Source organism: Oceanobacillus luteolus (assembly GCF_042678205.1).
GTDB classification, from domain to species: Bacteria; Bacillota; Bacilli; order Bacillales; family Amphibacillaceae; genus Oceanobacillus; species Oceanobacillus luteolus.
Genome location: NZ_JBHUDE010000163.1, coordinates 1 through 57,671, shown reverse-complemented (window position 1 = coordinate 57,671; position 57,671 = coordinate 1). Strand labels below are relative to the sequence as shown.

Sequence of the window (57,671 nt, the reverse complement as noted above, 5' to 3'; positions counted from 1 at the left end):
AGGATTTCCTTCATAATTGAAATCAGCTACTGGTGGATTGTTAAGTTTATAAACACCAGCATTTACCACACGTTTATTACCTACATTATCTTCAACTTCAACATATAAATACCATTCTCCTGCTGTATCGTTAGATACTACATAATTTGTGTTAGTTGACCAATTAGACCAATCTGATTCAGAAGGAGTCTGTTCAACTTCTGTCCAAGCATAGCGAGAGCGCTTTACTCCAGAATGGGGGTCAGAGAATTTCAATCTTACTTCTATGGTCTCATTTGACCAGTCTCTGCTTGTGAAATTTGCTGTGTCAGCTTTATTTCTAAATAATGTAGTTGGAGCTTGGTCATCCATACCAAGTCTTAGACCAGTATCTACCCAACCAGTATTATTACCTACGTTATCCGATTGCCAATGAGAAACGTTATAGATATGCCCGTGCGTATTATTTTTAGGCTTAACTTTAAATGTTGATTCCCTTGTATTAGAAGTAGAAGATTCATAGGTTTTTGTAGCAGATAAAATGTCCATATAAATTGAAGGCTGATAATAGTCGAATCCTTCTGCTAGATTAGTTGGTTGATAGTTTTCGTAAACAAATCTAGCTCTACCATCCGCACCACTGCCATGCAATCTAAGTTGATTGCGATTTAGTTTTGAATCTTGATCGTATCCTCTTAGACGAATTTCAACTTCATCACCTGGGCGAATCCAGTGTTTATCACCATTTACATATCTAGCGCCAATAATTTCTTCTTGCTGATATGTTGGACTCCCAGGATCTTTGCCGTCTATACGAAGTCTTAATCCTGTATCTTTCCATCCAGTAGTATTTCCAACGTTATCTGTTTGATAATGAGAAACAGTATAGTTATGTCCATGTGCATTATCTTTTGGTTGTACAGTGAATGTCGACTCTCTAGAATTTGATGTCGAACTTTCATAAGTTTTACTTGCGGATAGAATATCAAAGTAAATTGATGGACTATTATAGTCAAATCCCGCTGCGATGCCAGTTGGTTGATATCGTTCAAAAAGGTGTCTTGCATTTCCGCTTGCACCGCTTCCACTTAATCGAAGGCTATTACGGTTTAATTTAGAGTGTTGATCATATCCTCTCAGACGAATATTAACTTTATCACCTGTACGAATCCAATGGTCATTACCATTTACATATCTTGCGTCCATTATCTCATGTTGCTCATATTGGGAACTACCAGGGTCCTTTCCATCTACTCTTAGCTTTAATCCTGTGTCCACCCAACCGGTATTATTACCAGCATGATCTCGGTGATAAGCGGATATATCATAGGTGTGGTTGTGAGTGTTGGATAAAGGTTTAACTTCAAAAGTAGCTTCTCTCGTCCTTTTAGTATTACTTTCATATGTCTTAGAAGACGAAGGAATATCAATATATATTGAAGAATTATAGTAATTATGGCCGTTCCCATAGACATGTCTTGCTCGTGCTAAGGCACCACTTCCCTGTAATTGAATATTAGTTCTTTCCAATAGAGAATGCTGGTCATAGCCCCTTAGACGAATATCTACAGTGTCATTCGGGCGAACCCAGTGTGTTCCATCCTTTAGATACCTATGGTTTGAAATTTCCTGTTGTCGATGTTCTGGCTTGGTACTCTCAGGTTCATATTCCAGGACGGCTTGGTCACCACCAAATAACCAATAAGCAGATGATGCATACTTTGTAGCATTGTTATCATGAGGACTTCTAACTCCATAGAATATAACGGTTCTACTTTCATTAGAAGCCACTCTAGTATACACCCGTCCCGCTGTAAAATAACGATTAGAACCTAATTCGCTAGCTACTTGCGAAGCAGGTTGGTTGGCATACCTTCTTCTAAGTGTATTACTGTTTTCCATAATCAACTTGTTTGCATTTACACCACTGGAAAGTGAGATTTTACCACCTTGGTGAGTTAAATCTTCGAATGTGAAAGGTAAAATTAAATAGTCGTATACAATTTGATTATCTACCTTTTTAACGATATATAAACGCCATTTTGCTCCCTTGTCATTATCGGGGAATAACTCATTAATAGGTAAGAATGCCTGAAAGTCAACGTTATTGTACCTCATATTACAAGATGTACTGACTCTATTCGTAGCATTCTCAGGACACTCATTATACAAACCAGTATCACTTTGACGGTTATATTCTAAGTCCTTTGTAGCAGATAAACTTTCCCTTTTTTGGGTCGAATAAATTTTTATATCCGACCCACCAACTTTCTCTGCAACAATATATGTTTCATTGTTCGCATAAGTATGTTTTTTGTGACCGAAAAGTACGGCCCATCCTTCGAAGTTAATATAAGGCTGACTTCCTTCACCGAAATTCCGATTGACTATTCTGTATCCTCCAGAGATATTTTTCTTAGAATATATATCATAAACTAACTTTCTACCTGAAGTCATAGTTCGGTCTTTACTACCTTTGATTTTTTTCCAATTGTTTTTAACACTAGTAGGTACATCATAAGGTCCGGAAGCAGCATATGTATTACTTTCGAGTAGGAATGTAAGACTAAATACTAGCAAGAAGGAAAGAGAAACAATCTTAAAGATTTTTCTCAAACAGATCACCTCTCATTTTACCGCTTCTTTTTCCAATACCAGTATCCTAAAATTAGACCTCCTCCGATTAACAAGACTAGAATTGTAACCCATATTCCAGTAGTAGATGAAGATTTTGTATCATCTTTCTTTGAATCATTTAAACTGGATACTTTAGGTTCAGTAGTGTCCTCTTGGTTTTCTTCATCTTTTTTATCGGGTTTTATTGAATCTTCATCATCATCTTCCTTATTTTTATCTTCATCTTCTTTCTCTGACTCTTTTGATGCAGTATTCTTCGAGGAATCATCTTTATTAGTTACAGAGTCTGACTTATTATTATTTTCGTTCGTTATTTTGTTATTTGAGGATGATGATCCATTAGAATTAGGAGTTGCATTAGAATTCTGGTTTCCTTTAGAATTATCTACTTGCTTACTTACAGAAGCTGTTTGTTTTGGTTGTTCTTTAGTTTTTGTTGTTGCTTTTGCAGAGTCAACTTTCACCTGTTGTTTTGGTTGTTCCTTTTTTGGTTGTGGTTTAGGTTGCTCTTTTGGTTGTTCTTTAGTTGCTTGCTTTTTAGGCTGCTCTTGTTTTGGTTGAGGTTTAGGTTTCGGCTGTTCCTTTTTCGGTTCTTCTTTTGGTTGCTCTTTCGGTTTTTCCTGTTTAGGCTTGGAATTTTTGATAGTTACTGTCAAAATAGATTCGCCATACGGATGGTCTGGTGTGCCAAGTGTAAATTGTTGTCCGCTATATTCAACTAGTCGAGTAATACCGCCAAATATCATCGGTCCTCCATTTTCTTCTAAGTAATATCCTTCCACTAACCCGGCGCATGGGCCTGAAGCTTGCGCTTTATTTGAAAAAGAATGTACTCCAGTATCTATCGTCATCGAGCAAGAACCTGGCTTTGAACTATCTGCTTGAATAACAATAGGATTTAAAGAGAATACCATTGTAACGATCAGCATTACATACATTAATTTTTTCTTCATTTAAATTTCCCCCTTATAATAGTGCTCTACTCAAATTGGAAAACAAAAGCATTCTTTTGAGCAGAATGAAATAATTATTAGCACAATTTTCCATTATACTCATTCGCTCAAAAGAATGCATCGATTGTTAACCATAACTATAAGTCTATTAGGCTTATGAGTAATAGATTATCTGTAAAACAGTCATAGATACTAATTACTAACAAACCATATATTTAGAGCGAGATTAATATGTTTATATACATTTTGCACTATGTTGTTGAGTAAGTCAACAATTGTTAAAAAATGTTAAAGTGGGGGAATAAATCACGAACTTAATACTGAGGTATGATATTCTACGCCAGGAACTAAATCGTTACTATCTACCGTTAAAAAACCTAAAAGTGTTATAGTCAAAATCATTCCGATTCCAATAATAATTTTTTTCATTTTTTCACCTTACTCAAATAGTAATAATGGATCTATGAATTTCCCATTTACTATGGTTTCGAAATGGAGATGCGGACCAGTAGAGTTTCCTGTAGACCCAATCAAGCCAACAACGTCTCCACCTGATACTTTATCCCCTTTTGAAACTAATATTTGGTTTAAATGGGCATAGCGTGTTACTAGATTATTTGCATGTGTTACTTCAACCACATTCCCATAGCCACGAACATAACCCGCGTATGTAACTAAACCATCAATAATGGAAACAGCTTGTTGGTTTTCAATTCCATTTGCTGAAATATCTGTTCCGTTGTGGTCTCTAATCTCGTTAGTTACAGGATTAAGTCGATTCTTTTGAAAATGAGAAGTAATATTTGATGTATAAGGAACCGGCCAATAATATTCACCTTTTTTGATTAGTTCGGACGGCATGATTGTATTAAAATTGCTGGTATGTAGCATTGAAGCTGCGAAACCCGCAACATTAGCACTTGCTACTTGTATATTAGGATCAAACTCATAACTATAAGCTGCTCCTTTGATAATATCCTTCCCAGTATTACTATCTCCCGGTAAGGTTATATAATTGTTTGATTTATAAGATATAATCGCTAATATAGTTGGACATGTGATAGTAAATGTCTGAGAGCCATAATTAAACTCATACAAAGGATTAGCAGGGTTTTCACAAGCGTAGCCACTTGTTTGAGTATCATGATCAAAGAATTCAAACGCTGTAATAGTGTAGTCTTCCCCTTCTCTTAATCCCGTATTAATTTCAAGTGTTTCCTCAAACGTTTCTAAAGCGGCTGTCTGATCGAAAACAATATATCCATTTGAAAGAGCTTCTTTATCAATTTTTAAGCTAGCGTCATGTACTGCTACTTCTAAATCTTCTTTCAAGAACTTGGATTGTTTGGAATAGGTAGAAATATTAATAGAAACTATCATTAACACGATGGATACCCCTAGAACGAGTAACATTCGGACCTGTTCACTCATAGAGATTGTCCCCCGTCAACATATTCCGACATAATTGCCTTTTCTACTCTGTAATATTTTTCTTCGCTTGATTCTTGCCCGCAAGGAGCATCACCACCATCACCAGAGAAATCAAAGATATCTAAAACATGAATAACAGGTGACGGAATGGATATACATACATTCATGCGTTCTTCTCTATACTGTCTATTTGACTCACTTAATGGTGTATTATTTTCATCAGTGATAGTTATAGCGATTTTATCGGGGTCCATATTATATCCTTCAACAAGAAAATCCTTCATATCACTAATTAAGTCATCAGAGTAATATCCTTGTAAACTTGCCTGTTTTTGACCTTCGAAAGCGGCTAAGTTTACAGTTTCTTGTACTTGACCGGCATGAATATACAAAAGTCCTTGAAAGGTAGCCCAGAGTACCAAAGGTAACAATATAATAAAGGATAATTGATTATTCATTTCATTCCCCTACTTTCCTAGGTTCCTTTCTTAGTAAGAAGCCCTCTTTTGTTATGTAAAATTTCAAAAGAGGGTTTCATTAAAATTACCAGCTACCAGATTCTAAGTTACCGAGCTTAGTTGTTTGGCTTTCAATTTGAGTGCCGATTCCACCGCCTTGACTACTAATTTGCGGATATACAGCAACCATGATTACAACGATAAATCAGCGACGGTAGCAACAAGACCTAACAATTTCCCTGAGATTTCTCCCATTTTATTCCCTCCTAAAATTTATAAATTTAATGTAGCTTGGGTATATTAATTACTCCAAGTTCCTGAATTTAAGCCATTAAGCTTAGTTGTTTGAGTTTGAATCTGAGTACCAAGACCATCACCTTGATCACTAATAGTCGGATATACAGCAACCATAATTACAACGATAAAAACAGCAACGGTAGCAACAAGTCCTAGTAGTTTCCCTGAAATTTCACCCATTTGCATTTCCTCCTTAGTTTTAAGTTCTATTGTTGTTAGATATATGAATTAATCCCAAGTTCCCGAGTTCAACCCATTAAGTTGAGTTGTTTGAGTTTGCATTTGAGTACCAAGACCATCACCTTGTTCGCTGATTTTAGGGTATACAGTAACCATGATTACAACGATAAAGACAGCAACAGTAGCAACAAGGCCTAGTAGTTTACCAGAAATTTCTCCCATAAGGACTCACCTCCTTTAAATAAGATTTTAAGTATCATTTATAAGAATGCGTCATAACGATTTTCCTCTATGATATAACCGTAGTTTGTATCAGTAATCTTCTCTTCAAGCTTAGTTCCATTGTCTTTAATAGCTGGGAAGATAGTGTTCATGATAATTACGATAAATATCGCAAGAACTGCAACTACACCAAGAATCTGACCAACGGAATCACTCATGCTCTCGCTCACCTACCTTTTGTTTAGCATTTATTACATAATGTCGCTTACACTACCAATTTGAATAAGTAACATACTAGTTATAAAGATGATTAACCATGCTGCATTGAAAAGTACATTGATACTAAATAGAGTTTGTAACCGATTTTTTCTTTTTTGTCCTTCTCGAAACTCTTCTTTGAAGAAATGCTGTGCATATGAGTTCGATTCAGTTTGTATAATTTCTAATGCTTCATCTCGACTAAGATTATCAATTTTTATGATGATCTCACCCAATGTTTTAGCACCCAGTGTTTTAATATCTTCGTAAAACACTTTCTCTGCAGCTTTCGGATTGGTAAGAAAGGTAGATAAAAACCGTGATACTGTTCCGTCTATGTGTCTATACATCGGAAGAGAATCTTTCATAAGGTTATAAACGTTTACGCTCTGATTATCATGTAAGGCTTGTAAATCCGATTTAAGAACATCATATAAGGTGAATAGTTCAATACTTCGCTTTTTTTGTTTGTTACTAATGAGCAGATTTAATGCAGGATTTATAAGAGACACAGGTATTTGAAAGCGATGTTCCGTTAAGAGCCATATCAACAATAAGATGGATAAGGAAACCGCTGTAAGACCCTCTCCCCTAACTGCAGGAAGTATAAGGTAATTCACGATAAATAAAAGGACAATAATTAGTCGGATTATCTCGTAGCGAAATGAATTGAGGTATGATAATCCAGCTTCTTTTAATTTTTCATCAAACGATTTATTTTGAAGCTTTTTTTCAGTGCTTTTTGCGCTATAAAACAACTTTTCTTTGAATCGTAAACGGTGAGTTTCTCTTAACTCTTTGGGAGTTATTGTTCGATATAGCACTATGGTTCCTGCAAATAGGAAAATACCAAACACCATGTACTTCAAAATTTCTAACAAAACGATAATGTTCAACCCGCTTTCACTCCTTTGCCTAGATATCGGATCGTGGTTTTAACAAAACTAATACTGCAAATAAACTAAAAGCAGTAAAAATCATCGCTGCAAAGAACACAAGTAATGTTATTTTTTGATTGAACAAAAACCAAAAATTGTACATAGCTGACAATCTCCAAGCGGCAAAGACGAAAATAGGTAGAGTCACAACTGGTAAGTAACCTAGAATTTTAGTTTCGACATTTAAGGATTTTTCATTTTCTAAATCTGCTTTTCTACCAGATACATCTTTATTCAAATCACGGAGTGGTAAAGTAATATCTGCAGCTTCCAGGTGTGCTTTAGAAAGCAAGTTACCTAACCGTAGTGCAAATGATGAATTAATGGTGTAAGAAAATATTTTAATAGCTTCTCTAAAATCTTCTTCATTTCTGTCCTGTTGCATGGAGGCCAATAGTTTGATAAACGTATTCTTAAGTTCTTTATCATCCAATTCCTCCGTAATATTCCGGATCATATAATAAGCACTCTTTCCACTTGCAGTATAAGATTGCATGATGATGTGGAAGTTGTTTAGGAATGACATAGAAGTTTTCATACGTTTATTAATCAATCTCACTCTGAGCACTAGATAGGGAATTACCATGAAAAATACACCAAATAATACTGCTATAATTAAGTCTTTCGTTAAGAGATATAGGATCATGAACGTAATGCTGAATAGGAAGAGAGATAAAATATAAAAATTTAGCGGTTCATTTCTTAGTATGGAGCTTTCACTCTTCTTATTTACTGCATTCATTAACATTTGAATATGTTTATGGAATAATGAATTATCCTTCTCTTCATAGGTGTTAACTTTGCTGATTCGATTTAATCGTTTAACGTATCGCCTTCTCTTAATATCTTGGGATATATAGGTTACAGCATCGGCTATCACATATTGCCCGGCGAGTAGCCAAAAGCCATACAAAATCATGGTGTAACCTATAATTCTAACCAAGACGTCTGCTATCATTAGCCAACTCATTTTACTTACCTCCAAAGCCATCTAGAGATATCGATTCTCTAGGTGATATACTCATTGGATATAAAGATTCTCTTACTTGAAGGTGTTCAATAAATTCATCTGCCAATGATTCATCCAAGTATTTAATCCGTTTCTTTAATTCATCAGAGATATTGGAATTGTATTCCCACTGTTGTTTTTGCGAATTATAAAATACTAGATAGTTAATGAATGGTTCCCTGTTTTTTACGTCAAAACCTATTTCATAAATAGAAGTTACTACTTTCTTTCCATTACGACTTTCCATCGTGATACCAACGTCAAGTGCTTTTGCTATACGAATAATTTCATTCTTTTGTGTTCGATTCGGGTACTCGTCCACAATATGTTGTGCCAGTTGAATAGTTGTATTTTCTGGATCAGTAATGTGATAGGACATTAATAAGCCATTTCTACCACGTTCTGTTCCAGCAATTGCACCCTCTGCTTCTACCCCTCGAACTTCCTGAACAATAATGTAATCATGGTCAAGTCGTAGAGCACGGGCAATAACGACGTTGATATCTTGACTTTGGGTGTAAAGCTCATGTACTAACCGTTCAGGGAAATCTCTTTTTAAGAAAGTCTCAGCTGTTCCTTCTATTAGTACAGCAACTTTTCTAGGATCCCTTGCTCCGTAAATCGTTTTTAAAAAAGTAGATTTACCGGACTTGATATGACCAGCCACCACAGTATTCAACGAAAGTTTAGAGAACACTTTAAAGAATTGTGTATCTTCATTAGCAATCGTTCCTAATTCTGCTTGTTTTTCAAAGGAGAAGTTAGAAACGATATACTTACGGAAAATGAGTGTTGGCTTGTGACTAGCGGGTGGCATAATGATAGTCACACGTGTTTGGTCTTCCAATGCAATCTCGGCATAAGGATTAGATTCATTGACCTTTAAATTCTTTTGGCCAGCTTGGAATCGATTAATGAATTCTCTAACCGTTTTTTCGCTAGGCAATTCTTCTTCTTGTTTAACGAATACATCATCTATCTCTATCCAAAACTCTTTACCGATGAATTTAGCGGCTGGTGAGTGGTCCATTACATACCATTTGCGCAGCATACCGAATCTAAATATTTCATGATAAAGTGCTTCCGATAATGAACTGTAGTATTCGGGATAAGGAATGTTGCTAATGTTTATTGTTCTTAAATATGATTCAATTTCATTTGTTAAGAAGACCTCTGTTTCTGGATCACCAATTACAGCCAAATGATATACTTCTAGTCGTTCTTGTTTCTTAGCATTATCTACTTCATCATCCTTAAAGAAATCATCAAAGTGTTCCTTTACATCTTTGATTAATCTATCGAATGAATACATATCTTCCTCATTTTTCTTAACAGGCATCTTGCTAAGATTATTTTGAATTTCTGTCACTATATTAAAGACTTCCGCCATATTCTCACCTCTCTCCTCACTTGGAAAAACGTTATAAACTAAAGAATTTTCGTCTACGTGAGCCATCTTTAAATTCAAAGCCTGCTGATGCAGCAATAGTTCTTCCAATTACGTTTACCGCTTCACGGTATGGCATATCATCGAATTGATACAATGACTTTTTGTTAAACTCAGATAAGTAACCATTTGGAGATTCTTCAATTGCCGTTAATACATTCATGCCATATTGGTTTCTAAGATCTTTAATGGTAGGCATATTCGGGTTATTATGGAAACGATTCAATACAAGTAGAAACTGTTCTTTTTGGAAACCTAATGGTTGTAGAATATTTTGATAAACTTCTTCCCATTTACGTTTCAACTTTTCTTGTTGGTTTAACACTAGAAAATGATAATCGCTGGAATACAATGTTTGAATAATATTTGCGTTATCGTAATGACACCCACCGTCAATAATAACGATATCGAATACTTCTTCTGCTCTTGTGATTACTCTTTCAATTTCCTCTTTGGTATACAATCTTTCGAGCTTGGTATTTCGGTTTCCTAACATAACATAAAGTGAATCTTTCTTTACTTCTTGGAATAAACTTTCAAATTCTTCATTATCATCGTAGCGGCTGCTTAAAATAGAATCTTTAACCTGATCCAGGTATGTCGCCTTATAGTCAATGTAATCCGCTCCACTATCCCAAGCGTTTAGAATGAGAACTGCTACCTTAGCATCTGTATTCTCACTAACAGAGAAAGCAGTTGAAAATGTTGTAGAAGTCGAACCAACATTAGATACCGTAGAGAAGAATGAGAATATATTTTTCTTCTTCTTTTCACTTGGGGTAATGGCGTGCTTAATCTGCTCCGCTACTTGTTCATTAGTAAATCGAGAAGAGATATAGTGGATGTTATAGCCATCGCATAATCCTTTTATGCTGCTCTCTAATACATCTATCACTTCATTCTGCATAACGTAAAATACATATTCGTACATGGAAAAATCATAATCGATAAAATCATTGTGATGAAGAAACTCATCTGTTACTACAAGAGTTTTAGTGTTTTGATGATTAACACTTTCGATTGTTTTCGCACGAACCACTTCATTATCTGGAAGATGTTTCTGAATGCTTTTGATTAGTAAATCGTCTGAAGAAACTACTGAAATCATTTATTTATTCCTCACTTTCTTCTTCGTTATCATCTGCGGATGATTCATCTTCGTTTTCCTCTTCTTGTTTTTCCGGTAATTCGTTTTGATTTATAATAACTTCTCTTCCTTCATTTCCATCCCGCTCCAGAGTATATACAACATATAAGGTATATCCGCTTTCCGTTACTGAACGTAATGCGTCTAGAATTTCTTGATTAGCGATAATTTCTAAGTTAGATATTGTTCCTGTAGTTGATTCAGTTTTATCTTCACTTATAACTGTTTCTACTTCAGCATTGGAACTGTTTTTTACACTTGATATACGGATGTTTTGAAGAATAGGTAAACGATCATTGGTGATGAAATGCTCTTGTTGTCCACTTCCCATTGATTCAATCATTCGCTTTTCATCTGTTGCTACAACATAGAAATCAGCAAGGTAACTTTTACGTAATGATTGTGGAACTGTAAATAACCAATCCTCTGGAATTGCAGCAATAAATTCTCCTTTTTCTTCATTTGGAATTAAATCAAACACATCTAGCAGTGTTGGGTTAATCTGTTGTCCAGCAGGAATAGTGTTAGCTGCGTAACTTCCAATAATGTCATCCGCTTGTTCTGGAGTAAAAGCATTCTCTAACACGGTATTAGTCGGTATCTCCAGTACGGCCAAATGATCCGCGGTTATTTCTTCCTTAAACATAATATCTTTCGAAGCGACAATGACTTCTGTGTGATTATAACTGGCTTTTACTCTGTCAAAGACGATGACTGTTCCGAATCCAGCTATAATAATTACGACAGAAAGAATAATGGTAAGAAACTTCTTCATCTAATTCTTTACTCTCCTTTTAGTTTGAAATGATTTTCCATAAAAAAGAAAAAACCCCCGAAGAAAATTCAAAATGAATACTATGATAAACATAGTTCATTTGATTTCTTCGGGGGTTTCCCGTCTTTTATGTAATTTTTCATTAAAATCAATAACTTGCTTAAATCTTACCATTGGATGGTATTAGTGTCAACCTGAAACATTAAATATGGAGCAGGCTTGAAAAGAGTTTTGACTTCCTTTTTCCCCTTTTTAACATCGAATCAGGAACAATTTTCTCAACTACTGGATGGAGCAGCTTTTTAGAATAAACTTTTGAATCGTAATCGTTGATAAAAATAGCTTTATCCTGACAATCAAATACTGCCTTTGAGCTAATGGTAGGAATGGTAGTAATAATCTTATCTCCGTATAATTCATTAATAAGTTTATTCTTTAGTAATGACTCTTCCATACGGTTACCTATGATATCTGTTTTATCTTGTTCAACGATATAACGATAGTAGGCTGTTTTTTCATTGTCAGGATCTTCAAGATAATGTGCATCACTTACATCGGGTTCAATAATCATAAATACATTTGATGCAATTTCAAATAAATCACGTACCACTTTCCTATGCCAATCGTTACCCACATCAATAATAGTAATAGGAGAAGGTATTTTAAGGAGAATCTTTATAAGCAGTTCAAAATTTACTTGTTCTTCGTTATAGACATCTTCCTCTGGATGTTTAGCAATTATGCTAACACCATCTTCCATCCAGTCAAAGGTGATATTTGGCGGAATATCTTTTTTTAGGTGGGAATAAAACACACTACGATAATTCTCCAACTTCCGGTTCCCGTCAAAGCGGTCATAAGTATATACTCGACTAAACGGATTTTCAATGTACGTCACAGGGATACTTAAATTTGCAATGTCCTTAGCTAGAAGATGGGAAATAAATGTACTGCCATTACGTTGAAATGGAGCCCCAACTAACACGATCTTTTTTTCAATTGGTAATGGAACCAACTTTTCAATGACGCGTTCCTTTACCTTCTCCCTCTCCCTCTTTTCTAGAGGTTTCTTTTCAGTACGTTTCTTATTTTCTGTTGGAGCGGCTTCATCTTTATTGTCTGGTTGCTCTATCTCGGAGTCATCTTCTTGTTCGGTGTTACTATCTGCATTTTTATCCTGGACTTGTTTAGCTACTTCATCTTCTTTTTCTTCTGCTTCCTTTTGTTCTTGCATTTCAATTTTTACAGTAGCAAAGGAATCATCGCGGAATTTTGCTACATTCGCATATCTAGGGGGAGTGGATAGCTGCTCCACAAATTGAACCATATCAATTGCTGACTCATTAAAAATGTCTAGTACACCTAAACCAACGATTTGATTTAGAAATATATCATCTCTTGGACGTTCACAAAGGAATACAATCCGAAGATCTTCATATTTTTGACGCGTAAAATGGAGAAAACTTAGCCACTCTTTTTCACGTTCGCTTTTCCCCGTTGTATCAGAAGGTAAAAATACATCATGAACAATTAATATTACTGGCTCGTGCAACTCAATAATTTCGTCTAAATAACGGAAATGCATGATTTCTTGGTCAATTAAATGAAGAAGTTCTGCTTTATTAATGTATTTCCGTAGGATACCACTTACATTTTCGTTTCCCACGGCAAGAAGAATACGGGTATTAGTCATTCAATTACCTCCTTCAATAAGAAAACCCCCGAACAGGACACGGTTAAAATAACCATTGTTTGTTCGAGGGTTTCTATGTGAGCGGTACAGGTTTCCACGCCTGTATGAATCCGCTGTTCTCTATATATAATATAGAGGATGTTTGTTATAAAATAATTTTAGCACCCATATAGAACAAAGTCAATAAACCCAAAAATGTTTAATTTTCCTGTGTAGTAGCAAGGAAACCAACATGTAATCTCTTTAATTTTTCCTTATCAGCACGATAGAATGAGTATTCCAAACCTTTCATTTCAACTTCCTCTTCAACAAGGAACCATACAGGAAAAGGGAATGAATCAATAACAATCTCTTTATGAATAGCCTGGGCCATGGATAAAGTTGATACATAAAGCACAACTGTTGTAGGATTGACCGGGAAATTACGGATCTTTAATCCATTTTGCTTTTTATATACAAATTCCCATTTACCTAATTTGTCTTTCAAGTACCCTATAAAATTCTGCTTCATCTGTGCCCTTTCCATGTAAATGTTAAGACGACCTTGTGGTAGGTTTAGTTCAACAGCTGCAGATACCTTACTGGTCGAATTACCACCAATTAAAGAGCCGCTCCATTGCCATTTACTAGCTACTCGTCTTTCAATAAACATGGTTCTTAACTCATTAAGAGCGATATAACGTTGCATTAATCCGGAAGCGCCGGGTCCATGAAATCGTTCAGGATGGACAAAATTACTCATACCACTATAAAAATGGTCCATAAGCAACTTACCGGCTATACCTAAAACGAACACTCTGGAAAAGTTAGGGTAACTCTCTTCCTCGCCACGAACAGATACCTTATAACGCTGGACATAATCATTAGTAGCCAATTGGTCTAAAAGTTTGGAGACTTGGGAGCGGGATAACTTACCAGCAAAACAACGACGTAAGTGGTCCTCACTGCAACATATTGCATCGCCTAAAGCCTTTAGTATTAGGATATGATTTTCATTAATGATGCCTCTTTGGTAGTCGGATATGACTGCCTTTAATGAATAATAAGCACGATAGTGTTTTGGTAATTTCTTATGAGCTACCATATTAGGATGGTCAAGAAAGGGAATGATACCATCCTTTGATACATAATAGAGGGATTCTGTTTCCTCTATGGATTCTTGTGGTATGGCAGCGTAATTATCAATAGCCATTACATATTGAACATAAATGCCGTTGCATCAGTACGTTCTCTTTTACCGTTAGGGTAATTGCGAATCATTACTTTACAATGGCGTTTTTTTAGATCAACGGATTCAATCGTGCATGATACAATATCCCCTACTACAGGCTCTGGTAAGTGAGGCAACTTCATCCCTTTTGCATCAAGCCCTTTCTCGATTTGAACGAAAATACCATGAATCGGGTGAACTTTAACTACTACTCCTGAAATAGCACGAGCATTACGAAGAGATGATAATTTTTCATATGGGTCTCTTAAGGTAGCTTTGCGACTTACACGAATAACATCGTTCTCTTTATCGTAGTCCATTACCTTTACTTTAATTGTTTCACCACGTTGTACCATATCTGGTATTTCCCAATTATAGTAATGAGACCAATCCCACTCATTTGGACTCATTCTGCAATCAGCACCCTTGATCCGAACGTATATAGTGTTTCGCACAGGGTCTACACCACGAACTACACCTTCGTATGTTTTTGAACCAAGTTGATTTGAAGCGGTTAGTTCATTGAGCTCTTCAATGAATGCTCTTTTAGCTATTTCATCTGCACGTCTCACACTTGCTAAGGCGACTTTAGTTTCCAAATTTATATCTGTGATAACCAGATCTTGGATGGTTCCAACAAAACCAAGTAAGGTACGATGAGGATACTCCGAGAATTCTTCAGATGTACAATAAACATAAGTACCATTTTCTAACATGATCTGTAAGATTTGCATATTAGGTGTGGCTGATTCTTCATCATTTTCACCAGTGTTGTTATTTTCGCGTTTTACAGTAGAGGTATCCAAGTCCTGTAAGGAATGTACGTGTCCTTTTAAAATGCTGTTTTCTCTTCTTGCTTTAGTCAAAAATTCTAATTGGTCATCAGTTTCCCACGATTCAAAGTTGTCCATGATTGCCATAGAATAAATTACCTCCCAATAAAAAAACGCACTCTAAACTTATGACGGGCCCAAAAAGGCTCGTACATACATTTAGAGTGCGTCTCTATTTTATTTAATTATTATTTTTCCTAATTTATATAATACACAAGTATGAGGAAAATTCAAGCGTGTAATTTTAAAGGAGCGGATAGGATAGTCCTAATCCTCAGCGTCTTCCACACCAATACTACTAAGGAAGTCATTGTGGGTTAAATTGTATTCTATATTCTTATTCACTTTCTGCTTTTCATTTAGATGTCTTTGATAAGCAGCTTGTTCCAAACGTTCTTGTTCGGTCTGATACGCTTTTTCCTTTTCTTCATTTTCCTTCTCTCTCTCCCTTTGAAGCCGAATAATTTCTTCATCACTATTCTCTTCTAATGGAGCGGGTTTGGACTCTGGCAAATCCTCAACTTGTGTACTTTCTTGCTCAGGTAAATCATTAGTCACTATTTCTATATCACTGACTATCACCGGTTCAGGAGAAAATGTTTCTTTAAGTTCTTCGATAAATTGGTCTGCTTCTTCATCGTGGCTTACTACCCTTGGAAACTGTACGATATTATCAATCTCCTCATCAATACCATCTTCCTCGATATCAACTGGATAGGATTTAATCGGTATATCCTTAGGTATTTCTGTAATAATAGCACGTTCCTCTTCTTCCTGCTTCGCTTCTAATTCTTCTTGTTGTAATTTTGTCAGAGCAGCTTCATCTAAAGTATGCTCAATCGCGATATGTTGTTGATTTCTTTCTCTTAACCAAAATTCACCGGATTCTTCATCAACCGAAATGACAGCTTCTTTAAATTCTTCTCTTGGCACAAAGTTTGCATCTATTTGGACTACTGGCATAGGTCGGTTATCATTTACAATTTTAACTGCAGCCTGGAACTCTTTTTGAAATATAATGTCACTTGGACTCATGATTACATCTTTGGTTCTAGTATAGCTGCTCCCCGTCCGTAGTACTGGATCTTCCTGTAGAGGAGAAACCTCTTGTTCTTGTGTCCCCTCTTCAAAGTATTCTTTTTGACCAAATATCTTACTGAAAACCTCGGCATCAAAATCTGGGATATCTCCATATACAAGTTTATGTCTTAGGGTACCTAATAGCGTATGCATGTAAGTTGTGCCATACTTATCAGCTAACTGCGTTATAGTTTGGGCAACCACCGTAACTATAGTTTTGTACTTACGTGATTGAGCTGGAAACTCTTTAAATGGACGATAAACGAAGTCTGGAAACTCGTCGACGATAATATGGTGATAAGTAGATATATCGGGTTTACGACGAAATACCGCATTCTGCAAGCTTAATAATACTAACTTCCCTAATACGTTAGATAACTCTCCAAGCTCTCCTTTGGCGGTATTCACTAAAAGAATCCCACCATATTCTAAGTGTTTATCCATATTAAAGTTTGATTTTCCAAATAATACACGACGTAATAAGTTACTTGCTCCAATATCATTTAAGATATTGCGAAGACCTTGTACATACTCTGCTTTAGCATCATAGTATTCTTCTTCACCATGATACTTACCACCTGAAACCTTTTCTACCTGGCCTTGTCTCGTTTTTCTTGGTAGAAGACTGTTATCGAACCATTCATCAATTTGTTGTACAATTTTCCAATGATTTCGTTCATCCCGATCTTCAATCGATTCAATATCAACCTCAGGGAAAGTCTGTTTTAGCTGAACGTGCATTTTTCTAACAAGCTGCGCATTGTTATACATATCTAGTAGCTTATCAAATGTTGCGTCATCATCTTCCTGTTTTCCTTTATGTAGCTTTAAGAGATAGATATAATGCTTTAAGTGGTTACGTTCGGATTGCTGGAAGAAAAAGTTTCCTTGCCCTCCCTCAGCCAATCCTTCAATAACCATAGCAAAAGCTTCAGCTACTTTATCAACCGGACCTTGCATGACATTAATACTTGGAGTTTCTGGATTAGTAGGGTCAATGTAATAGACCGCTTCACTTGGTATTCCATGAGCCTTAACTAGTTGAAAAGCTTTTTGACATAAATCATTAGAAGGCTCAATTACAGAAATTCCATTAAGATACATTCCTTGCACTTCTTCCGTCTTAAAATCTTCACGTTGATAGATATTAGGAAAATGATTAATGAAGCGGGTCATCCAATGTAAGTCTTGATTAATTAAAGGAAGGACGAGAGCGGCTGTTTTTCCTGTCCCTATACTTCCTATGATTATATTATTTAATGTTCTATCCTTACCAGGTTGATAGACTAATTCTTTGGTATCTGAATTCGGCCCCAATACTACGTCGGGGGGTACTATTTCGTTAGACTCCAATGTAGTTATGCTATTTTGTTTAATCTTACTTTGTAACCAACGATTGCTAAACTCATAATCATCAAAAGCCGAATTAAACGCTTCTTTATACTTGGAATACTCCGACCATAACAGGATTAGTAATAAAGATACTATAACGAATGGTATGAACATAAACATTCGCAATAAGTTTTGAGGATTCCCTACAAGAATCATAGAAAGCGGTGTATTCAATTCAATGGTTGTTATGTGTTGTAGGAAAAACGGTAACACATGTAAATATACCGGTGATGTAGTATACCAGATGAAGTACATTGAGATACCAAATATCACTGATAAAAATAAGAATAGTCTTAAGTATACTTTTTCCTTTTTCAGTTTTACAATATACTTCATTTCTTCCAGTGGTTTAAATAACCATAATACTCTTCTCTTTCCCAACGCTTTCCCACGGAGCGGCAAGTCCAAAATCTCAGATAAGAATTTACGGTCTAATTTTGTAAATACAAGCCACATTAGGATCATTGAAAGACTGTATAAAGCAAATCCAATAAAAGAAGGATAGATTGGATTACCAAAAGGTATAAACATTGGAATGTTACTCATAAATTGCCCAATCATCAACAATAGATAATTTATTACGTTACGTACAGTCCATAAGAAATTAATGATGATCCATATGAATGCTAATAAATATACGTTTTTGATATTCCACTTTGATTTAGATTTGATATCTGATTTTTTAACTACCGCGGATTCACGAATAGGTTTTGCAACCTCCGCTACCTTTTCCATCTCTCACGCACCTTTCTACACGAAAAATCCCCAACAAATCTAGGCAATAGAATTGCCATAGTCTGTTAGGGATGTCTCCTGTGTTATTAATTTGAGGGTAATTCATTAATACTTATATTACAGAAGATAAATCTGTAATTCAATATCATTCCTTTTTTTCTAACGGATATTCAGTTTGTTTTGTTTTAAATACTCCATAGAAGCTTCTGAAAGGTTTCTTACTTTTATTCACTAATGACTCTACATCAGTTGTTAAAACGGAGCGGTCAAACTTTGTACCATGACTATCCGATAAACTTGAAATATCATCATTATAGATAATTACTAATCTATGAACAGTGGAGACTAATCGTCTTTTCTTTATCGCATGAAATAAACTATCGATTCGTTGAAAACTCCTAATGTCTCCTTCTTGAGCAACAACTACAAGAATACGCTCTTCAAGTAACCCCTCTGTATTACGTAATTCCCAAATGCCATCTGCATAATGTTCTTTTGGTATCTCTTGCATGTAAAAGTCTTTCGATAAAACATGATCAACGTTAAGGTGAAATTCATTAACAAAATGCTTCTCAAGAATATTTAACTTAGCCTTAATGTCTTGGGGTAAGAATAGATATTCCGTAGCGGGACCAACTCGGTTTAAATAATGAACATTAATAGTCAGGTTTTTGGGTAAAACAATATTCGGTTCGGCAAAATAACTCTTGAAATTACTAACCCTTTTAGGACCACTTGGCGGTTTTAGTATACGATAGTGAAATTCTTCATCGATTAGTGAATATAACACCGTTATGTTTTCATCAGGATTTTCTATTGCACGTTGTATATAAGCTTTATGTTTGTCGTTCAGCGCATTAAGCTTTTCACTATTAGCGTCAAACTCTATAAAGAGATTATGCTCATTTTTTTCATCACTGCGATACTTTAAAAACCAGTCAGGTATCCCAAGAGATTTATCTACTCCAAAAAGTGAATATGGAGCTATACTTTCAAAATGAATATTATGTTTCATGTAATGTAGCATAAGCTGTACTACTACTTCTTGCTGACCAATCCCATGAGTATAATTAGTTTTTTCTTTAAATAAATTATTATTTACTTCTAACCATTCTTCCCCATCTTCGATAGCTAAAATCTTTAAACCTACTTTTCCTATACTGTAAATGTTATGTAGCATCATAGCATTTTTTATACTCGGCCTTCTTACATGAAGTATCTTTTTTTCTCCCCAACGATTCAATTTCATTCTTAGCGTTTTATATTTGATTGGAAAATACGCATTATAAATTCGATACAACTGATCCAACGACAATGCCTGTTGTCTAGCAATAAGCCTTAATAGATTTTGTTCAAATAAGGTAATTTTTGCTTTCTGTCTTTCTTGGGGCACTACTTCATTAGAAAGATCAAATACATACTTTTTCTGAAAGTATTCCTTGTCTGTAAATATAGGTGGTTTCCCAAGATCAGTAAAGAAGAAATCATGGTGTTCCATAAAATACCCCCCTGATAAAAGATAATATTTTGTACTTTTAAATATAGTGAAATTCACTAAAAATTATAGTGTAATTTAGGGTAGTAAGCCAGTTTTGGTGTTCCAAAGAAATTCAAAAAATATAGGGGGTGAATTTCTAGTTTAGTTACCTTGCTAAAATGACTTTATAATCATTTTGAGATTTGCTGTATTAACATTATCAATGTTGACGGAGTTTACACTGAGGATTAGCGAAAAAATGAATCAACATAGGTGTTTTTCAATGTTAACCAGTCAATGTAGACCAATCAATGTTAACCACTAGTAAAATAAACTATATAGTATTAATACTAAGAAGGTCAATTATAATCTCTTGACATCTGATCTATTACAGTTCGCTTAATTCTCCACTTCTCGTTACTATTATTAACTAATAGATGTAATACGTTAGAGTACGTTTCCCTGGTTCAATCCATTCAAATCTACAACATAGCGATAAATCAGCTGGTTTTGAGTGATTTATTAGTGATTTATAAGTAATATATAACTGAGTATTAAATTGAATGTCAGCTAATACATCGAAGTTTTTCTATTAAACTTGGAAAAGAAATTAATAAATGTTATATTTACTTATAAGTCAGTGAGTAATTACTTAAATACCACTTAATATTAACTGAATACAAGTCAGTTCAATTGTATTTAACGAAGGAGAGATGGAGTAATATGCAATTTATTGTGGCAAATGACAACGGAAATTCAGAACAAAAGATCAGCATTAATGGAGATTACTACAAACAACCTAACGTATATCAGATTTATAACAATACACCAACAGAGGTTCAACCACTTGAAAGTGTTATGGAAAATCTACTAAACAACATCATCGTAACAATTGATTCAAGAGCGGTTTCTCAAACCCCATCTACCTATGTAATAGGAAAAAGAGCGTTAGAGGTTTCTAATACTGTACGTAACATGGATATTAAAAGAGCGAAAAAGCATAAAGAAACGATTCCTGTTATAAATACCCTTTCATTCTTAGCAGCTTACGCTACCAAAAAACAATATGAAGATAAGAAAAAGTTAGAACATGGTGAAGTAATTGAAGTAGAAGTAATTATGACAACAGCTCTTCCGGCTAGTGTTCATAACGAGTTTACAAAGACAGAATTCGCTAATACATTTACCGATCATTATCACGAAGTTAAAGTACACTTTAATAACACTCATACTATTGTTAAAGTTAAATTTAGTGAAGTGAAGGTAGTTGCTGAAGGTGTACCTGCCCTATTCAATATTATTGAGGATGGGAAAGGAAATTATAGAGATGATGATTTATTTGATCATTTTAGAGAAACATATGACAAAAAGGATTTAGATGGGTCATACTTTGCAGATAAAAGGCTCCTTCATGTTGATATCGGAGATGGAACTACAGAGTTAACATTTACGCAAGGTTATAAACATGACAACGGAAAGTCAACTGGATTAGACTTTGGATTAGGAGCAGCTTTGGAATTAGCATTAGTACCTTTCCAAAATGAGATGGAAAAATATGATTTAAAAGTTAAAAGACAAGATCTTTCCCGTTATCTAAAAAACAAGGAAAGTGGTTTCCACGATTTAGCGGTAACTTGCATTAAGCAAAATTTAGAGCAACTTGTTGAAGACCTAGAGAAAGCAATAAAGGATAGAACGTCAGAACTGAAATTAGAATTTGATGTAATTGTTGTCTATGGCGGAGCGTCTATTATTCTAAAAGACGAACTCTACACAAGATTGGTTGAACATTTTAAACCAATTAACAAAGAGATTCTTTGGATTCCTGCACAACACGCTGTAGATATGAATGTTTTAGGTATGCAGATATTTAATGATCTTACTTATTCTAATTAATATACTGACTAACGATTATACATGAAGAAGGTGAAAAAATGGTGGAGAAAAAAGAACCGACTCGTGTACAGTTTCAAATTGGCTCATCAGCTCCAATCAGTCTTCAACAATGGGTTGATAACCAATCTCTACCCATAAATAAGGCGGTAAGAGAAGTCCTAAATCATTTCGTTTATCTATATGGGACAGAGGACATACTATCTCCTGAAGTAAGAGAAAAAATGACGATACAACAAAGGGATAATCTCTCCCCTTTTGATTCTACTAATGTCTCTTATAATCAACCAATGAAGGATAACCAAAATAATACAACATCAGTTCAAGAATCCAATGCTGACAGAAACCCTGATGCAGAGGAAAAGCAAGAGGCTACTAAGAAAGTTATTAAAAAGCGACAAATAGATATCTAATAGAAAAGACTGAAAGTATAAAAGTACTTTCAGTCTTTTGTAATTATGAATGTATTTGATTTCCTAATAGAGTTATTTATCATAATCTCTGTTTAATTATTAAGTTAACAAGGCTATACCGGTTAAAAGCCTGGGTTCTCGATATCTTTCCTATAATAACTAACCTTCGTTCGAATCAAACAAGGATATGTGCTAAAGGCAATTACTTCGATATCATCTTCTGCATTAAGAGAAAACTGTACAATGTATTTTTATTTTAAATGAATCTCATATTTGCCTTCATTATCTACACTCAATGACTTTTGGTGTTCTTCCCGAACTTAATTTCCTCTTTATGCAGTTTTGCTATATCAATTTTGATTACTTTTTGCAATTTATTTACTTGCTGCTTTCACTGCATTTTTTGCTGCCTTTGCATTAACAAAAGATAAACTTGAAACAATAATTCCTACAAGCGAAAATATAAGGCCAAATAAAGAAAGGTATTATCCCCCTTCTTTGCTAGGCCCTTCACGCTTCTTTTTCACGTTTTAGACAAGCGGTTTCTCTGTATTAGATGATCTTTATAAAACGAAATACTATATCTGCATCTCTTACCAAGCTTACTTCCCTATATTGTTTTTCTTGTGTTCAATAAATTCAACTTCTTTAATTTGTCCTCTAATATCTCTGGATATTCAACCAGAACATTACGATCTTTTTGAACCCACATACGTACAAATTGCATTTTGTTAACCATTTTAGAGACCTTATAGGTTTCATTTCTAATTCGTTGTATATCTGGATTCGCCAAAATATAAATATCGTTAACTCCTTCATTGATTGTTGCATATCTCATGAGTGTATGTATTTGTCTTGCAAAATGATTTACGATTTGCGCATGATCAAAGACTATATCATCATTAGCCCCATTCTTTTGTGACCCCTTCGATTCTACAAAAATCTGTACATCTCCCTTACTAGCTTTTACATCAACCCCCTTCTGTCTTCCTGTTAATGGCACTTCACAGTCAAATCCCCTGCTCTTTAAAAAACTTGCAATAGCAATATTGACTGTGTCCTCATTCATTATGAAAGAATCAGGTGTTTTTAGTTTACTATTTCTTATCGTCATTCCTATTTCCCCCTCTTTCAATCAGTCTTAGGACTTTAAATAAGTAATTTGGACTTACTATCCAACAACTCTTGTTTGCTTTCCTATGAATCACGCTCTTAATACATTCCATATAATTTTCCCTACTATATCACCTTGTAAGGTATTTACAAGATAATAACTTGTTATTAACACAGTAAACAATAGTTTAATTGTTTTCCCCGCGCTAGTGTTAAAGATTAATTTACATATTAGATTGCTAGATTAATAGCGATAAATGATTATTAAGTAATTTCTCATTAGCACTAAGTATATTAAAGCCCCCTTCTATGATCAATGTATAACTTACAGTTTATTCCCCTGCAGATAACTAAAGGTGTATACATTTTGTATTTAAATACTGAAAACCACTCATTAGTCAGTGACTTAACACTTATTAATAAGTGATAATAAAACTAGAGAATGTGAATAACTAGATACCCACTAACTTATAAGCTGTTAATCAGTAATAAATTCGTGAAGAATAATCCATAACTAATAATTTACTCATAAGTAACTAATTAATAACTGATTACTCAGTGATATATTAGGCGCTGTAAACCGCTATAGATTCATGGACACGATATAGCGCTATAAATTGTACCGCTATGAACTCATGGACAGGCAATAGCTATATCGATTTGGTAATATGATTAGTGCGTTTGGCTTGTATTATTATATCGTTTAGGTAATTGAAGTATAGCGTTTAGGTAACATGCTTTATGCGTTGTGTATATGGTACTTTTTCTATGTTTTAGAGCTGTTCTGTGTCCATGCGTTCGTAGCGATGTTGTTATATCAATAGTTTTGATATATAATGAGTTTAATAGTTCCGGAGAGAGGTGATTTGTTATGGGAAACAACATTAAAGAGATTTATATAGAAGAATTTAAGAATGATCCAATTTATAGAATGGTTAGAGATAGTAGATTAGAAGGTTACTTATTTCCGGACAGTTTATTAGAAGTTGAAACTAATAAGACATATAGCACGATTGAGGTAGGTAAGTTTATTGGAAGAAAAGATTCTACTATTAGAAACTACTTTAAAACTGAGTTGTTAGATTACATTGATCCTGAAAAAGTAGGTAACACATATCGATTGGACTATATCAACATATTCAAGATTCATATGATTTCATTGCTGTTTGAGAAGGGGAGAAAGAACAAGAGTGAGATTGCATATGAATTAGGCTTAAAAAGTGGAGTGAAAATTGGTACCGGTGACGATGTACCAGAATTTATAAAACGACAAAATCATGAGATAGATAACATTAAACAGTATTTAGCTTTTATGACGAAACGAATGCAAGTTCAGGATGAACTAAGAATGTTAGAGAATAATAGAAATGACAAAAACATTCAATTAATAAAACTTGAAAGTAAAATTGAGTTACTTAAAAGCGAATCTAATGAAGATAAGTATTTTAATGCAATAGCAACAGCTGTAGAAGAACTATCGAATATGGAATTAGAAAACACTAAATTAATTAAGGAACTAAAAGAAAAGAAATCTATACTTAATTGGTTCACCAAAAAAGAGAAACAGATTGACGATAATTTATCGTTGTCCAATCCGGCAGAAAGAATAAGTGAAGTTCTAAAGACAACCGATGAACAAGATAGGAACCAGGAAGAAATTAGAAAACTTAATGAACAAATGAACGAACTAAAAGAAGAGATCAAGGTACTTAATCAAGCCATAATAGAAAAGGGTAATGAACTAAAGGGCAGTACAATAGAAACACTATCTAATAATCAAAAAAACTATATTGAATAAGTGGAAGAAGGGGGCCAATCACTATGCTATTTCCAAATCCAAAAAACGAAGGCGAAAAGAAAATGAATGATATGCAGTTTAAATTTTTGTTGTTCCTAGGAATTGGAACAATTTTGTTTGGAATCTTCATGTACCCACATGTAATGTTATAAAATAATAATTTTAAAAAAACCTGCTCAAAAGAGCAGGTTTTTTCTTTACCATATAATCAAAAAATGATAAGCTTTTTAGCTGCTTGCTCTGCTTTTCCTTCACATTTAATTAGCGTAGTTTATTACGCTAATTAAATTCGAGGGGAAAAACAAATGCCAGCAGCTAAAAGCTTACTAAATACTTATTTAGAGTCAAGTATTATATAATGAGATTTTGGGATTTCACAAAATTAGTTTTAAATTCAAAAATAGATGATAAAATGAAATTAAGTATAGAGGTTGTTGTAAATAAATGTATAGAGGAAATTCAGCAATCGATCGGATTAGACCTAAAAGAACTCGCAAAGCCTAACGATTATTTAGCCTTTTGTTCTTTTATCGAACTGCAACATAATCACGAAAATAACGAAATGTTCGAAAGGGACCGTATAAACATTAAATAACTTTATTAATTGTCTACAGAAGGGTGGGGGAGTTGATGCCACATGGTTTCCGAAAGTACTTACAAAAAAGTAAAATGAGTGAAAGGACGATAGAGGATTATGTATCTCTAATTGAGCAATTTTTTAGCTATATTGACTCTCTTCATAAGAATAATGAGTTGGAACTTTTTGAGATACAAACCAGGCATATCCGCGACTTTTTAACTAAGAAACAGAAAGAAGACAAGAACGAGCTTTCTACAGTTAATAAGAACCTCACCATATTAAAAAAATTCTTTAACTACTTATGGGAAATAGATAAAATACCAGTTGACCCGGCAGGTAAGATTAAACATAAAAAAGGAAATGAAGTAAAATCTGCTATTGTACCTTATGAAATACTTTTAGAAATACTTCCTAAAGTTATTCAAAACAAAGAGTATTCTAATCTGAAGAAAGTTATTTATATACTAGCTCTTCATGGATTTAGAATACAAGATTACCATATATACAAGAAAGACATTATAGTAAAACAAGATAGCGTTACAATTTTCCCGAAATTACACGAACCTGTAGAACTATTCTCTGTTGAAGCTGATCTTTTTGTTTCCGTTTATCATGATTCAATGTTTATTGATAGTCCGTATGTTTTTAATACCAAAAGGAAAAAGGAACAAAAATATGTACCAATTGAAGTGATGGGGATCTATAAACATTTATCTGAAATAAAAGAGGACTATAATATACCTTTAAATTTAAACACCAACAATATACGTCATGCTTATGCTTTTTATCTTTACCATACAAAAGGGTATAGTTTTGAAAGAATTGCAGAGGTATTGGGAATTGAAAATTATAGTGCTGCTTTGCTAGTTAGGGAAAGTGAGAAAAGAATTCAAAATGCTCACGAAACACTTGAAATCAGAACTTAATTAGTAGTAATATGTATTTAAATAAATAAAGTGGGAGACGCACCCGAATAGACTGGCAATTAGAGCCTTCTATTTTGGGTGCGTCTTTTTTTGGAAAGGAATGTTAAAAATATTTACCTATGAAGAACCATTAAAGCACCTAATTACAGCGTCTTTAATGAGTGTAGCTTACCCTAATCATGATTATACTCGCACTAGAATATCTTGTCTTTATGTTCCTTATTCTCCAGATAAAAGTTCATATATTAAGAGCTATATAAAACAACATGAGTTATATAATTTTGTTGTTTTTAATAATGCAACCGATGAATTTAAAATAAGAATACCGGATTGGCTATCGACTTATGTCTCAAATTGGTTTGTGGGAAAAGAAAAGATATTTAAGCGGAATTTTATTAAAGATAATGATTACCAAGCAATTATGATATTTATAAACTTGTTTGGACATCGGCAAATAGAGGGCATAGCAATCCCAACTTCGGTATCTCCACGTTACTTGTTCACTTTACTGTTCTCAGTGAGCCATAATTTGAAGATAAAGACTATGATTTCCAATAAGCAAATAAAGATTCTGGACAGAAAAGAGCTCTTCTTAAATACTCTGTCCAGGGCAACAACGTTAGACAGCTCGCATATCGCGAATTTTCTTCTAAAAAAAGAGAAACAAATAATACAAGAATCTCTAGACAAACTTGCCAAAAGGCAAAGGAGTGGTATTTATGCATAAAAAAATACCATTGTTATTACTTGCTACAGTAACATTGCTTTCGGCTTGTAACAATAAGATTGTAGATGAAGCTGAAAAGGTTGAGTCTCAGAAAAAAGAACAAGAATATATGCAAGAAGAACTGGAAGCAAAACAGTTAGAAATATTGGAGGAAAATGAAATAACCATTGATGAAGTTTTAGAGGATATAGACAAAGAGAAAGAAACCAAAAAGACACTCGAAATTGAGAAAGTTGAGGAAAAAGAGGAATTTCATGATGGGGAGGAATTCGCGCAATACGTAGCAAGTGTTCTATTTGATTATTTTACAGGAGAAATTTCCGCAGAAGATTACTACAATTTTGTAACAAAGCACGGTTCTCTGAAGCATGTTAAAGACTTAGATACAGATATGAAGGACTTAATGGTGAAGAGCTTTGCTGATATTCAAAAGTTTTTCCTAGAGCAGGATCTAGCTATTAATAAATATAAAGTATCAGAGTTAACACTAGATGAAGCTGGTATATATGGATATTTTTATAGAACACTTATTACCGAAGAGGGAACTGAATTAAACTATGTTACAACTATTGTTAATGAAGGCCAGAATTGGAAATATGAGTCTGATGTTCTATCACATGGCTACAAGGAAAATACTAAGGAAGAGGGATAAAATATGATTTTAAACAATTCACAATTACTTAAAAAGGTAGATGATAGACTTGTTCAGTTATTGCAAGTTGACGAAGAGTTTCAAGCCGAATTTAATCAGATTCAAGCATATTATCTAAAAAAATTCATTCCGATTATTAATGATAGAGATAAAAAGACGTTCAATGCCTGGTTGCGTAAGTCAATGATTGAGCAATTTCAAAATGGTTACATGATGATTGAACAATACTATAATGATGAAAATGCCTATATTAATGAACAATTGTACACTCTACCAGAAGGAATGTTTACAGAAAACACACCGATCATATTAAGGGAGATGCTCCAGCCGCTATTAGACCAGGGTATATTACTCGACGAGATAGTTGACACCGATACGACAAGCAATCTCATTGTTTGGGCTATTGAAAAGTATGAAGATATTCGCCCCTTATTAAAACAAACGAGCTTTGATCTTACTTGTTTAGGTGCTAGACAAGCTTTACGAGACAAAAGAAAAGAATTTGAGTTTAAAACAATTACATTGGAAACAGAAGAAAGAAAACTTGGTAATATTGGAGACTTAATATTTATTAATCCACAAATGTACCTAACAATTAATCATGTGTCATCGAATGTAGAATATTGGGATATTCATTATTGGTCATCAAATTTAAGAGGTATTGAAAAAATTGGAGAAGCTTTAGTATTAAGTGATCCCGATTATATAGCTACAAAAGTGAAATTATCTTACCATCTATCTATGCTAGACTTTATACCCCAAGAGGAAATTACAGCGATTGCAAATCACCATATCAACAAACTTACAGATTATGCAGAAGCGGATGAAATACAGTATCAGTTGAAGCTGGTAAGTAACTTTTTCTCGCAGATATAATTCTATTCTACTATTCTAACAAAGTTTAAATAATGAAGCCTTTAAAATTCAAGGAGGTAATAAGTGATGTATGAGGATATTTTAAGTATACTGAAAGACAATAAAAGTGTACTGTATGTCAATTTTAATAAATTTAACTACGCTTCACATATAGTACGATTATTGTTATCAAGGTATACTTTTTCCGACATAGCAATTATAGATCATATATCACAGATTAATTTCATTCACCGCAATTTAAAATTTAGTCAATCAGTAAGTTTATATCCTTTCAAGGATGTGGCCGAGGGGTTAGAAATTCTACAAGAGTGTAGGACGTATACAAGTCAGCAACTATTTGTGTGTCAGTATCCAATTGACAGTGTAGTACTGGAGAAATTACCTAGATATTTTGATTTCACGGTAAACGTATTTAATAAAGATGAATATGAGATCATTGATAATCTTAAAGTGAAAATAAAAGCTTAGTAACCAAAAAAGACCCTATCCAAGATGGATGGGGTCTTTAATCTAACTTTGCTTAACTTCAATACTCTTCATATAAGCCTTTTTAGCATGGAAAAAAGTCATATGATTAGATATTGTTCCACTTTGAAACAATTCATTAAGGTAAGTAGCAACACTCATAGCAGCCATTCTATTTGTTAATAATCGCTGAGGATCATTAGCAACGATATTAGAGCAAGCTAATTGAGATGGTGCTATCTCATCTTTATCAGATAATATGTCTGGAAATACCTCTGCAACGGGCGGTAAAATCGTTTCTCCTTGTAATTTAAGACCACAAACAACTTGACCATCCCAACCACTTTCTTCATATGATTTACTCTCATCATCTGTCCATTCAGTCATTGGCCGTATGCCAAAATCGCTTGGAACCGATGCAGCCGAATTGCCTACGTCAATATATAAACACCTTCCAGCTCGTTCAAAGAATTCATGTATGACAGCTCTTGTATAATTATTATCTACACATCCAATGATAACGGGTAAGAATAAAACATCATAACGTACATCATCCGAAATCTTTAGATGATTATTGCTAAATAACATTTTTAGAGATTCATAATCCTCAATATAATCTTCCGAATAACTTGCGATTTGTAAATCATAAGCAGCACTATATCTTTTAGCTAAAACATCTGCTTTCTTCTTACCTATATCCTGTTTAATAAAGAACTGATTTTTTAGGTTTTTTTCCTCAATCACATCGGGATCTGCAATTAAATAAAATCCATCTTGTTTAAAAATGGACATCATTTGTGCCACCATTTGTGTGGTGTAAGACCCCGTCGCTCCGGTTCCCAACTGTACAATATAAGGGAAGATACCGTGTCTTGTTCTCCACTTGTCCTCTAATAAATTTATCATTTAATTACCTCCACAACACTTAAATCATAATTAGAATTTACCTCTGTAAACGGGTACTCAAAAATACTCCAAAGATCTAAATTAATATGTCTACCACTATAGATATCGAAAGTTCGAACAGTCAGTTCAGGAAAGAATTTATCAATTCTACCGACGATAGCATATAGAATTGGTGCTCTTTCACTCGCATTGTCCTGTAAAGAAGGAATAGGGGGCATAGTGTGGTGAGAATGAATCTCCATACACTTTATATAGCTACCTTCCAAAGCCTTCTCAGCTGCTTCTATTGCCGTTTCTGTGACTTCTACCCATAAAGGGTGCGCTTGTTGTTTAGGAATATCCATAAAGAAGCTGTCCGTATCTCTATCGTAAAAAATATCTGCATGTACCTCTGTTCCATACTCATCAGAAAAACGCTTAGAGATAGCAATAAAATCTTTTAATAAAGAGAAAGGGATTCTTCTCTTTGAAACAGCAAAAGAGTCCTTATCGGACTCTTTTCTACTGTTGTTTCCTTTCTTTTTTGCTTGAAGGATGACGGAAACGATATTCTTTTTCTTGATATACACAAGCTCCGCTCCCGCTTCTAATACAGGTAGATCTTTCTTCAAGCGTTTTTTTACATCCGCTTTTGTAATTGGCTTATATTCCACTTCTTTTTCCTTATTTTTTCTTGGTATACCCATCTCTAATTCTTCGGTACTAAAATAATCATTAATATCAATTTGTTCCGTATAGAAATAAATGATGGTATCACTATTGACCTCGAAAGTTTCTGCTGCAGCCTTGGCAGTAGAATTATTTTTACTTTCTTCTAACTGCTTAGCCAGTTCAGCCTGTTTCTTCATGCGTTCTTCCTCTTCTTTTTTCTTTTTAATAGCATAAGGGTCCTCGATATCGAATAATGAAAAAATGTCAGTTTGTTGTAAGTTATTTGTAGTCATTGCAATTCCTCCTAATGTTTATCCATTATTTTGTAATAAAAAAACCTCGTTAAACGTTTGGTTCATTGGCATTAAAACTTCATCATCAAATGATTTATCTCGAAAAGTCTTTAATAAGCTATTTAAGTTATGACCTATCGCCATACTTCCATAGTCATTACCAAAGGGAGCACTGAAAAACAAAAGATGCATCTTTTCCAATTGATTTAAATGTTTTATTTCTGGGAAAACGTTCATTCCCATACATACGTTACCTGAGTCATGATGAACGTTAGAATAGGGGAAATAATACATCTCGGTATCACCAGTAATTAATCCTTTGTCTTTTACAGCAAACATCTTTAGATTTTGAATGGTATCTTTAACGACAGAATATTTAAGAACTAATTTCGGGAAACCCAACATTAATTTTCCTTCTTCTGTATGTTCTATTTGCCATTGCCGCTTCTCTAATTCAATAAAAACGTCGTAACCGTATGTATTCGTAAGAAGTTTAATACAGTTGCGAGGTAGAAAAGGGGTTTGATGACCAATCCCCTCTGTACTAGAATTAGATAATGCTCTAATAATGTCATTTAAAGCCATTTTATATTCCCCTATAACCATACCGTCCTGCGTTTGCTTAACCTCTACATGTTCGGAAAAATTACGCAGCCGATCTGTTATCTTTATGTGAAATTCCATTGTCTTCCTCCTCAATCACTTTAAGTAGCTCATTACACATTTCGCTAATTTCAGTTAGTGCAATAGCCAATTCGTGACTCATTCCTGTAAACCAGATAAGCACAATTATTTCATTTGTCTCTTCATTGAATCTAATCGTTGCTTCAGTATGATTAAAGATATCAATGTCTTTTCTGGTTAATAACCTTAATAATTTTTTTCTGTATTTACTTTCAAGAACTCGTTCTATTTTGTGGTCTTTGATTATAAAGCACGTTTCTGGTTCTCCATCTGTAAATACATTAGGATACTTACTAGTTATCTTGTGTACCTCATCCCACGGATAAAATTCGCTATCTTCAAACAGCAATCCTATTCCATTCATTAAAATATCCATACCCGGTTCCGTTGAGTAATTTATATCTACCATGAAGTGATTTACTTTTATTTCATCTATTGATACACCTGCATCATGGAACGCTTTTAGCGTCATTAAATTTGAAATGGAATACAGGTAACTTTCTTTTGCGTAATAATCCATTTCCAGTTCCATTTAGGAAACCTCCTTAGATAAAAAAATCCTCTTCGTCTTCTATTGGAAAATGTTTATCTTTAGATATTGATAGCTGGAAAACAGCAGTATCGACTTGATGATAGATTAGGTACGGGCTAGAAGGGTTCAAAAATAAAGGTCCTTCATCATCTTCAATTGGCCCAAAATCTATATCTTCCATAAGCCTGTATGCTTCTTCGACATCATCTAAAGTAAAATTGGAAAAGTTAATATTATTAATTGAATCGTGATCTAAAATATGACGCATAACATTAACCAAACCACTTTCATCTTTCATTTCTTTCATCTTCTTAACTTTGAAAGTCTGAATGCTTTGAGTAAACTTCTCTAAGTTAAATTCCATTTCAAAACCTCCGTTAAAAGTTAATGGTAGGGGAGGGTGAGACAATCCACTCTCCACTACCTATTTATCCTCAAACTGTGCGTACAGGTAAAACTAATTGTAATGTTGATTCATCATTTTCCGCTTTAAAAGTAAATGGACGCATTGGACCATTGAAACCAATGATGATATTGTCATCCTTAATTGCTTTCAGTGCTTCCAATGCAAATTTAGCAGAAAATGATATCACAACATCTTCACCCTCAAAGTTTTCTAACACGACATCTTCTGATAGGTTTCCGACTTCTGGAGTATTACTAGTAATTGACGCCATAATACCCCCGTCGATTGACAATTTAACTATCGGTTTATCAGAAAGTACCAAAGCTCTTTCTAAAGAACTTGTTAATTCCTTATTAGATACTTTAACTGTAGTTTTTTCAGTATTCGGTATTAATCTATCCGTTTCAGGATAATTACCATCCAAAATCCGAGAGAAAAACAATGTCGTTCCGAATTCAAAAAATATCATATTATTCTTTACTGTTAATTTTACAACTTCATTTTCAGGGAGCACTTTGTTTAGTTCCTTTAAAGATATTCCTGGAATAGTTGTATCAAAATCCTCTGGTGCATCTAAATCTGTTATGATCTGAGACAATCTATGACTGTCTGTAGCAACAAACTTTAGCTGTTCTCCTTGTTTTTTAAAATTGACTCCTGTTAGGATGGGGCGCGTTTCTACGATAGATACTGCAAATACAGTCTGATTAATAATATCTTTTAATACATTGGATTCGATTTCCAATGCATTGACATCGGTAGTATTTGGCAGTTTAGGATATTCCGCTGCATCCATTCCGTTTAATTTGAACTTTGACTTACCGGATTTAATAATTACCCTCAGTCCTTCGTCCATTTCAACGGATACAGATTGCTCTGGAAGTTTTCTAAGAATGCTATTCAGCAATTTCGCTTGAAGAACAACGCTTCCTTCATGAATATCCTGGATAATGGTATCTTCACCATCTGTAGCAGGGATAAATGTCCTTATAGTGATGTCCCCATTCGAACCTATTAAAGTAATCCCTTCCTGAGTAATATTTAAATAGATTCCATTTAAAACAGGAATTTGAGACTTGTTTGATATAGCTCCGATAGAAGTATTTACTCCATCAATAAGTGTCTTTTTGTTGATTGTAAATTTCATAACAAACATCCTCCAAAATATTATTATTTTAAAAATAAAAAAAGCATAAAAGAGGGGATATAGATACCCCTGCATTTATGCTTCTCCTCCGCTAAAAACTTAGCTTACTTGTTGTTTTTGAAAATAAGTAGCCTTTGCTAATTCTTCTACCTGTTTGACCTGTTTATCACTGACATTAAAGAAACATCTTTGCAAACTGGTTACTTTAATGTTAACTAGGTAAGTTTGAACAAGATTTAGAAACTGAGTTTCCTCAAAATTATATTTTAGCTTGATCCTTTGTAGTTGGTAGATTGGTTTAAGAGCTTTATAATATGCGGTTAATTCTTTCAAACTTGCGTTTCGCACATAATTTAAAGCATCAATCTGTAATTTATTCGCTTTATTAAAAATACGAATAATTAATTGTGGATTATTGCTAATACCAATTACCTTTTCAAATTCATTTATATATTTTTGTACCTCAGTCCTAGGGTCCTTCTCTTGCTTACTAGAGATATTCGGATTAGTAACTGGCTGTTGTTGTGAAACATTACCGCTATTTCTGCTTGGTAAAGCCCAATCAGGTAATTGCGGTGGGTTCCAATATCCCTCTATTTTGCTTTTGTTATCTCTCATATAAATTTTCCCTTGGTTTTTATTAGGAAAAATCTGTACCATTTCTTCTTGTAGGTTGTAGAGATAACGGCCAATGCCAAAGTGAACAGCTGCACGTTTAAACGCTCCGCTTATTCCACCTTTTGTAGCTTCAAAAGCAGTAAGATCCGCTCCGTCGTACTTAGTCACTGTTTTCCGTTGGGTAAATGAATTTTTATACCACATAGTATTCCGTTATGCAGTTCACGAAAATCATTCTCCCAATTTCCAATACCCATTACAGTATCTAAACGGTTCATAATTGCACGACTTTCAACATAAGCAGCTACAAAAGCATATTTTTTACCGCTTCTAGCAGTAAAACTACGCATGACCCGCCACTCAATTTCATCCTCACTAAATGGTTCTGATAACCTTCTTTGAATCTCCTCCAAACTTACTTCTGGCATAACAAACATCCTCCTATAATAATTTTAATATCCTCTATCTGATAATTTTGGACACAAAAAAACGTCCTTCAGACAATGGATAATTACACACAAAAATAAAGTGTGTTTCCAATGTTCCAAAGAACGTTTAAAATAGTCACAAAAAGTGATAAAAACCATCAAACCTTAAGAGGTTCGTCCAAAAATATCAAATAAAAAGTATTACATTGATATTATAACTAAACTATTGATAGAGGACAACCAAAGAATCAAAATAAGACTTCATGCACAAGCAGCCTAATTGAAGCAGGTACAGCATCCAGCCTTGAAAATAGCTGTTTATATGGTGGTCAACAACACAGTATAATGTAAAAAAGTTCATTACTAAAATTAGATAGACTTGGCACGATATCATACAGAACTGACAGAGGAATGACCTTTAGACTGCATTTAGCTATAATAAAGAAAATGGAATTCATAAGGAGATGAATCTTGTGTACTTCAAAAGTGACTACCATGAGGAAACGGCCAGGGAGTTAATGAAAAGATTTGGATTTGAAAAACTGGAAGATGATAGGGAATACGGTACATTTTGTTATGTAACTACCGCTACATACAAATATGAAGACCTGAAAAAAGTAGCTGATTCAGAAGGGTTGGACTTGGATAAACTGCAACAAATCATGCTAGTGTATTCTTCAACTGAAATTAGCATGATTCGTTTTGGGCTTCAATTGTTCAACGCTAATATTGATGATATAACCATCCCTGATGTTATGTCAGGACTAGATGACGAAAACAAGAGGGTAGTGATAGAGGCCCTCAAATTTAGATATCGAATTCGCTAACATTGATCTTAGAGAAGGCGGGAAGATTACTCTCTTCTTTAATTACTTCATCATTCGTATTGGGACGAGAATTCTTGGGTTTGGATGAGAAGGATACGGTCCCCTTAAAAAGCCTAATTATATATAGGGTTTATTAGAACTTATTAAAAGGTTGACCCGTAATTCTTTCATCTCCTAGAGGATATGGTATTTATTGTGTTTCCAGATAGAAGGGATGCTTTATGAGTGATACCTTCTTTTTAGAAAATACATATGCTATAATGATGAAAACATAATAATAAAAGTGAAAACCACTGACAGACAGCTCTTTATAAAAAGGGGCGACATGTTGGTGGTTATTTTTGTTATAAGGATTGGTGTATATGATACTGTTTGAAGACATTGATACTGTAGAAACAAACTTAGAAAGACTTATCATACTTAGATTGCGTTTAAATCTTAAAAAATATGAAATGGCTAGAGCAATTGGCTACAATGAAAGTTATTATTCACAAGTTGAAAATGGGGTTTATCCTATCTCAGATACCCTAATAAAGAAAGTGAACAATTATTTAATTAAGGAGCAGAAGAAACATGGAGAATATATATTTAGTCAGTACGAATAACGTTTTTATTAATAAAGTATATTCCAACATAAGTACTTCTTTTCCTTCTCTTCGTAAGAAAGAAGAGAAAATTATCAAAATCCAAGATAAAAAACAGTTAATAGAGCTTATAAAAGATAATGTATTTGATTTTATTATCATGGATACAAGCTTAATAAGCATTAAAGAGATCATAAATGAGTTGAGTGATACTCAATCCGGATTGGTTTGGATAATCGACTCGAATAGTGAAACAAAAAGAGTTAATGACCATTTACATATTTGGAATTCACATGCTGATTATAAAAATGACCTTTACCGATTAGGGACTACCAATACAGAAATTAAAAAGAGCGGAATCAAATCCAGCCATCTACCAGGGACAAAAGACAACCCTATTCAAGAGATAAATAAAGATAAAACCAATGACGGTTCAAATATAATAAATAAACCGCAAGAAACTTCAGTTGAAAAAAGTAATAACCTACCTGAATCCGTGTCAACTAGTAATGATAAACACGGGAAAAATACATTCTTAAACACGAAAAATGAAGGGAGTATCTTAGATACAGAACAACAGCAAGTCGAAGCGGAAGATATTAAATTAGAGGATGGGGGAGAGGACAGTGAGAAAACTGAAGTAACAGACGACGAGCCAACAGTTATATCAATCGCTCCACCATATCCTCAAAAGATCGAACACGAAATACATAGCCGGTTATTGGAAGCAAGAACAGTAGATTTAAGTCTTTATCCTTCTAATACAGATTCGAAGGAAGAAAGGATTATACAATTAGAACCCTATGTAAAAGAATATTTTAGCTTAGTCGGCCAAAAAGAATTTCTAAGTGGTACCGATAAACGATTAGCTGCTACCTTAGAAATGTTTGAGTATATAAATATGAACCGCTCCATCAAAAACAAATCGGTAGGAGTATGGTCTCCTGTTTCAGCAATAGGGGTTACTACATTTGTTATGAATTTTGCTTTTCATCTTGGAGAGAGAAGACTTCCGATATCTGTCATGGAAGGTTTAAAGGAAACTCCTATGATGTTTAAGGAATTAGAGAGGATTGCTCCAACCAATAAAATATTCCCCAAAGATTGGCTTTCTTATGTTTCTTATATGAATAAAAGAAAAGAACTTGATAAAGGAAATGCCCATTTTGTCCGTTCTGCAGTTATTGATTACAAAGGGGTATATTGGTTCCCTTTAGCAAAAACTCTAAATGAGGATTATAATGCATCTATCATTGAAGATATCCCTTATTATTTATCATTCGGAAATCCAAGAGAGATTGTATTAGTTGATTTACCGAATGGTGAATTTAAGAAGGACTCGAGGAAGTTAATCAAAGAATTAAAGGAACTCTGGATATTATTAGATGGATCTACGGATATTATTTTTAGCTATATTAATTATATAGAACAGTTACAAGCAGATAATCCTCATTTAAGAATCTCACTAATACTATTAGATTATTTCCCTTATGTATCTAAAACATTGGTTGAACAGAGTTTTAAATATCCTGTTTTAGCTACGTTGCCGGATCTGCATAGTGAGATAAGAAAAAACAAATATGAACATATGTCCATTATGGAGAATGAAGATATAAAAGAGTTATTACAACCATCCTTTTCTAAGATTGGTAGGTATTTATATGAGGAAGGATATATCTATCAAAGAAGCAATAAAAAGAGTAAGTTAAACACCTATTATTCAAAATCGCTTGATAAGCTCAAAGGCTTTTTTGTATAATGAAAATGTACTTCTTTTATTTTTCTTTTTAAAATTGACCTTTTAAGGTTAATTGGTATCTCTTAGCAAATTTAAAACGTCTTTGGACGTATGGAAAATAGCACTATATTTGTGTGCTAATTCATACTGTCAAAGGCGTTTTTTTGTTGCCTTTTTATTGAAAGAAGGGAGAGAACGCCTGATGGAATTAATTTTTGGTAATGTAATTGGAATTGTTGTGGCACTTATGATTGTGGGGGCTTGTAAGTCTGTAATCAAGAGTGATTATTACCTTGATTTACCCAGAATCGAAAAAGAAGATGATGTAAAACCAAAGCGAAAATTCTACGTTGGTAAGTTTCTGACTACTATCTTACTTGTTTTAGCATATGGCTACATTGCTTATGCTTTTGGTCTTAAAGCGGAAACTGCTTTTGATATTTTAAAAACAATGTAGATAAGCAAAATTTAAAGAAGGAGTAATTAGACTATGATACGTGAGTTAAAGTTAACATTTAAAGTAACAATTGCTGGAGGTACAAGAAGTACGTAACCAACAAGGCTAAGATTTGTACTTTGTACAACTTAGCCTTGTTGGTTATACATAATTGAATTTAAGATCCATGTATATGATTAGCAAATAACTTTCTTTTGATAGAAATAGAACGCATTTAGGAGCTGTGTGTCCTTTTCACTTAGGAAGTTTTTTATTTTATTGTTTTTAGAAATGGAGGTATTAATTATGATAAACATTGTAAGGCAAATGAAGATGATAAAGAAAGCTTTATTAAATGGGGCCATCTACATTTCTGATCACTCGAAACAACGAATGTTATCCAGGGGTTATCAAAGTGTAGATATTATTCGTGGGATATTAAGCGGAACCATTAATGAAGTCCAAAGAGGATTTGATCCAGTAAGTAAAGCAGATGCTAACAAGTTTGTAATCGAAGGTGAAGATTACCACGGAAATCCTATTGCAATTGTTCTCGTGGAAAGCATGGAAGGCTATTGCTTAGTTACGACAATGCCGCCAATGGATAAGAACCGCTTTAGTAATGTAATATAAACATAGGAGGATGTTTGTTAATGAAAGATTATAGAGTTACTAGAATACCAAACTTTTTAGAATTTATACGTGTAGCGTGTCCTGTTTGCGGGCATACTGGTGGTTGTATGATTCATACAGATGGTGACCGTGTCGTTTGTATAAGGATAGAAAGTAAGATACCTTTTAGTAAAAATTCTTCTCTTCCTTCATGGTTACACTTTTTAAATGGAAATAAGAGACATCCTGGTATAAATGATAATAATATTGAGCAGAACAGAGGAAATAAAAAACTAGCTGATAGTGAACTTAATAAGGTTTATTCTATCATGTTGGACTACTTAGAGTTAACAGACGAACATTATAATCACCTTACTTCGCCTTCTCGAGGACTAACAGATGAAGAAGTAATGACTCGTGGGTATACTTCATTTCCAGCCGCTCCTTGGACATTGGCAAAAGCTATTCAAAATGATTATGGTATTGAATCTTTTGCAGGAGTACCAGGATTTTTTGAAGCCACGGGGAAATATGGAGACTATTGGTCCGTATTAGGTAGAGAGGGGATTTTAATACCTTACCGCAATAACAGAAACGAAATAACAGGTTTTCAGTATCGTATTGATAATCCACCACCAGTAGCGAAAATTAAACAACTGACTGGTGTTTACGGATTAAAGGCGACGAATAATGGTAATCAGGTAAAAGTTTTTTATGAAAAGGAATTAATTTTTGAAAAAGAGATGCAGTTAAATGAAACTGTTAGTCTGGAAGATTCCAAAGGAAAAACATTAGGATTTGTTTCGCTAAAAAAGGGAAACCGCTACTACTGGTTGTCTAGTGCAAATAAAAAGAATGGTACTGGAGCAGGGTCACCAAGTCCTGTTCATGTAGCTGTACCATCTCGCACTCTAAAAAATTGGCAAAGCGGACAATCACTTTATCGGAAAAAGATTTGGTTAACAGAAGGTGCATTAAAAGCTGATATAGCAGTTGATATGCTTCAACGTTCATTTACTCAGGAGCAGTTAGCTAAACACGGTGATACCTTTGCTGCAATACCAGGAGTGAATGCCTGGCAAACAGTTATTCCAATCTTTGAAGATATGGGTGTAGAGGAGATAAACCTTGCTTTTGACCGAGATTTTACTTCGAATGAATATGTTATGAGTTCCCTGAAAGAGTTTTTGGTCACTACAAAACAAAAAGGTTACCATGTAAATATGGTAAGCTGGGGGAAAGATGATGGTAAAGGAATTGACGATCTATTATTAACCGGTTCTAAAATACCTAAAATAACACGTATTTTTTAAACCATCTATATTATAGGTTTATAGAATGGAGTAGGGGGGTGTTTCCCTACTTCCGCTATAAATCTACCAACCTAAAAAATTAGTTGCTTTTTTGGAAAATATATCATAGAATAAATTCATAGTTTAATAGAAAAGGGAAACGCCCTGAAAGATATGTGAACGAAAAAATACTTTTTTCGTCCGTTCACTATTTTTCAGGGCGTTTTTTATTTGCCTTTTTATTCCTTTAAAACACTCTAAAACGAAAGGGGTGAATACAAAAAAATGTCTTTAACAGTTAACAATAAAGCAACCAAAATTTTACTTATTGTATTAGCAGTTGTTGGATTTTTATTCGTGTTTGATGTTGGAACCTCATATGCGAGTACCGGCGCTTTCGACCATGTAAATGGTGTAAGTAATTCAAGAAACACTGAAACCGCGGTATATAGTGACCTAAACAAATTAGTTAACATAGTTATGGCTGTCGGAGGTTTTTGGATTTTAGCTTGTTTAATCTTCGCAGGTATTCGTTTATCTAGTGCTCAAGGTAATCCGCAAGCACGTACTCAAGGATTTATTGGACTTGGGATGGCCGCCATTGGTGGTTGGATCGTTGTTCAAGCGCGTACAATCGCTGGTTGGATTGGCGGATTTGGGGCAACTAGTTAGTTCATACAGAATCCTACCAAACCACCCCTCTTTTTATTCATGAAAGAGGGGTGAACTTTTAATAAAAGATGAATGGAGAATTTAATTGGCTAGAAAAGTAACTGTACCAATTGATATGTCCTCAGAGCAAAAAGTAATCTTAGGTATTATTTCTAAACGTCAGCTAATCTATCTTATCGTCGGCGGAATGTTGTTGTACTTTTATGTGCCCAAAGTATATGGGCTTGTAAACGACCCTCTTATTGGCATTATTTTCGCGATGTTCTCGGCGCTACCTACAGCAATCCTTGTGCTTCTACTAGGTTTTATGAAACATCACAAACACAGTTTGAATTTTGATAAGTATTTTCTTATCAAATTAAGATATAGAAGTCAGCTCGGAGCTTGGAGAAAAGGTCCAGCTGTGTCCACTAACGAACAGTTACCAGCTAAAAAGAAAGAGAGGAAATAATGCATGGGAAATATTATTTTCTTCGCGTTATTAGGGATGGCGATGTATATAATCATACAAAAAACAAATGGTCGCCCAATATTCCCTACATTCAATTCGGATGAAGGTAATTCAAAACAACCTATTAAATACAAAAAAAATAATCCAAAGAAAAAGGAAAAGGATCTACCAATAGATGAAGAACCTAATCCATTTAAAGAATTTATTGGTGATGTTAAGGAGATAAAACATCACATGCTGCGATACCACGACAATACTTTTGTAATGTTTGCAGAGGTAGAACCTGTTAACTATTTCCTACTATCCCAAAGTGAACAGGAAGCAATCGACGTTACGTTTGAAACTTGGCTTGCTCAAACAAACTATAATGTTCAATTTTATCTTCAAAACAGATATATAGACTTATCTGAACCAATTACAAAAATGCAAGAATCGATGAGAAATGCTGAAAACCTTCACCCAAATACAATAGCATATGGTGAGTCAATGGTTGAGGATTTACTAGCTTGGCAGTATAACTCTCCAATTTATGAAACAAAAAGATATTTATTATTCACTCATAAAATTAACACTGCTGAAATTACTGCTGACAACGAAGAAGAATTAGAGGAAAAGATAGTAGATAAAGCATTCGGTGAATTGCATAGACGACTTATCGCTGCTAAAAACCAATTAAATAATGCAAGAATGGAAGTCCAATTATTAACAAATGAAGGAATTGCTGATGTTCTATACCATGCCTTTAACAGAAGGAGAGCAGTCAAAAATAGGTTTAAAGATTTCGGTGAACAAGAAATGCTCGCTTCATATGTAACCGCAGATCAGGATGAGATTCGTGTTGAGCTTGTAAAGGAGGCAATTAACAATGAAAAAGAAAAAGAAGCTGTTTCAGCGAAAGAAGAAGTTCCAAAAACAGGAACAGAATAACACCAATATAGAGTCCGATACAGCGGAACTTTCAAATGAAGAAAAACTATCTTCGACTGAAATCAGTTATGACGAAGAAGGAAATATTATTATGCCACCAAAACCTACTGTCTGGGATTTAATCGCTCCCGATGGACTATCTATCAATTCAGAAGATAGTGGGGTAATCAAGCAATCGTTAGGTACTAAAACATATTTTAGACCATTCTATATACCACTTGATGGCTATCCGAGAAAAATGCCTACAAATTGGTTATATAAAATGACTTCTGCAGGTGAAGTAGACATATTGGTGGATGTACATAAAATGTCAACCGCTCACGCCGTACGATTATTGCAACAACAAATTACCATCTTACAATCTAACTTATCGTATCAAACGAAGAAAGGAAATATTGATACGATACAGGAAACTAAAACAAGAATATTTGATGCGGAAAACCTCATGGCAGAAATCCAGTTTTCGGAGAACGACCTTTTCAACGTCAGTACATTCGGTGTGCTATATGGTCAGTCGGAAAAAGAGCTAAATAACTTTAGTGAAACTGTCGAGGATATCATGGCTAATGGTTTCTTCAAACTTACTGGAGCATGGAGCAGAGTAAAAGATGGTTTTAAAAGTGCTTTACCATTAGGGAAGAATAGAATGCCAGACACCTTAAGAAACCTTGATAGACGCTCTTTATCCACGTATTCTCCCTTCATTAGTGGGAGCGGAAGATATATGGGCGGTATACCAATAGGTGTTAATCGTATCACTGGCCAACTTGAATTTATAAATTCATTTGGTACAGAAAACTATCGTCCTCAAAACTATAATATGGGAATAACAGGCATCCCAGGTTCAGGTAAGTCCTTGGCAATGAAATTAAAAATTGCCCGAGAAACAAGTGGTGCAGATGTATGGTCAATGATTATCGATCCAGAAGCAGAATTTGTAGATTTAACTAAGAAACTTGGCGGTATTAATTTAAATATTTCAGAGGAAGAAGATATCTGTATAAATCCTTGTGCTATCAGTGCCACGGAAATAGAAAAGAACATTGATGAAGATGATGAATTGTCTTGGCTCGAAGCTAATGATAACCATGAAATTGTTGAAAGAAACGGAAAAACATACATCCGATTTGTTCCAGTTAGAGAAAAGCAGGCTGAGCTCTTAAATTTCTTTGATATCATCGTTCGAGGTAAAGACTCGGAGGATCCGGGGCTAACTGTGTTTGAAAGAAACTACTTAGAAGAATCTATTAAATATGTATTTGAAGAACAACTAGAAATTACAACGCATCCGGATTCTTTGTATAGACATATCCCAACAGAAATAGACGGCCGTTTAGTTCAATCAAAAGCAAGAAAGCCAGAACCAACTATTTCAGATATATATAAAGTTCTAATTGACAGATATAAAGACGAAAGAAAAGCAGAACGACTTATCGCAGCTATTCGTCCATTTTTAAGGGATGGTAGTAAACCAATATTTGACGGTCAAACCTATTTTGGTAAAGGGGTAACCAACTCCCTATTGGAATCTCGAATTGTAAACTTCAACATTGCCGAAATGGAAGAAGGCTTTTTACGACCAATCGCATACCACGTTATTCTGAATTATATTTGGGAGTATTTTGCGAAAAATCCTGAAAATGCTTTAAAGAAGAAATATATATACGCGGACGAATTGTGGCAATTTATAGATAACGAACAAACTGTTAGTTTCTTTGAAAAAGTAGCAAGAAGAGCCAGAAAAAGAAACTGTGGTCTGTGCTGGGCTACTCAAGACTTTGTTCGTATTCTTGAAAATCCAAAAGCAAGGGGGATTTTATCCTCTACCTTTACTATTCTCTTCATGCAACAAAACAATATTGACGAAGCAAAGGTAAGAGAGAACTTTGATTTATCAGAAGGAGAGATTTCAATTATCTTCGGAAACCCTGGAAAGGGAGAGGGGATATTACGAATCGGTAAGAGTTCCGTATACCTGCAAACTAATCCTTCAGAAGAAGAATTAATATTTATCGAATCAAACCAAGCTGTATTGGAGCAAATGTTAGAAAAGAAAAGAAAAAAACAACAGCAATAAATCAAAACAATAAAAAGGGGGTGAATTGATGTTTAACATTAGCGATAACTTAATGAATATACTCAATGATATTTTTTCCTGGTTGTACGAATCATTAATCGAGCCATTTCTATTTCTTCATAGTTTCCAAAACTTAATATTTGGAGAAGGTAGAACTGAAGACTTAATTCATAAGACATTTACTTCAACGGAGATAACAGGGGTATTCCAACCAGGTTCGACCTTAATTGCTTCAATAGCAGGATTCTTCATCTTAGCTGCTATTGTAGTAGCGGGAATGAGGATTGGTTCTACTGCTATCAACCCAGCAAGCAGAACATATTATATTGAGTTTTTCAAAGACCTAGCTATTGTAGCAATCGTTTTCTTCAACTTAGATTTTCTATATGATTTTATATTCACCATTAATAATGGTATTGTAAATATTTTCGCTTCCGGTTACGAAGATGCCGGACTAGACCTTCTTACCAGTGTTTCAGGAAACGGTATTATCGGTTCAATTATTGTAGGAATCATTATATTGTTTCTCACTCTTTGGGCTAACTGGTATTACATGATGCGAAAATTAACTTTACTCATTCTAATGATACTTGGTCCTTTGATGATCGCTCTTTTCTTAATACCACAATTTAAAAGTGTTACAGTTGCATGGTTTGAAGAATTGGTTGGTACCGTATTCGTACAGAGTATACATGCGATTCTCTTTTGGATTGCAGCTCTAATAACAGTTGCAAACGCTGATCCCACCGAGGGTAATATGATAGATGCGCTAGTTAACATTGAATCTTTAATTCTATATTTAATATTCATCCCTACCGGTGAAGCAATTCGCTCACTACTCGGAATGGGTGGAGGAATGCACAATAACCTTAGTCGTGCAGGAGCAATGTTTGGTTTATCTGCATTAGCTGGTGTATATGGCTCTGTTAAAGGGGCATTAGACAAAGATAGCGGTAGCGTTATGGGAGCTTTAAAAGGTGCAAGAGATGGCACTTCCAAAGTAAATAGAACTACAGAACAAACCGATGGGGAATCCATCATTAGAGATGCTACGATGGCTGCAAATACAGGAACTGATACAGGTACGACTCCTAAAGCAGAAGGAATGCTAAAATGGGGCGACATTGGTAGCAAAGCAGGTAAAGCTATTGCTGGTTCCGCTGGTTCCATAGGTGGTGCTGCAATTGGCGGCCCTATGGGTTCAATGGTCGGCGCTTCCGTTGGATTTATTGCCGGTGGAGTTGCTGGAGGTGTTGCTGGTAGGGGAGCGAAAGCTTCTAAAGATTTAGTTGCTAACAATCTAAAAAACGGCAAAAATTCTTTTACTGATACATGGGGTGAATTAAAAGACCCGCTTAAAGGAAATCAAGAAGAACTTGCTAATGTACTTGCGGACAAGGAAACAGCAGACTATGAAAATGAATTTAAACCAAGTTTTGTTGAAAAAGCTCAACAAGATTTTCCAGACTTAGATCATAAAGGTATTGAAATGATGTGGCAGGACCATAAAGAAGGTATTCATGCCAATAACCTAGCAAATGCAAGAGATTTAGTGAAAAAAGCTACCGGTAAAGAAGGCAAACTTGCTAGTGCCTCATCCTTAGCTAACACTGGTGCTAGTGAAATGACGAATAGATGGGCTAATGAAAATAAAGAAGCTTTTGAACAAGAGTACGATTCTGCTAATCCATTACCAGAAAATGCAACAGCTGAGGAAATGAAGCTTCATGCAGAAAATAAAAATAAAGCATGGAATGAAAAAGTGGCTTCAAAACAGGCTCATTTCCAAAGTATCGCTAATCAAACTGCTGATCAATTAAAAGATGAAGCAATGGGGTCAGAAATAATCAGCAAGGATGATTTTGCTAAGAATTATGCTAATAATCTTCAAGAGCATGATAAACAAGGATTTATCGAAGAATATCAAAGGCAGAATCCTAATGCAAGTTCTGAGGACGCACAAAGCGCTTACGCATTAGCCAAACGTAACAATGCCAGATCAAACTTTGCAAAAACATACATGCAAAACAATCCAAACACAGATTTAGAACAAGCTGAAAATCTTTATGACATGACACAAGGTTCATCTTCCAAAGCAGATTATATTAATAAGGCTATGAATAGTGCATCTAAAGCTCACACTAACAAGATGGAGAAAACCTTTGACACTGCATTGCCGTATATTAAAAGTGATGATAAAGAAGGCTTTATTAAAGATTACCAAGCTAACATTGATCCTTCTGCTACAACGGAACAAGCTAGTGCTTTATATGATTCGGCCAAAGAGACTGGTACTAAGCAAATGTTTATGAAAAACCAAAAGTTCTCTCCTACAAATGAGATGAGAACTCAAGCTGGAAACGATTATGATTTAGCTAAAACGTACTCTACGGCAGATAATAAAGATGCATTTGTTCAAGCGTATCAAGCTCAACATCCGAATGCTACCAAAGAACAAGCAGAAATGTTATTCGATCAAGCTAATAGCACTTCTACCGGTGGACAAAGAAGTTATCTAGCAGCCGCTAGAGGTTCTATAGACTCAGTAAAACCAGAAACTGTATTTAATAAAGGAATGAATAAATCTGTAAACCGCGGCTACTTAACTAATCAATTAGCAGCCGCTCAAACACTTCAAGATAAAGATAACTTTATTAAGCAACAGATCGATAACAGTGTTCCTGAATCAACAGCTCAACAGATGTGGCAGAGCAGAGAACAAGACCAATTCCAAAGCAATCTAGCACACTTTGATAACCAATTACCTCAAATCGTACCAATGAAGAATATGATAAGTAAGAGTAACACCTTGCAAAAAGGAGTTGCGGCCGCGAGTGCGACAAGTGCATTTGTTGGACAAGCAACTGGAATTACACCAATTGCATCAGCAGCCAAGAATGCTGCAATTAAAGGTAAACTTGCTTCTCAATCATTTGTACAAGGTTATCAAGAAGGTACACAAGACGTATTAGAATCTCCTGAAAATACGTTACCAAATGATAACCTCGGCAATCAGATGGTTACACAAACTAAAGCTATACGTTCAGGTCTTGCAAAAGGTATTAGTAATGTCGGAAATACATTAGAACCTGCCATTGAGACCGCTAAAGATAAGCAGAATTCATTCCAAAATGCGGTAGCTTATACAGGTGGACTAGTTGGAGGCATTAAACTCTATCAGAAAGCGGGGCAACTTGCTTCAAGAGTAAATCCTTACAATAAAGTTATGAATAAAAGCAATGAAAGTGGTGTTTATGAGGCTTCTGAAATCAGACAAATGGCTTCAAGGAAGGACGACGAAACAGGTCAAAGCTATATTCCTCAAGGGAATGTCCAGTTAGTTAGTACACCTAGCCAGTCCTTTGTTCAAGTAACAGATAGTGCTGGTCAGAAAAGGATTGTTTCCCGATATGGTGCGGGAGATAGTGCCTTAAAACAAGGACAGGTTGTTTATCAGGATCTTACTGTAGATGACAGAGGTGGTCTAAAACCTGTTACCAACCCTTATATGATTGATACTGGTGGAGCCAAAGTATCGACAAATAGAAATATGAATATTAACCCTAATAAATTAATAGCGACAAATCGACCAGAACCTATAAACTCTAGAGCGACGCAAAGTGTTGCACCTTACAACGCAAAAGTGGAAACTGGGACATTTACTAGACAGGAAGCTATTAACTCAACAGAAAATATTAGGTTAATAGTTACAAAGAATCAAAGTTATATGGTCGGCAATGAAAAGGATACCGGAAAGGAAGTAAGAATCTCTCCAATAAGTCCGGGTGATGCTAGACTAGACGCAAATGACGTCAGAGAAGTACACTACACTGTTCAAAACAAACGCTTTAATATCGAGAGAGTAATGGACAATAATGGGAAAAATGTAAATTATAATCCTCGAATGGAGACAGATGAATATCTGTATTCTCCAAGAAATCCACGTGTTCAACGTAGACAACAATTTGAAAGAGAAAGATTTAAGAAAATCGGTGGGATAGATTAATGTCTTTCCAATACGATCCATTCTCTCAAAATAATCAGGAAGAAAAAAGCGATTCAACCGCTAAAAGAGCAGTTAGAACAGCAGGAAATGTAGCAAAAAACAAAGTGAAGAGCAAAATTGCAAAGAAAGCAATTAAATTAGCCGCTTCTGCTGCAAAGAAAGGAATAGTTGTACTGGGAAAGGCTTTATTAGCCTTCCTCGGTACGCTAGGATTACCAGCTATCTTAGCAATAGTGGGAATCGTATTTCTCATCATTATCATTACATTTGTTTCATCTGCACTTTTCGGTGGGGGAATTGGTTTAAATGACGAACAACAAGAGTTATATGACCATATAGTGGAAGCTTCTAATAGCACCGTTAATATGAACAATCCCGAGCAAAGACCCTATAGGGTTCCTGTTCAACTTTTATCATCTGTAATACAGTTGGAAGCAGCTCAAGATGACGACCATTTTCAACTTGTAACGGATCTTGCAGAACTTCTCGCTCCCAACTTTATATATAGTGACCAATTCAACGAATATACCGAAACTCAAACCAGATCTTGTAAGGAAGGTGACTGTGAACCCTGGAGTGATATTCATAGAGAAGATAACTATGTATCGAAACTAACAAATATCGACTACTGGGAAGGACACAGAACATTTACTTATAATTCATATGTTACAAATTGGTACGAAACAGTCGAGACAGAATACGTAACAGAGATAGAAACTGTTACAGAAAAATATATTGATTATGAAACACGTAAAAGAGAGAGAACGAAATATGTACCAGAGCAAGTTACTATCTATGAAGATAAAGTTATAACAGATGTGGTTGTTCACAAGATTCCTGTACCATTTCCACCCTGGTATATAGAGTGGGAACAGGAGGTTAAAAAAACAGTAAAAGTTCCTAAAACTGTTACTCGTTACAAGCAAGTTACTGAAGAGTATGAAGAAGTTGTACCCGTAGAAAAAGAACGTGAAGTGGAGATTGAAGTTCAAAAAGAAGTAAAACATTATACCAAAACTAGGTATCAACTCTATCGAAGAGATTCACATGATGTGACAGACTATACCTTCTTAGATACTAAATTAAATTCATTAGGATTTGGTATTAATGATAAAAGGTTACTGGAAGCAAATTATAATTTTCAAGGAAGGACAATGGAGTATATTGCATGGTTAGAGAATAGCTATGGTGGAAATTCTGGTGGTGGTTATTTTCCTCCATACAATCCATATCCCGGACTTGTTACACCAGGAGAAGGAATACCTAGTCAATTTATGCAACATTATCTAGCTGCAGAAGCGGCGTTTGGTACACCTTGGTTTATACTTGCATCTGTTCACGCACAAGAAACACAATTTTCTACCCATCCAACCATGATCTCCTCTGCAGGAGCAGAAGGTCATATGCAAGTGCGACCATAAGGTCATATAAGAAATCTCCCTAGCAAGGAGCAGGCTAGACCACAAGAGCCTGTCGTCACCCAACTTATCCGTGAGGGAAACCAAATATCGGGGAGTGTAGCATGTTGGGAAAGCCATAAGTTACCGAATTACCACGGTACGACTGAATGGCAAGACGAAAAGTTGAAAACAAGGATGAAAGCTAAACTGCTTGAACGATAGTCCGAGGGGGTTAATGGTCCACCTATAACGGAAGGTAATTATAAACGTTATACAGCCAGAGGGAACGGGTTAACTGGGTACTCGCTCTCCAATACACAACTGATTAATTGCGTGTCAGTTGTGAAGTGGTCTGAGGCTGACCAACTCCGATAAGGAGAAAAGGGCGAACGTCGCATCCGATATTACAACGCGCTTGTTCTTATATGTACTAAATGGTGATTACCTAAGTTGGAATGCTGAAGAAGCTATGACATTTAGTGTCTGAATATCCAATATGGTAACGGAGTTCCCGTAGTAGTCCGAGATAGGGAAAGCCTATCACATGGCGAAGGGGAACAGCTTATCTCGTCTTACACAAAATTGGAAAGGAGTGTGAGGCTCTATGAGAAGTCCAAACATAGTGTTAGACAATCTGGCGAAACAGGCAACTCGTGCAGACTATAAAATTCGTAGGTTATATAGAAACTTATACAACATGGAGTTTTATCTGATGGCTTACTCAAAGATATACTCCAAGGAAGGCAACATGACGCAAGGTGTTGACGGAACAACCATTGACGGAATGAGTCTTGAACGCATTGAAAGGCTTATAGAAAGTCTGAAGGATTACAGTTACCAGCCTAAACCATCCAAAAGAGTTTATATTCCTAAAAAAAATGGAAGCAAACGACCATTGGGAATCCCATCATTTGAGGATAAGCTACTACAAGAAGTTGTACGAATGATTCTTGAAAGTATCTATGAAGGTTCTTTCTCTGATACTTCACACGGATTCCGTCCGAATCGAAGCTGTCATACAGCCCTTATACAAGTAAAAGAACGATTTACAGGGGTAAAATGGTTCATTGAGGGAGATATTAAAGGATTCTTTGATAATATCGACCACCACACTCTTATAACCATCTTAAAAAGAAAAATTGAGGATGAAGCTTTTATCAATTTGATTTGGAAATTTTTAAGAGCAGGATATCTTGAGGAGTGGAAATACCATAAAACATACAGTGGAACACCCCAAGGCGGAATTATCAGTCCCATTTTATCGAATATCTACCTTAACGAGCTAGACCACTTTGTCGAAGAATACAAAGCAACATTCGATAAAGGAAAAGCCCGAAAAAGGTCAAGAGAATACCGAACTCGTGAAGCTAGACTTTCAAGGGCAAGAAAAAGATATAAAGAAAAATGGGATGAAATGAATGAGGAAGAAAAGGAAAAAGCGCGACTTCATGTTAAAGAACTTAAAAATCACATGATGGAAATACCCTATAAGGACCCAATGGATGAAGGATATAAAAGGCTGCAATATACTAGGTATGCGGATGACTTTCTAATAGGTATAATCGGCAATAAAGAAGATTGCAGAAAAATTAAGGATGACTTAACTGAGTATCTTAAGAAAGAACTTAAAATAGAACTTTCACAAGAAAAAACACTCATTACGCATTCCAAAGATCGAGCACGATTCCTTGGATATGACGTGAAAATCAGTCACGATAATAAAACTGCTAAACATACAGCGAGTGGTCATAAACAACGAACACGAACCATGAGCTGTGAACTTTTACTGCCCCATGAAGTTTGGAGAAACAAACTGATTGAATATAAAGCGTTGAATATCGACTCAACCACAGGAAAATGGAAGTCAATGCACCGTGCTCACCTACTTCAAAATGACGATTTAGAAATTTTATCAACATATAACGCTGAAATAAGAGGTCTGTATAACTATTATCGCTTGGCAAATAACGTCTATAAGTTAGATGGATTCAAACATATTATGGAATATAGCATGTACAAAACATTTGCCAATAAATATAAATCAAGCGTTAAGAAGATAATTAATAAATTCAACGTAAATGGTCATTTTGGAGTAAGATATGATACTGCGGATGGGAAAAAAGTTTCTTACTTCTACAGAGATGGCTTCAAGAAACAATTGTCTATCTCAAGAAAACAGGAAATAGACGCCATCCCTTCAGGACGAAATATAATCTACAATAGAACGAGTCTGGTCGAACGACTTTTAGCAGGAAAATGTGAATGGTGTGGTGAAACCAACGTGCCACTTGAAATTCACCACGTCCGAAAGCTAAAAGACCTAAAAGGCAAGAGAAGATGGGAAAAGCGAATGATTGAAAGAAATCGCAAAACCATGGCACTTTGTAAAGAATGCCACCTTAACTTGCACAATGGAAAGCTAGATTGATAAGTGGAGAGCCGTATACATCGAAAGATGTACGTACGGTTCGGGGAGGAGCTCTTGGAAACCTTTCATGGAAACATGAAAAGGCGCTGGGTGCTTACTCTACTTTATGCCTTGCACATGGGTAGGATGGTCATATCCAGGTTGTTCTGGAACATTAGGTAAGGCATCTATACCAAACAGCGTAAAACATAGCCCTGTTCAAATTGGCCGTTATGGGGGCTATGGGACGGATGGTGACGGAGATGGAATTGCAGATCCTTGGAATGTTGCTGACGCTATTTTTTCTGCTTCTAAAATGTTAGCTGCAAATGGGGTACAATCAGATCCACGTCGTGCAGTTTTAACTTATAACCAAGCTGGATGGTATGCAGATGAAGTATTAGCTAGAGCAGAAAGATTTAGAACCCAAGCTGTATATTCCCCAGGCGATGGTGCAATGGCTAATGTAGTTGAAGCTGCTACGTCATGGCTTGGTAAGAGTAATAGATATGTATTTGGTGGGGGCCGGAACTCTAATGATATAGCAAGAGGTCATTTTGACTGTAGTAGTTTTGTTCATTGGGCATTTAAACAAGCTGGAATTGACTTAGGTCCATTACACAGTACAAGTACAGAGACACTAAATAAAATTGGAAAGCGAATTAATTTTGCGGATATCCAACCGGGCGACATTATATTCTTTGATTCCTATAAGAAAGATGGACACGTAGGAATATGGTTGGGTAACGGGCAATGGATAGGTACACAGACTTCCACTGGTATAGCTATTGTAGATCAAAATGATAGTTATTGGAGCAGTATCTTTAAAGGTCACGTTAGACGTATTAATTAAGGTAAAGGGCAGGGTAATCCTTGGCCCTTTATCTTTAACTGTAAGGAGGGAGAATATGGTTAAGTTCATTAAAATATGTGTTTACTCCATAATATTTATTGTAATTTTCGTTGGTGGTATAACATTAATTTCCTACTTAAATCGTTATGAAGCAATGGATATTAATGAAAAAGTAAAGTTAATTGAATCAGGTGAAGCAATAAGAGGCGGAGAAACAAGTCAGTCGGCTGTTATCAATGAGGAAACTGCTTTAGATAATAAAACAAAGAAAAGAAACAACATTAGACTATCAGACAGCAATCCTTTAGATCCCGTGCAATTCCTATTCGCTTCATTAGCTTTAGAAGATATCGACCAATTTATTTTTAGCTTTAACGTAGAAACCATTCTCTTTGAATATCAATCCCTCGATGACACTGCAAAAGAGCAGATACTTAGTTCTATGAAACAAATATCTCGAGAAAACACCATTGACAGCATTCAATATAATGAATTAAAAAACAATCAGATCGAGCTAAAGATATTATATGAAGATGGTAAGGAAGCGGAGATTACACTTCAGTTGGACCGGACCACCTCCATAAATTATGAATTGGAGCCTGTTTTCTACAATATATTAACCCCCATATCAGAAATTATCGAACAAATTGAAAACACCATTCAATAAAGAATGGTGTTTTAGTTTTACTTTGTTGTTATCCCTTCCTGAAAATCTTTCAGAGATATTACGTTAGATTTTAGTTTCATTTGTTCTTGATTAGCGCCTTTGTTTTCTTGATTCATCATAAAATGGCTACATGCTCTATGAACGTATTCTTTGTAAAGTTCAGATTGGTTAAAACTTCTGAGAAGTAGTTGCACATCATAAATCTTTTTTGGGAATACAATTGTTTCGATTTCATCTGGATTCCATTGCTTTAACTCTTCGCCCTCTTTAATATAATACCGTTGAGGACTGTCTAGCTTAACTCCATAAGGATCATGCTGAACAGGTATAAATTTCTTAAAATGAAGTGGAACACCTATAAATCGGTTTTTAGTTCCGTATATATTCATCCCAAATGGTCGTGGAAATAGTAATACTGCTTCCCGTTCATGAGTAATACCAATTAAAAAATGAGATTCTTTTGTAGAAGGAATACGGTGTAAATAACGTATCGCATCTTTTTTTCTTATTTGATTAGTTTCTCCATCTTTCTCTGTAGTACGAATTAAGTAATCCATGATATCACTATTCTTTTTTAATCGTTGTTCTTCTTGGTATTGCTCAGGATTTTCAGCAGCTTTTTTCTTTTCTTTGTTAATCTCTATTGATTTAGCAACCACATACCAAATAAGAATAGGGGAGAGCGGGATAAATATTAGGGTACCGATTAATATAGACCCGAATTTAGAGCGTAACATGGTACTTCCGTATACATACGCTAGTAGACCAATCCCAACAATTAAAGAGAAAAATATACAAAAGAAGAGATAGATAATAAAGACGTTATAAGCGGTAACTGCCGCTCCACCAAAACCATCTGCAACAATACCCATATCTTCGGCTACATGATTAAGTCCTGTAAAGTTAATGATAGGTTGTATATACTTTGGCCAGATAGAGATTACAATAATAGCAACAATAACACCAATTAAACCTGCTAAACCAACATGCTTCCCACCACGATAATGTAAATATATATTAGCTGCGTGTAATAAAGAAGTCATTACGATCACCACCTAGTTATATTAGCTTTTCAGCAAAGTTACTTAATATTTAGTATCTTATGATACAATTATATCACGAATAAAGGGATATACCTAAAACTCCTAAAAAGAGCTGTATGGACCTCATGAAAGATTATATTGGAGCTGATTAATATGATAGAAGAAAAATATAAACTAAACCAATTTGCACAAGAAATCGAACAAGAAATGAGGCGGGAATCCTTCTCAAACCATTATTATTATGAAAATGAGTACTTAATAAAACATAACTTAACATGCCCGCTTTGTAAGGGAAAAATTAAGAAAAACTTTAAGAACGTTCTTACCGGCGCTCACGTTATAGGTATGATTCAATTGCAAGAACAAAGGACAAGTATATCTTATTCACTATGTAAGAAATGCAGTAAAAATCTTCAGGATGCATCAACTCAAGAAAAGGAAACCTATGAAAGTATTATTCGTTCACATGTTGTAGCTGCTATAGGAATTAAAAATTAAGTGTAGAAGGGGTAAAATAAACGATTATATAGAGTATTATTTATATCTTTGCTCGGATTGTGGAGATTACTTTGCTATCCATATCCAAAGAGAAATTGATTACAGGGAGAACTCGGAACTCAATAAAATTTATTGCCCTTATTGTGCTAATGATGAACAGGTTCAAAATACGGAATTAGTAAGGGTGAATATGCAAAGCATTTTATTAACGATTAGTAGAGTTCTAGTTTGATAAGCATTATATTTAAAGCAAATGCGTCAACACTCGATAAATTTTCGGGTGTTTTTTGTTTAATTTTTTGATTGCAGAATAATTCCCAAATACTACAACCCTTTTTTAAGCTGTTTTTCTTAAATACTGGAAAATTTTCCATTTATAACGTTAAATACACCTCTTATAAGTAGTTTATATTCCAAAGTTGGGAAAACTCATTATGTGATAGTATTCACACTATATGTTATCTATAATAAGGTGGGGAGGGGGTCCTATGAGAAATGATATAGGATACAGAATAAAATTCCATAGAGAAAGAAGGAACATGACACAGGGTGAGTTAGCAGAAGGAATAATATCAGTTTCCTACTTATCTAAAATAGAGAATGGAAGAGCTGACGCTCCAGAAGAAGTTATTGATTTTTTATGTAAAAAATTAGATATTAAATTAAATTCAAATGATGGGAAAAAAATCGAGAGTATTTGTAAAGACTGGTTTGAAGCCTTATTTAATCAAAATCTAGAAAAAGCTCATGCACTTTATAAAGAGATTGAAAAAAACAAGGAATCTATAACAAGTAATAGCTTATTAAACCTTGTAGAAATCCATATTTTGAGATATTTCTTAATACATAATAAACAACGTGAAGCTAATCTTCATTATAAAAAATTGAGACGACTATCAAAACAATTTAATGAAAAAGAGTCGTACTACTGGTTGAAGTTCAATGGTTATTACTGGTTTAGCCTTTCATCCTATAATAAAGCACTTATTTACTTCCAGAAAGCTGAAAGATACCTACACTTTACATTTTACGAAATAGATGAGGAAGAATATAGTTTATACTATATGATTGCCTTAACTGCAAGCTATGATAAAAAGGCTCGTATTGTATATGAATACGCAAGTAAAGCATTACAATATTATGAGCGCAAAGTTAAATTGAAACAAGCAGCAGAATGTCATTTATTACTTGGGATTACATTTGTTCGAAACAAAGACTTTGAAGATGCAATCGAGAGCTTTACTCTTGCACAAAAAATAGCTGATACGATAGACAATAAAGATCTTCTTGCAACATCATTGCAGAATATAGGAAACCTTTATTCCATACTAAATAAGTCGAAAGAGGCAATAGCTTATTACAAACAGAGCTATGAACTTAGAAATACAACTCAGAGTAAAATCGTACCAATAAACAGTTTAATGATAGAGTATTATAAAACACAAGATATCAAAAAAGCCAGTTATTGGCTAGAAACTGGTCAAAGAGTGCTAAGTGAAGATAATACACCATCGATTTATAGATATGAATTAGAAGTATATAATCAATTAATTAATGGCATTGTCGAGAAACAATTAGAAAAATTAGTGTTAAACGAGGTCATACCTTTCCTCGATAACAGAGGACAACAACATGAAAAAGTGCCTTTTTTAGAATTGCTGGCTAATTATTATTTTGATAATAGGAAATACAAGTTAGCAGCAATTTATTATAATCAGGCACTCAAAATAAAAAGCAATCTGTGAAAGGGGATAATCAAATGAAGAAATTACTGGGTCTATTTCTTGCTCTATCACTAATTTTTACAGCAGGATATACGTAAGCGTCAAACAATGAACACCTTCTATTAAATATCCGTTCTTGAGATAATCTCTTTAGAAAAAAATCTGGAGGTTATGCCAATGAACGATGCTAACAAAAGA

At 34.7% G+C, this 57,671-nt stretch carries 51 protein-coding genes (1 of these 51 running past the window's edge); 24 read left to right on the top strand and 27 right to left on the bottom strand.

The window, feature by feature from the left end:
• The 17 genes from ACFSBH_RS19510 to ACFSBH_RS19430 form a co-directional block, all read right to left on the bottom strand.
• Window positions 1-2,097: the 5' portion of a hypothetical protein gene (locus ACFSBH_RS19510; RefSeq protein WP_379599322.1), read on the bottom strand. The gene continues 729 nt to the left of window position 1, outside the view; only the first 2,097 of its 2,826 coding nucleotides appear in the window; it begins with the start codon at window positions 2,095-2,097; its stop codon lies beyond the left edge, outside the window.
• Window positions 2,098-2,612: 515 nt separating this feature from the next.
• The gene (locus tag ACFSBH_RS19505) at window positions 2,613-3,569 is read right to left on the bottom strand and encodes a hypothetical protein (RefSeq protein WP_379599320.1); all 957 of its coding nucleotides are present in this window, start codon (window positions 3,567-3,569) and stop codon (window positions 2,613-2,615) included.
• Window positions 3,570-4,007: 438 nt separating this feature from the next.
• Window positions 4,008-4,949 (bottom strand): M23 family metallopeptidase, encoded by a 942-nt coding sequence (locus tag ACFSBH_RS19500; RefSeq protein WP_379599362.1) that lies wholly within the window; start codon window positions 4,947-4,949, stop codon window positions 4,008-4,010.
• Window positions 4,950-4,996: 47 nt separating this feature from the next.
• A complete protein-coding gene (locus ACFSBH_RS19495) occupies window positions 4,997-5,458 on the bottom strand; it encodes a hypothetical protein (protein ID WP_379599318.1) in 462 nt (153 codons plus the stop codon).
• A 300-nt stretch (window positions 5,459-5,758) separates the two neighbouring features.
• Window positions 5,759-5,935, bottom strand: coding sequence for a hypothetical protein (locus tag ACFSBH_RS19490; protein WP_379599316.1), 177 nt, complete (start codon window positions 5,933-5,935; stop codon window positions 5,759-5,761).
• Window positions 5,936-5,983: 48 nt separating this feature from the next.
• On the bottom strand, window positions 5,984-6,157 hold the full coding sequence (locus tag ACFSBH_RS19485) for a hypothetical protein (RefSeq protein ID WP_379599314.1): 174 nt from the start codon (window positions 6,155-6,157) through the stop codon (window positions 5,984-5,986).
• Between the two features lie 38 nt (window positions 6,158-6,195).
• Window positions 6,196-6,375, bottom strand: coding sequence for a hypothetical protein (locus ACFSBH_RS19480; protein WP_379599312.1), 180 nt, complete (start codon window positions 6,373-6,375; stop codon window positions 6,196-6,198).
• Between the two features lie 33 nt (window positions 6,376-6,408).
• Window positions 6,409-7,311: a hypothetical protein gene (locus ACFSBH_RS19475; RefSeq protein WP_379599310.1), complete on the bottom strand. Its 903-nt coding sequence runs from the start codon at window positions 7,309-7,311 to the stop codon at window positions 6,409-6,411.
• Between the two features lie 19 nt (window positions 7,312-7,330).
• Complete coding sequence (locus ACFSBH_RS19470) at window positions 7,331-8,323, bottom strand: hypothetical protein (protein WP_379599308.1); 993 nt, start codon at window positions 8,321-8,323, stop codon at window positions 7,331-7,333.
• 1 nt (window position 8,324) lies between these two features.
• Window positions 8,325-9,860 carry an ATPase, T2SS/T4P/T4SS family gene (locus tag ACFSBH_RS19465; RefSeq protein WP_379599306.1) on the bottom strand — a complete coding sequence of 512 codons (1,536 nt, stop codon included), beginning with the start codon at window positions 9,858-9,860 and terminating at the stop codon, window positions 8,325-8,327.
• A complete protein-coding gene (locus tag ACFSBH_RS19460) occupies window positions 9,784-10,917 on the bottom strand; it encodes a hypothetical protein (protein WP_379599304.1) in 1,134 nt (377 codons plus the stop codon). The genes ACFSBH_RS19465 and ACFSBH_RS19460 overlap by 77 nt, the downstream gene beginning before the upstream one ends.
• A gap of 4 nt (window positions 10,918-10,921) precedes the next feature.
• Entirely contained in the window at window positions 10,922-11,731 is an 810-nt protein-coding gene (locus ACFSBH_RS19455) for an SAF domain-containing protein (protein WP_379599302.1), read from the bottom strand.
• Between the two features lie 202 nt (window positions 11,732-11,933).
• Window positions 11,934-13,424 (bottom strand): hypothetical protein, encoded by a 1,491-nt coding sequence (locus ACFSBH_RS19450; RefSeq protein WP_379599300.1) that lies wholly within the window; start codon window positions 13,422-13,424, stop codon window positions 11,934-11,936.
• Between the two features lie 199 nt (window positions 13,425-13,623).
• Window positions 13,624-14,616, bottom strand: a complete 993-nt coding sequence (locus ACFSBH_RS19445) for a hypothetical protein (RefSeq protein ID WP_379599298.1) — start codon at window positions 14,614-14,616, stop codon at window positions 13,624-13,626.
• Window positions 14,616-15,554, bottom strand: a complete 939-nt coding sequence (locus tag ACFSBH_RS19440) for a 30S ribosomal protein S1 (protein WP_379599296.1) — start codon at window positions 15,552-15,554, stop codon at window positions 14,616-14,618. Before ACFSBH_RS19440 ends, ACFSBH_RS19445 begins: the two co-directional genes overlap by 1 nt.
• A 180-nt stretch (window positions 15,555-15,734) precedes the next feature.
• A complete protein-coding gene (locus tag ACFSBH_RS19435; protein ID WP_379599294.1) occupies window positions 15,735-18,674 on the bottom strand; it encodes a type IV secretory system conjugative DNA transfer family protein in 2,940 nt (979 codons plus the stop codon).
• 145 nt (window positions 18,675-18,819) lie between these two features.
• The gene (locus ACFSBH_RS19430; RefSeq protein ID WP_379599292.1) at window positions 18,820-20,172 is read right to left on the bottom strand and encodes a replication-relaxation family protein; all 1,353 of its coding nucleotides are present in this window, start codon (window positions 20,170-20,172) and stop codon (window positions 18,820-18,822) included.
• A 702-nt stretch (window positions 20,173-20,874) separates the two neighbouring features.
• Here ACFSBH_RS19430 and ACFSBH_RS19425 point away from each other — a divergent pair.
• Entirely contained in the window at window positions 20,875-22,047 is a 1,173-nt protein-coding gene (locus ACFSBH_RS19425) for a hypothetical protein (protein ID WP_379599290.1), read from the top strand.
• Between the two features lie 38 nt (window positions 22,048-22,085).
• On the top strand, window positions 22,086-22,457 hold the full coding sequence (locus ACFSBH_RS19420) for a hypothetical protein (protein WP_379599288.1): 372 nt from the start codon (window positions 22,086-22,088) through the stop codon (window positions 22,455-22,457).
• A gap of 610 nt (window positions 22,458-23,067) precedes the next feature.
• On the opposite strand, the gene ACFSBH_RS19415 is transcribed toward ACFSBH_RS19420, so the two are convergent.
• Window positions 23,068-23,571, bottom strand: a complete 504-nt coding sequence (locus tag ACFSBH_RS19415; protein ID WP_379599286.1) for a hypothetical protein — start codon at window positions 23,569-23,571, stop codon at window positions 23,068-23,070.
• 870 nt (window positions 23,572-24,441) lie between these two features.
• On the opposite strand from ACFSBH_RS19415, the gene ACFSBH_RS19410 reads away from it, so the two are divergent.
• The 5 genes from ACFSBH_RS19410 (at window position 24,442) to ACFSBH_RS19390 (ending at window position 29,129) form a co-directional block, all read left to right on the top strand.
• Window positions 24,442-25,368, top strand: coding sequence for a hypothetical protein (locus ACFSBH_RS19410; protein ID WP_379599284.1), 927 nt, complete (start codon window positions 24,442-24,444; stop codon window positions 25,366-25,368).
• 630 nt (window positions 25,369-25,998) lie between these two features.
• Window positions 25,999-26,874 (top strand): tyrosine-type recombinase/integrase, encoded by an 876-nt coding sequence (locus ACFSBH_RS19405; RefSeq protein WP_379599282.1) that lies wholly within the window; start codon window positions 25,999-26,001, stop codon window positions 26,872-26,874.
• Between the two features lie 157 nt (window positions 26,875-27,031).
• Window positions 27,032-27,601 (top strand): hypothetical protein, encoded by a 570-nt coding sequence (locus ACFSBH_RS19400; RefSeq protein WP_379599280.1) that lies wholly within the window; start codon window positions 27,032-27,034, stop codon window positions 27,599-27,601.
• Window positions 27,594-28,253, top strand: a complete 660-nt coding sequence (locus tag ACFSBH_RS19395) for a hypothetical protein (RefSeq protein ID WP_379599279.1) — start codon at window positions 27,594-27,596, stop codon at window positions 28,251-28,253. Before ACFSBH_RS19400 ends, ACFSBH_RS19395 begins: the two co-directional genes overlap by 8 nt.
• Window positions 28,254-28,256: 3 nt before the next feature.
• Window positions 28,257-29,129, top strand: a complete 873-nt coding sequence (locus ACFSBH_RS19390) for a hypothetical protein (protein WP_379599277.1) — start codon at window positions 28,257-28,259, stop codon at window positions 29,127-29,129.
• A 510-nt stretch (window positions 29,130-29,639) separates the two neighbouring features.
• Here ACFSBH_RS19390 and ACFSBH_RS19385 read toward each other — a convergent pair.
• The 8 genes from ACFSBH_RS19385 to ACFSBH_RS19350 all read right to left on the bottom strand — a co-directional run bounded on the left by ACFSBH_RS19385 (window position 29,640) and on the right by ACFSBH_RS19350 (window position 35,259).
• The gene (locus ACFSBH_RS19385; RefSeq protein ID WP_379599275.1) at window positions 29,640-30,500 is read right to left on the bottom strand and encodes a ThiF family adenylyltransferase; all 861 of its coding nucleotides are present in this window, start codon (window positions 30,498-30,500) and stop codon (window positions 29,640-29,642) included.
• A complete protein-coding gene (locus tag ACFSBH_RS19380) occupies window positions 30,497-31,444 on the bottom strand; it encodes a hypothetical protein (RefSeq protein ID WP_379599273.1) in 948 nt (315 codons plus the stop codon). Before ACFSBH_RS19380 ends, ACFSBH_RS19385 begins: the two co-directional genes overlap by 4 nt.
• Before the next feature lie 18 nt (window positions 31,445-31,462).
• Window positions 31,463-32,128, bottom strand: a complete 666-nt coding sequence (locus tag ACFSBH_RS19375; RefSeq protein WP_379599271.1) for a hypothetical protein — start codon at window positions 32,126-32,128, stop codon at window positions 31,463-31,465.
• Entirely contained in the window at window positions 32,091-32,660 is a 570-nt protein-coding gene (locus ACFSBH_RS19370) for a hypothetical protein (RefSeq protein WP_379599269.1), read from the bottom strand. The genes ACFSBH_RS19375 and ACFSBH_RS19370 overlap by 38 nt, the downstream gene beginning before the upstream one ends.
• 13 nt (window positions 32,661-32,673) lie before the next feature.
• Window positions 32,674-33,024 carry a hypothetical protein gene (locus ACFSBH_RS19365; RefSeq protein WP_379599267.1) on the bottom strand — a complete coding sequence of 117 codons (351 nt, stop codon included), beginning with the start codon at window positions 33,022-33,024 and terminating at the stop codon, window positions 32,674-32,676.
• 70 nt (window positions 33,025-33,094) lie between these two features.
• Window positions 33,095-34,213: a DNA polymerase III subunit beta gene (gene dnaN / locus ACFSBH_RS19360; RefSeq protein ID WP_379599265.1), complete on the bottom strand. Its 1,119-nt coding sequence runs from the start codon at window positions 34,211-34,213 to the stop codon at window positions 33,095-33,097.
• 99 nt (window positions 34,214-34,312) lie between these two features.
• Complete coding sequence (locus tag ACFSBH_RS19355) at window positions 34,313-35,035, bottom strand: Rad52/Rad22 family DNA repair protein (RefSeq protein ID WP_379599263.1); 723 nt, start codon at window positions 35,033-35,035, stop codon at window positions 34,313-34,315.
• Window positions 34,996-35,259 (bottom strand): Rad52/Rad22 family DNA repair protein, encoded by a 264-nt coding sequence (locus ACFSBH_RS19350; protein WP_379599261.1) that lies wholly within the window; start codon window positions 35,257-35,259, stop codon window positions 34,996-34,998. The genes ACFSBH_RS19355 and ACFSBH_RS19350 overlap by 40 nt, the downstream gene beginning before the upstream one ends.
• Before the next feature lie 473 nt (window positions 35,260-35,732).
• Here ACFSBH_RS19350 and ACFSBH_RS19345 point away from each other — a divergent pair, with 473 nt between their 5' ends.
• From ACFSBH_RS19345 to ACFSBH_RS19275, 15 genes are all read left to right on the top strand, one after another.
• Entirely contained in the window at window positions 35,733-36,086 is a 354-nt protein-coding gene (locus tag ACFSBH_RS19345) for a hypothetical protein (protein ID WP_379599259.1), read from the top strand.
• 362 nt (window positions 36,087-36,448) lie between these two features.
• Window positions 36,449-36,691, top strand: coding sequence for a helix-turn-helix domain-containing protein (locus ACFSBH_RS19340; RefSeq protein ID WP_379599257.1), 243 nt, complete (start codon window positions 36,449-36,451; stop codon window positions 36,689-36,691).
• Complete coding sequence (locus ACFSBH_RS19335; RefSeq protein WP_379599255.1) at window positions 36,660-38,429, top strand: hypothetical protein; 1,770 nt, start codon at window positions 36,660-36,662, stop codon at window positions 38,427-38,429. The genes ACFSBH_RS19340 and ACFSBH_RS19335 overlap by 32 nt, the downstream gene beginning before the upstream one ends.
• A gap of 181 nt (window positions 38,430-38,610) precedes the next feature.
• On the top strand, window positions 38,611-38,865 hold the full coding sequence (locus ACFSBH_RS19330) for a hypothetical protein (protein ID WP_379599253.1): 255 nt from the start codon (window positions 38,611-38,613) through the stop codon (window positions 38,863-38,865).
• A 285-nt stretch (window positions 38,866-39,150) separates the two neighbouring features.
• Window positions 39,151-39,477: a DUF4258 domain-containing protein gene (locus ACFSBH_RS19325; protein WP_379599251.1), complete on the top strand. Its 327-nt coding sequence runs from the start codon at window positions 39,151-39,153 to the stop codon at window positions 39,475-39,477.
• A 20-nt stretch (window positions 39,478-39,497) separates the two neighbouring features.
• Complete coding sequence (locus tag ACFSBH_RS19320) at window positions 39,498-40,769, top strand: DUF3854 domain-containing protein (protein WP_379599249.1); 1,272 nt, start codon at window positions 39,498-39,500, stop codon at window positions 40,767-40,769.
• Between the two features lie 336 nt (window positions 40,770-41,105).
• Window positions 41,106-41,420 (top strand): hypothetical protein, encoded by a 315-nt coding sequence (locus ACFSBH_RS19315; protein ID WP_379599247.1) that lies wholly within the window; start codon window positions 41,106-41,108, stop codon window positions 41,418-41,420.
• 85 nt (window positions 41,421-41,505) lie between these two features.
• Window positions 41,506-41,871 (top strand): PrgI family protein, encoded by a 366-nt coding sequence (locus ACFSBH_RS19310; RefSeq protein ID WP_379599245.1) that lies wholly within the window; start codon window positions 41,506-41,508, stop codon window positions 41,869-41,871.
• A 3-nt stretch (window positions 41,872-41,874) separates the two neighbouring features.
• The gene (locus tag ACFSBH_RS19305; RefSeq protein WP_379599243.1) at window positions 41,875-42,798 is read left to right on the top strand and encodes a hypothetical protein; all 924 of its coding nucleotides are present in this window, start codon (window positions 41,875-41,877) and stop codon (window positions 42,796-42,798) included.
• Window positions 42,737-44,875 (top strand): VirB4 family type IV secretion system protein, encoded by a 2,139-nt coding sequence (locus tag ACFSBH_RS19300; RefSeq protein ID WP_379599241.1) that lies wholly within the window; start codon window positions 42,737-42,739, stop codon window positions 44,873-44,875. The genes ACFSBH_RS19305 and ACFSBH_RS19300 overlap by 62 nt, the downstream gene beginning before the upstream one ends.
• A 28-nt stretch (window positions 44,876-44,903) precedes the next feature.
• On the top strand, window positions 44,904-48,881 hold the full coding sequence (locus ACFSBH_RS19295) for a hypothetical protein (protein WP_379599239.1): 3,978 nt from the start codon (window positions 44,904-44,906) through the stop codon (window positions 48,879-48,881).
• A complete protein-coding gene (locus ACFSBH_RS19290) occupies window positions 48,881-50,302 on the top strand; it encodes a lysozyme family protein (RefSeq protein ID WP_379599237.1) in 1,422 nt (473 codons plus the stop codon). The genes ACFSBH_RS19295 and ACFSBH_RS19290 overlap by 1 nt, the downstream gene beginning before the upstream one ends.
• 583 nt (window positions 50,303-50,885) lie before the next feature.
• A complete protein-coding gene (locus tag ACFSBH_RS19285) occupies window positions 50,886-52,709 on the top strand; it encodes a reverse transcriptase domain-containing protein (RefSeq protein ID WP_379599235.1) in 1,824 nt (607 codons plus the stop codon).
• 106 nt (window positions 52,710-52,815) lie between these two features.
• The gene (locus ACFSBH_RS19280) at window positions 52,816-53,541 is read left to right on the top strand and encodes a C40 family peptidase (RefSeq protein WP_379599233.1); all 726 of its coding nucleotides are present in this window, start codon (window positions 52,816-52,818) and stop codon (window positions 53,539-53,541) included.
• Window positions 53,542-53,596: 55 nt separating this feature from the next.
• Window positions 53,597-54,208, top strand: a complete 612-nt coding sequence (locus ACFSBH_RS19275) for a hypothetical protein (protein WP_379599231.1) — start codon at window positions 53,597-53,599, stop codon at window positions 54,206-54,208.
• Between the two features lie 17 nt (window positions 54,209-54,225).
• Here ACFSBH_RS19275 and ACFSBH_RS19270 read toward each other — a convergent pair whose 3' ends face one another.
• Window positions 54,226-55,251: a hypothetical protein gene (locus tag ACFSBH_RS19270; RefSeq protein ID WP_379599229.1), complete on the bottom strand. Its 1,026-nt coding sequence runs from the start codon at window positions 55,249-55,251 to the stop codon at window positions 54,226-54,228.
• 153 nt (window positions 55,252-55,404) lie between these two features.
• Between ACFSBH_RS19270 and ACFSBH_RS19265 the strand changes: the two genes are divergently transcribed.
• Together ACFSBH_RS19265 and ACFSBH_RS19260 are read left to right on the top strand one after the other, a co-directional pair.
• Window positions 55,405-55,749, top strand: coding sequence for a hypothetical protein (locus ACFSBH_RS19265; RefSeq protein ID WP_379599227.1), 345 nt, complete (start codon window positions 55,405-55,407; stop codon window positions 55,747-55,749).
• A gap of 488 nt (window positions 55,750-56,237) precedes the next feature.
• Window positions 56,238-57,494 carry a helix-turn-helix domain-containing protein gene (locus tag ACFSBH_RS19260; protein ID WP_379599225.1) on the top strand — a complete coding sequence of 419 codons (1,257 nt, stop codon included), beginning with the start codon at window positions 56,238-56,240 and terminating at the stop codon, window positions 57,492-57,494.
• The last annotated feature ends 177 nt before the right edge of the window (window positions 57,495-57,671 follow it).

Bases quoted from the DNA above. Each gene is read 5' to 3' on its own strand.
- ACFSBH_RS19400 (WP_379599280.1), top strand. From the start codon at position 27,032: ATGAGTGTAGCTTACCCTAATCATGATTATACTCGCACTAGAATATCT.
- ACFSBH_RS19435 (WP_379599294.1), bottom strand. From the start codon at position 18,674: ATGGAAAAGGTAGCGGAGGTTGCAAAACCTATTCGTGAATCCGCGGTA.
- ACFSBH_RS19260 (WP_379599225.1), top strand. From the start codon at position 56,238: ATGAGAAATGATATAGGATACAGAATAAAATTCCATAGAGAAAGAAGG.
- ACFSBH_RS19350 (WP_379599261.1), bottom strand. From the start codon at position 35,259: ATGCCAGAAGTAAGTTTGGAGGAGATTCAAAGAAGGTTATCAGAACCA.
- ACFSBH_RS19265 (WP_379599227.1), top strand. From the start codon at position 55,405: ATGATAGAAGAAAAATATAAACTAAACCAATTTGCACAAGAAATCGAA.
- ACFSBH_RS19340 (WP_379599257.1), top strand. From the start codon at position 36,449: ATGATACTGTTTGAAGACATTGATACTGTAGAAACAAACTTAGAAAGA.
- ACFSBH_RS19440 (WP_379599296.1), bottom strand. From the start codon at position 15,554: ATGGCAATCATGGACAACTTTGAATCGTGGGAAACTGATGACCAATTA.
- ACFSBH_RS19295 (WP_379599239.1), top strand. From the start codon at position 44,904: ATGTTTAACATTAGCGATAACTTAATGAATATACTCAATGATATTTTT.
- ACFSBH_RS19325 (WP_379599251.1), top strand. From the start codon at position 39,151: ATGATAAACATTGTAAGGCAAATGAAGATGATAAAGAAAGCTTTATTA.
- ACFSBH_RS19275 (WP_379599231.1), top strand. From the start codon at position 53,597: ATGGTTAAGTTCATTAAAATATGTGTTTACTCCATAATATTTATTGTA.
- ACFSBH_RS19320 (WP_379599249.1), top strand. From the start codon at position 39,498: ATGAAAGATTATAGAGTTACTAGAATACCAAACTTTTTAGAATTTATA.
- ACFSBH_RS19305 (WP_379599243.1), top strand. From the start codon at position 41,875: ATGGGAAATATTATTTTCTTCGCGTTATTAGGGATGGCGATGTATATA.
- ACFSBH_RS19270 (WP_379599229.1), bottom strand. From the start codon at position 55,251: ATGACTTCTTTATTACACGCAGCTAATATATATTTACATTATCGTGGT.
- ACFSBH_RS19420 (WP_379599288.1), top strand. From the start codon at position 22,086: ATGGTGGAGAAAAAAGAACCGACTCGTGTACAGTTTCAAATTGGCTCA.
- ACFSBH_RS19500 (WP_379599362.1), bottom strand. From the start codon at position 4,949: ATGATAGTTTCTATTAATATTTCTACCTATTCCAAACAATCCAAGTTC.
- ACFSBH_RS19385 (WP_379599275.1), bottom strand. From the start codon at position 30,500: ATGATAAATTTATTAGAGGACAAGTGGAGAACAAGACACGGTATCTTC.
- ACFSBH_RS19355 (WP_379599263.1), bottom strand. From the start codon at position 35,035: ATGTGGTATAAAAATTCATTTACCCAACGGAAAACAGTGACTAAGTAC.
- ACFSBH_RS19365 (WP_379599267.1), bottom strand. From the start codon at position 33,024: ATGGAATTTAACTTAGAGAAGTTTACTCAAAGCATTCAGACTTTCAAA.
- ACFSBH_RS19490 (WP_379599316.1), bottom strand. From the start codon at position 5,935: ATGGGTGAAATTTCAGGGAAACTACTAGGACTTGTTGCTACCGTTGCT.
- ACFSBH_RS19395 (WP_379599279.1), top strand. From the start codon at position 27,594: ATGCATAAAAAAATACCATTGTTATTACTTGCTACAGTAACATTGCTT.
- ACFSBH_RS19375 (WP_379599271.1), bottom strand. From the start codon at position 32,128: ATGGAATTTCACATAAAGATAACAGATCGGCTGCGTAATTTTTCCGAA.
- ACFSBH_RS19330 (WP_379599253.1), top strand. From the start codon at position 38,611: ATGGAATTAATTTTTGGTAATGTAATTGGAATTGTTGTGGCACTTATG.
- ACFSBH_RS19335 (WP_379599255.1), top strand. From the start codon at position 36,660: ATGGAGAATATATATTTAGTCAGTACGAATAACGTTTTTATTAATAAA.
- ACFSBH_RS19370 (WP_379599269.1), bottom strand. From the start codon at position 32,660: ATGGAACTGGAAATGGATTATTACGCAAAAGAAAGTTACCTGTATTCC.
- ACFSBH_RS19280 (WP_379599233.1), top strand. From the start codon at position 52,816: ATGCCTTGCACATGGGTAGGATGGTCATATCCAGGTTGTTCTGGAACA.
- ACFSBH_RS19445 (WP_379599298.1), bottom strand. From the start codon at position 14,616: ATGGCTATTGATAATTACGCTGCCATACCACAAGAATCCATAGAGGAA.
- ACFSBH_RS19300 (WP_379599241.1), top strand. From the start codon at position 42,737: ATGAAAAAGAAAAAGAAGCTGTTTCAGCGAAAGAAGAAGTTCCAAAAA.
- ACFSBH_RS19430 (WP_379599292.1), bottom strand. From the start codon at position 20,172: ATGGAACACCATGATTTCTTCTTTACTGATCTTGGGAAACCACCTATA.
- ACFSBH_RS19380 (WP_379599273.1), bottom strand. From the start codon at position 31,444: ATGACTACAAATAACTTACAACAAACTGACATTTTTTCATTATTCGAT.
- ACFSBH_RS19425 (WP_379599290.1), top strand. From the start codon at position 20,875: ATGCAATTTATTGTGGCAAATGACAACGGAAATTCAGAACAAAAGATC.
- ACFSBH_RS19480 (WP_379599312.1), bottom strand. From the start codon at position 6,375: ATGAGTGATTCCGTTGGTCAGATTCTTGGTGTAGTTGCAGTTCTTGCG.
- ACFSBH_RS19285 (WP_379599235.1), top strand. From the start codon at position 50,886: ATGAGAAGTCCAAACATAGTGTTAGACAATCTGGCGAAACAGGCAACT.
- ACFSBH_RS19505 (WP_379599320.1), bottom strand. From the start codon at position 3,569: ATGAAGAAAAAATTAATGTATGTAATGCTGATCGTTACAATGGTATTC.
- ACFSBH_RS19290 (WP_379599237.1), top strand. From the start codon at position 48,881: ATGTCTTTCCAATACGATCCATTCTCTCAAAATAATCAGGAAGAAAAA.
- ACFSBH_RS19455 (WP_379599302.1), bottom strand. From the start codon at position 11,731: ATGAAGAAGTTTCTTACCATTATTCTTTCTGTCGTAATTATTATAGCT.
- ACFSBH_RS19410 (WP_379599284.1), top strand. From the start codon at position 24,442: ATGGGAAACAACATTAAAGAGATTTATATAGAAGAATTTAAGAATGAT.
- ACFSBH_RS19485 (WP_379599314.1), bottom strand. From the start codon at position 6,157: ATGGGAGAAATTTCTGGTAAACTACTAGGCCTTGTTGCTACTGTTGCT.
- ACFSBH_RS19470 (WP_379599308.1), bottom strand. From the start codon at position 8,323: ATGAGTTGGCTAATGATAGCAGACGTCTTGGTTAGAATTATAGGTTAC.
- ACFSBH_RS19390 (WP_379599277.1), top strand. From the start codon at position 28,257: ATGATTTTAAACAATTCACAATTACTTAAAAAGGTAGATGATAGACTT.
- dnaN (WP_379599265.1), bottom strand. From the start codon at position 34,213: ATGAAATTTACAATCAACAAAAAGACACTTATTGATGGAGTAAATACT.
- ACFSBH_RS19405 (WP_379599282.1), top strand. From the start codon at position 25,999: ATGCCACATGGTTTCCGAAAGTACTTACAAAAAAGTAAAATGAGTGAA.
- ACFSBH_RS19460 (WP_379599304.1), bottom strand. From the start codon at position 10,917: ATGATTTCAGTAGTTTCTTCAGACGATTTACTAATCAAAAGCATTCAG.
- ACFSBH_RS19495 (WP_379599318.1), bottom strand. From the start codon at position 5,458: ATGAATAATCAATTATCCTTTATTATATTGTTACCTTTGGTACTCTGG.
- ACFSBH_RS19450 (WP_379599300.1), bottom strand. From the start codon at position 13,424: ATGACTAATACCCGTATTCTTCTTGCCGTGGGAAACGAAAATGTAAGT.
- ACFSBH_RS19415 (WP_379599286.1), bottom strand. From the start codon at position 23,571: ATGACGATAAGAAATAGTAAACTAAAAACACCTGATTCTTTCATAATG.